At 46.0% G+C, this 57,671-nt stretch carries 45 protein-coding genes, 2 pseudogenes and 1 riboswitch (1 of these 48 running past the window's edge); of the genes and pseudogenes, 16 read left to right on the forward strand and 31 right to left on the reverse strand.

The annotated features are described in order from the left end of the window. Nucleotides 1-121: 121 nt before the first annotated feature. Nucleotides 122-307: pseudogene (locus FTT89_RS08560) on the forward strand (type II toxin-antitoxin system RelE/ParE family toxin); the annotation flags it as partial. Beyond that, nucleotides 300-602: a helix-turn-helix domain-containing protein gene (locus FTT89_RS08565; RefSeq protein ID WP_001140620.1), complete on the forward strand. Its 303-nt coding sequence runs from the start codon at nucleotides 300-302 to the stop codon at nucleotides 600-602. The pseudogene FTT89_RS08560 and the gene FTT89_RS08565, both read left to right, overlap by 8 nt. Before the next feature lie 41 nt (nucleotides 603-643). Here the strand turns inward: FTT89_RS08565 and FTT89_RS08570 are convergent. Continuing rightward, nucleotides 644-805 (reverse strand): annotated as a pseudogene (locus FTT89_RS08570) (IS6 family transposase); the annotation flags it as partial. A 93-nt stretch (nucleotides 806-898) separates the two neighbouring features. Beyond that, complete coding sequence (cadR, locus tag FTT89_RS08575; protein ID WP_000550240.1) at nucleotides 899-1,291, reverse strand: Cd(II)/Pb(II)-responsive transcriptional regulator; 393 nt, start codon at nucleotides 1,289-1,291, stop codon at nucleotides 899-901. Nucleotides 1,292-1,380: 89 nt separating this feature from the next. Between cadR and FTT89_RS08580 the strand changes: the two genes are divergently transcribed. Both FTT89_RS08580 and FTT89_RS08585 read left to right on the forward strand, forming a co-directional pair. Continuing rightward, nucleotides 1,381-2,661 carry a cation transporter gene (locus FTT89_RS08580; RefSeq protein ID WP_005237495.1) on the forward strand — a complete coding sequence of 427 codons (1,281 nt, stop codon included), beginning with the start codon at nucleotides 1,381-1,383 and terminating at the stop codon, nucleotides 2,659-2,661. Nucleotides 2,662-2,724: 63 nt separating this feature from the next. Further along, a complete protein-coding gene (locus FTT89_RS08585; protein ID WP_001067784.1) occupies nucleotides 2,725-3,429 on the forward strand; it encodes an IS6-like element IS1006 family transposase in 705 nt (234 codons plus the stop codon). Between the two features lie 270 nt (nucleotides 3,430-3,699). Here FTT89_RS08585 and FTT89_RS08590 read toward each other — a convergent pair whose 3' ends face one another. The 7 genes from FTT89_RS08590 to FTT89_RS08620 all read right to left on the reverse strand — a co-directional run bounded on the left by FTT89_RS08590 (nucleotide 3,700) and on the right by FTT89_RS08620 (nucleotide 12,385). Further along, on the reverse strand, nucleotides 3,700-4,116 hold the full coding sequence (locus FTT89_RS08590; protein ID WP_168542628.1) for a hypothetical protein: 417 nt from the start codon (nucleotides 4,114-4,116) through the stop codon (nucleotides 3,700-3,702). A gap of 1 nt (nucleotide 4,117) precedes the next feature. Next, nucleotides 4,118-6,244: an integrase gene (locus FTT89_RS08595; RefSeq protein WP_180172833.1), complete on the reverse strand. Its 2,127-nt coding sequence runs from the start codon at nucleotides 6,242-6,244 to the stop codon at nucleotides 4,118-4,120. Then, nucleotides 6,237-7,793, reverse strand: coding sequence for a site-specific integrase (locus tag FTT89_RS08600; protein ID WP_180172834.1), 1,557 nt, complete (start codon nucleotides 7,791-7,793; stop codon nucleotides 6,237-6,239). The genes FTT89_RS08595 and FTT89_RS08600 overlap by 8 nt, the downstream gene beginning before the upstream one ends. Then, on the reverse strand, nucleotides 7,786-9,012 hold the full coding sequence (locus tag FTT89_RS08605) for a site-specific integrase (protein WP_180172835.1): 1,227 nt from the start codon (nucleotides 9,010-9,012) through the stop codon (nucleotides 7,786-7,788). Before FTT89_RS08605 ends, FTT89_RS08600 begins: the two co-directional genes overlap by 8 nt. Nucleotides 9,013-9,167: 155 nt before the next feature. Beyond that, nucleotides 9,168-9,734 carry a single-stranded DNA-binding protein gene (gene ssb / locus FTT89_RS08610; RefSeq protein WP_005180729.1) on the reverse strand — a complete coding sequence of 189 codons (567 nt, stop codon included), beginning with the start codon at nucleotides 9,732-9,734 and terminating at the stop codon, nucleotides 9,168-9,170. Nucleotides 9,735-9,785: 51 nt separating this feature from the next. Further along, nucleotides 9,786-11,150 carry an MFS transporter gene (locus FTT89_RS08615; RefSeq protein WP_075175359.1) on the reverse strand — a complete coding sequence of 455 codons (1,365 nt, stop codon included), beginning with the start codon at nucleotides 11,148-11,150 and terminating at the stop codon, nucleotides 9,786-9,788. A 152-nt stretch (nucleotides 11,151-11,302) separates the two neighbouring features. Beyond that, nucleotides 11,303-12,385: a DUF475 domain-containing protein gene (locus tag FTT89_RS08620; protein WP_005180731.1), complete on the reverse strand. Its 1,083-nt coding sequence runs from the start codon at nucleotides 12,383-12,385 to the stop codon at nucleotides 11,303-11,305. Between the two features lie 267 nt (nucleotides 12,386-12,652). Here FTT89_RS08620 and tenA point away from each other — a divergent pair, with 267 nt between their 5' ends. Next, nucleotides 12,653-13,330 carry a thiaminase II gene (gene tenA, locus FTT89_RS08625; RefSeq protein ID WP_180172836.1) on the forward strand — a complete coding sequence of 226 codons (678 nt, stop codon included), beginning with the start codon at nucleotides 12,653-12,655 and terminating at the stop codon, nucleotides 13,328-13,330. A 249-nt stretch (nucleotides 13,331-13,579) separates the two neighbouring features. Then, nucleotides 13,580-16,411 carry an excinuclease ABC subunit UvrA gene (gene uvrA / locus FTT89_RS08630; protein WP_005180735.1) on the forward strand — a complete coding sequence of 944 codons (2,832 nt, stop codon included), beginning with the start codon at nucleotides 13,580-13,582 and terminating at the stop codon, nucleotides 16,409-16,411. Nucleotides 16,412-16,509: 98 nt separating this feature from the next. Here uvrA and FTT89_RS08635 read toward each other — a convergent pair whose 3' ends face one another. Beyond that, nucleotides 16,510-18,216, reverse strand: a complete 1,707-nt coding sequence (locus FTT89_RS08635) for a GGDEF domain-containing protein (RefSeq protein ID WP_104500726.1) — start codon at nucleotides 18,214-18,216, stop codon at nucleotides 16,510-16,512. A gap of 1,220 nt (nucleotides 18,217-19,436) precedes the next feature. Between FTT89_RS08635 and omp33-36 the strand changes: the two genes are divergently transcribed. Then, nucleotides 19,437-20,327, forward strand: coding sequence for a porin Omp33-36 (gene omp33-36 / locus FTT89_RS08640; RefSeq protein ID WP_255209518.1), 891 nt, complete (start codon nucleotides 19,437-19,439; stop codon nucleotides 20,325-20,327). 65 nt (nucleotides 20,328-20,392) lie between these two features. Here omp33-36 and FTT89_RS08645 read toward each other — a convergent pair whose 3' ends face one another. Both FTT89_RS08645 and FTT89_RS08650 read right to left on the reverse strand, forming a co-directional pair. Next, nucleotides 20,393-22,360, reverse strand: a complete 1,968-nt coding sequence (locus FTT89_RS08645; protein WP_168370789.1) for a choline BCCT transporter BetT — start codon at nucleotides 22,358-22,360, stop codon at nucleotides 20,393-20,395. Between the two features lie 172 nt (nucleotides 22,361-22,532). Further along, entirely contained in the window at nucleotides 22,533-23,213 is a 681-nt protein-coding gene (locus tag FTT89_RS08650) for an ion channel (RefSeq protein ID WP_005180739.1), read from the reverse strand. 99 nt (nucleotides 23,214-23,312) lie between these two features. Here FTT89_RS08650 and FTT89_RS08655 point away from each other — a divergent pair, with 99 nt between their 5' ends. The 3 genes from FTT89_RS08655 to FTT89_RS14565 are packed head-to-tail and all read left to right on the forward strand — an operon-like array spanning nucleotide 23,313 to nucleotide 24,738. Beyond that, entirely contained in the window at nucleotides 23,313-23,837 is a 525-nt protein-coding gene (locus FTT89_RS08655; protein ID WP_180172837.1) for a hypothetical protein, read from the forward strand. A 3-nt stretch (nucleotides 23,838-23,840) separates the two neighbouring features. After that, nucleotides 23,841-24,386: a hypothetical protein gene (locus FTT89_RS14560; protein WP_257229711.1), complete on the forward strand. Its 546-nt coding sequence runs from the start codon at nucleotides 23,841-23,843 to the stop codon at nucleotides 24,384-24,386. Continuing rightward, entirely contained in the window at nucleotides 24,358-24,738 is a 381-nt protein-coding gene (locus tag FTT89_RS14565) for a hypothetical protein (protein ID WP_257229712.1), read from the forward strand. The genes FTT89_RS14560 and FTT89_RS14565 overlap by 29 nt, the downstream gene beginning before the upstream one ends. A 42-nt stretch (nucleotides 24,739-24,780) precedes the next feature. Here FTT89_RS14565 and FTT89_RS08665 read toward each other — a convergent pair whose 3' ends face one another. Both FTT89_RS08665 and FTT89_RS08670 read right to left on the reverse strand, forming a co-directional pair. Further along, on the reverse strand, nucleotides 24,781-26,496 hold the full coding sequence (locus FTT89_RS08665; RefSeq protein WP_075167300.1) for a cation acetate symporter: 1,716 nt from the start codon (nucleotides 26,494-26,496) through the stop codon (nucleotides 24,781-24,783). A gap of 1 nt (nucleotide 26,497) precedes the next feature. Further along, on the reverse strand, nucleotides 26,498-26,830 hold the full coding sequence (locus FTT89_RS08670) for a DUF485 domain-containing protein (protein WP_005180745.1): 333 nt from the start codon (nucleotides 26,828-26,830) through the stop codon (nucleotides 26,498-26,500). Nucleotides 26,831-27,014: 184 nt separating this feature from the next. Between FTT89_RS08670 and FTT89_RS08675 the strand changes: the two genes are divergently transcribed. Continuing rightward, the gene (locus FTT89_RS08675; protein ID WP_005180746.1) at nucleotides 27,015-30,503 is read left to right on the forward strand and encodes a PAS domain-containing hybrid sensor histidine kinase/response regulator; all 3,489 of its coding nucleotides are present in this window, start codon (nucleotides 27,015-27,017) and stop codon (nucleotides 30,501-30,503) included. 405 nt (nucleotides 30,504-30,908) lie between these two features. Continuing rightward, nucleotides 30,909-31,676, forward strand: coding sequence for a hypothetical protein (locus FTT89_RS08680; protein ID WP_180172838.1), 768 nt, complete (start codon nucleotides 30,909-30,911; stop codon nucleotides 31,674-31,676). A gap of 65 nt (nucleotides 31,677-31,741) precedes the next feature. Here the strand turns inward: FTT89_RS08680 and FTT89_RS08685 are convergent, their stop codons facing one another. Beyond that, the gene (locus FTT89_RS08685) at nucleotides 31,742-32,392 is read right to left on the reverse strand and encodes a response regulator transcription factor (protein ID WP_180172839.1); all 651 of its coding nucleotides are present in this window, start codon (nucleotides 32,390-32,392) and stop codon (nucleotides 31,742-31,744) included. 375 nt (nucleotides 32,393-32,767) lie between these two features. On the opposite strand from FTT89_RS08685, the gene msuE reads away from it, so the two are divergent. Further along, complete coding sequence (gene msuE / locus FTT89_RS08690; RefSeq protein WP_180134197.1) at nucleotides 32,768-33,499, forward strand: FMN reductase; 732 nt, start codon at nucleotides 32,768-32,770, stop codon at nucleotides 33,497-33,499. Nucleotides 33,500-33,728: 229 nt separating this feature from the next. Here msuE and FTT89_RS08695 read toward each other — a convergent pair whose 3' ends face one another. Beyond that, entirely contained in the window at nucleotides 33,729-34,907 is a 1,179-nt protein-coding gene (locus FTT89_RS08695; RefSeq protein ID WP_180172840.1) for an acyl-CoA dehydrogenase family protein, read from the reverse strand. A 135-nt stretch (nucleotides 34,908-35,042) separates the two neighbouring features. Continuing rightward, nucleotides 35,043-36,986: an acetate--CoA ligase gene (gene acs, locus FTT89_RS08700; RefSeq protein ID WP_180134200.1), complete on the reverse strand. Its 1,944-nt coding sequence runs from the start codon at nucleotides 36,984-36,986 to the stop codon at nucleotides 35,043-35,045. Nucleotides 36,987-37,329: 343 nt separating this feature from the next. Between acs and FTT89_RS08705 the strand changes: the two genes are divergently transcribed. Beyond that, the gene (locus FTT89_RS08705; protein ID WP_180134201.1) at nucleotides 37,330-38,301 is read left to right on the forward strand and encodes a mechanosensitive ion channel family protein; all 972 of its coding nucleotides are present in this window, start codon (nucleotides 37,330-37,332) and stop codon (nucleotides 38,299-38,301) included. On the opposite strand, the gene FTT89_RS08710 is transcribed toward FTT89_RS08705, so the two are convergent. From FTT89_RS08710 to prfB, 5 genes are all read right to left on the reverse strand, one after another. After that, entirely contained in the window at nucleotides 38,287-38,997 is a 711-nt protein-coding gene (locus FTT89_RS08710; RefSeq protein WP_005180773.1) for a 16S rRNA (uracil(1498)-N(3))-methyltransferase, read from the reverse strand. The two genes, FTT89_RS08705 and FTT89_RS08710, sit on opposite strands and share 15 nt — an antisense overlap. Before the next feature lie 193 nt (nucleotides 38,998-39,190). Continuing rightward, a complete protein-coding gene (locus FTT89_RS08715; RefSeq protein ID WP_180134203.1) occupies nucleotides 39,191-40,471 on the reverse strand; it encodes a 3-deoxy-D-manno-octulosonic acid transferase in 1,281 nt (426 codons plus the stop codon). A gap of 106 nt (nucleotides 40,472-40,577) precedes the next feature. Continuing rightward, complete coding sequence (locus FTT89_RS08720; RefSeq protein ID WP_180047232.1) at nucleotides 40,578-41,657, reverse strand: alkene reductase; 1,080 nt, start codon at nucleotides 41,655-41,657, stop codon at nucleotides 40,578-40,580. Between the two features lie 45 nt (nucleotides 41,658-41,702). Then, on the reverse strand, nucleotides 41,703-42,002 hold the full coding sequence (locus tag FTT89_RS08725) for a helix-turn-helix transcriptional regulator (RefSeq protein WP_104489264.1): 300 nt from the start codon (nucleotides 42,000-42,002) through the stop codon (nucleotides 41,703-41,705). A 166-nt stretch (nucleotides 42,003-42,168) separates the two neighbouring features. Beyond that, nucleotides 42,169-43,264 (reverse strand): peptide chain release factor 2 gene (gene prfB, locus FTT89_RS08730; protein WP_104470758.1). Its coding sequence is split into 2 segments (ribosomal slippage): nucleotides 42,169-43,191 and nucleotides 43,193-43,264, totalling 1,095 coding nucleotides; the frame shifts between segments, so codons are not numbered across the junction. A gap of 514 nt (nucleotides 43,265-43,778) precedes the next feature. Here prfB and FTT89_RS08735 point away from each other — a divergent pair. Beyond that, nucleotides 43,779-44,555, forward strand: coding sequence for a putative porin (locus tag FTT89_RS08735; RefSeq protein ID WP_104513195.1), 777 nt, complete (start codon nucleotides 43,779-43,781; stop codon nucleotides 44,553-44,555). A gap of 172 nt (nucleotides 44,556-44,727) precedes the next feature. Next, nucleotides 44,728-45,477 (forward strand): putative porin, encoded by a 750-nt coding sequence (locus FTT89_RS08740; protein WP_180134204.1) that lies wholly within the window; start codon nucleotides 44,728-44,730, stop codon nucleotides 45,475-45,477. Between the two features lie 43 nt (nucleotides 45,478-45,520). Here FTT89_RS08740 and recJ read toward each other — a convergent pair whose 3' ends face one another. The 9 genes from recJ to aceE all read right to left on the reverse strand — a co-directional run. Further along, nucleotides 45,521-47,224 carry a single-stranded-DNA-specific exonuclease RecJ gene (gene recJ / locus FTT89_RS08745; protein WP_168381589.1) on the reverse strand — a complete coding sequence of 568 codons (1,704 nt, stop codon included), beginning with the start codon at nucleotides 47,222-47,224 and terminating at the stop codon, nucleotides 45,521-45,523. Beyond that, the gene (gene pdxH, locus FTT89_RS08750; RefSeq protein WP_005180791.1) at nucleotides 47,225-47,881 is read right to left on the reverse strand and encodes a pyridoxamine 5'-phosphate oxidase; all 657 of its coding nucleotides are present in this window, start codon (nucleotides 47,879-47,881) and stop codon (nucleotides 47,225-47,227) included. It abuts the gene before it with no gap. Nucleotides 47,882-47,892: 11 nt separating this feature from the next. Beyond that, nucleotides 47,893-49,230: a phosphoglucosamine mutase gene (gene glmM, locus FTT89_RS08755; RefSeq protein WP_005180793.1), complete on the reverse strand. Its 1,338-nt coding sequence runs from the start codon at nucleotides 49,228-49,230 to the stop codon at nucleotides 47,893-47,895. Between the two features lie 126 nt (nucleotides 49,231-49,356). Continuing rightward, nucleotides 49,357-50,823 (reverse strand): IMP dehydrogenase, encoded by a 1,467-nt coding sequence (guaB, locus tag FTT89_RS08760; RefSeq protein WP_005180795.1) that lies wholly within the window; start codon nucleotides 50,821-50,823, stop codon nucleotides 49,357-49,359. A 179-nt stretch (nucleotides 50,824-51,002) separates the two neighbouring features. Continuing rightward, on the reverse strand, nucleotides 51,003-51,368 hold the full coding sequence (locus FTT89_RS08765) for a YkgJ family cysteine cluster protein (protein ID WP_075167288.1): 366 nt from the start codon (nucleotides 51,366-51,368) through the stop codon (nucleotides 51,003-51,005). Nucleotides 51,369-51,476: 108 nt separating this feature from the next. Further along, the gene (locus tag FTT89_RS08770; RefSeq protein WP_005180798.1) at nucleotides 51,477-52,274 is read right to left on the reverse strand and encodes an MBL fold metallo-hydrolase; all 798 of its coding nucleotides are present in this window, start codon (nucleotides 52,272-52,274) and stop codon (nucleotides 51,477-51,479) included. A 182-nt stretch (nucleotides 52,275-52,456) separates the two neighbouring features. Then, nucleotides 52,457-53,032, reverse strand: coding sequence for a TMEM165/GDT1 family protein (locus FTT89_RS08775; RefSeq protein WP_016658743.1), 576 nt, complete (start codon nucleotides 53,030-53,032; stop codon nucleotides 52,457-52,459). 71 nt (nucleotides 53,033-53,103) lie between these two features. Beyond that, nucleotides 53,104-53,244: riboswitch (yybP-ykoY riboswitch) on the reverse strand. Between the two features lie 112 nt (nucleotides 53,245-53,356). Next, nucleotides 53,357-55,378, reverse strand: a complete 2,022-nt coding sequence (locus tag FTT89_RS08780; protein ID WP_180134205.1) for a 2-oxo acid dehydrogenase subunit E2 — start codon at nucleotides 55,376-55,378, stop codon at nucleotides 53,357-53,359. A 2-nt stretch (nucleotides 55,379-55,380) separates the two neighbouring features. Next, nucleotides 55,381-57,671 carry the 3' portion of a pyruvate dehydrogenase (acetyl-transferring), homodimeric type gene (gene aceE / locus FTT89_RS08785; protein WP_005180803.1) on the reverse strand. 412 nt of this gene lie beyond the right edge of the window, so 2,291 of the gene's 2,703 nt are visible here — the last part of the coding sequence; its start codon lies beyond the right edge, outside the window; its stop codon occupies nucleotides 55,381-55,383.

The raw sequence follows: 57,671 nt of genomic DNA on the forward strand, positions 1-57,671 counted from the left end.
TCTGCCTGTTTCAAGATGGACATGATCTGACTGTCAGTAAATTTAGATGTTTTCATGCAGAATCTCCTGCTCGTATCTTAAGAGAAAATTCTACTTTTAGATCCTATTATTTTTAGGGGGGATTACCGTTCAACATCGCGGTAGACCCTTAAGAGCTTTCTTCGCATTTGATCCCTTACGACAGGCTATTGTTCTATGTATTGCTGATAAAGGCGGTAAAAAGCGTTTTTATAAAGACATGCTGGATATTGCAGATGAACAATACCAACTTCATCTCACTACCCTAGGAGATAAATCTAATGGCTAAGACTCTGCAAGAATTGTTAGCTAGCCGCTCTCCAGAGAGCCAAGCCCGTATTCAAAAAATGGCTGATGAATTACTGCTAGAAAATCAGCTTCATCTTATTCGTGAAGAACTCGAAATTTCTCAAAAAGAGCTTGCTGAAACTTTGGGAATAAAACAGCCATCGCTTTCAGCAATAGAAAATCGTGGCAATGATCTTAAGATTTCAACCATGAAAAAGTATGTTGAGGCAATGGGTGGGAAGCTCCGTATTGATGTAGAGCTTCCAACAGGAAAACATATAGGATTCAATGTTTAACAATAAAAATGGGAGCTATAGGCTCCCATTTTTAGATTCGTATAACGTTGAACCCAACGGTAAATAGTCGTGTGATCAACATTCACACCCCGTTCGGCCAGCATTTCCTGCAGTTCACGATAGCTAATGCCATATTTACAATACCAGCGCACAGCCCAAAGAATGATTTCGCCCTGAAAATGCCGACCATGGAAAGGATTCATATGCTGCACCTTTAGCTAAAACAGTCTTCAGCTTACCATTCGTGGTTATTTGCAACAGTGCCGATTTTTTGAAAAAAGCATAGGTCTAGATAATCAAGCTAGATTTTTTAAAACTCCACATTGGTCAATTGTACATAAACCATCACAAGTACCTCTTAAATCAGATAGTTGTTCAATAAGCTTTTGTTGCTTGATTATATTTTCTCTGATAGCACTGACATGTAAGTCAATTAATTCATTCACATCTGAACAATTTTTCTCAGGTTTGTCTTTATAGGTAAGTAATTGACGAATTTCATTCAAACTCATATTTAAAGTTCGGCAATTCAAAATAAATTTAATTCGCTCAACATAGCCTACATCGTAAAGGCGGTAATTTCCTTCCGTTCTTTCCGGTTCCGGAATTAAACCTTCCTTTTCATAAAACCTAATTGTTAATACTGAACATGAGGTTTTTTTAGAGAGTTCACCAATTTTTAAATGCATTGAGTTAGTATTTCCAAAGATTCTTGACTCTATAGTAACTATAGGGATTCTAATATTCAAAGTTTATAATTTTTTTAATGGGTATAATTATGAGTGGTTGTGGATGTAGTAAAGAAACACCATGCGAAGATAAGAAATCTCAACAAGAAAATCATCCATCAATTGCAGAAGCAAACAATTCAAAGAATTGTGATAATACGCTTAGCTGTTGTGGTGAAGAGGAAGAAAAAAAATCTTCATCTCCTTGCTGTAACACTTCAAACAGTTGTGAAGATACCGCTCAATCCTGTTATGGTTCTGATCCCAAAGAAAATTTAAGCACTGAAGATATTTTAAAAGATTCGCACTACATGAGTGAATACTTAGTTCCCAAAATGGATTGTTCTGCGGAAGAACAGATGGTTCGTATGGCGCTATCTTCAATTGATGGTGTTCAAAAACTCATCTTTGATTTACCTAACCGTTCTTTAAAGGTTCTACATAATCAAAAAGATGAAAATATAACCACCAAACTTGAAGCTTTGGGTTTTGGTGCAAAGCTTGTGAAGACTGAAACTTATATAAGCAATCAACAGGCTAAGCAAACAAGTACCTACACCATTCCTAAAATGGATTGCTCTGCTGAAGAGCAAATGGTCCGTATGGCTCTTGCAGATATTGAAGCAGTTAAAGGTCTTACTTTTGATCTTCCCAATCGAAAACTGAAAGTCTTCCATAATGAAGGGATTCAGCAAATTACGGCTAAACTCGAAGGACTGGGTTTTGGGGCGAAACTTGATGAAACACAGCTTTCTTCAGGCGATATACCTAATGAACCTGATCCTGTGAGACAAGCTAAAGTACTTAAACTGTTATTAGGTATTAATGCTCTACTTTTCTTTATAGAATTCATCAGCGGTATTATTGCTGCGTCTACAGGATTGATTGCTGATTCTCTAGATATGTTTGCCGATGCAGCCGTTTATGGTATTGCGCTATATGCCGTCGGAAAAGCTGCGAAATATCAAATAAAAGCAGCCCATTTCGCAGGTTGGATTCAGTTATTACTTGCTGTTATCGTGATTGTTGATGTCATTAGACGATTCATGTTTGGAAGCGAGCCAGAATCAACGCTCATGATTGTTATTGGCCTGCTCGCACTTATAGCTAACGTGACATGCTTATATCTTATTTCTGGTCATCGAGAAGATGGCGCACATATGAAAGCCAGTTGGATTTTCTCGGCGAATGACGTTGTCGTAAATATGGGCGTTATATTTGCCGGTGTACTCGTGGCGTGGACGGGATCAGCTTATCCAGACTTAATCATTGGCATACTGGTTTCTTTATTCGTACTTAATGGTGCCCGAAAAATTTTGGCTTTGAAGTAAGGGCACTGTTGCAAATAACCACGAATGGTAAGCTGAAGACTGTTTTAGCTAAAGGTGCAGCATATGAATCCTTTCCATGGTCGGCATTTTCAGGGCGAAATCATTCTTTGGGCTGTGCGCTGGTATTGTAAATATGGCATTAGCTATCGTGAACTGCAGGAAATGCTGGCCGAACGGGGTGTGAATGTTGATCACACGACTATTTACCGTTGGGTTCAACGTTATGCTCCTGAAATAGAAAAACGTTTACGCTGGTATTGGCGTAATCCTACAGATCTGAGCTCGTGGCATATTGATGAAACCTATGTAAAAGTGAATGGACGATGGTCTTATCTGTATCGTGCAGTCGATCAACGTGGCGATACCATTGATTTTTATCTTTCTTCTAGACGTAATACCAAATCAGCATATTGTTTTCTTGGAAAAATTTTAAATAATGTGAAGAAGTGGCAAATTCCACAAGTGATCAACACGGATAAAGCACCCACATATGGACGTGCTTTATCACGGTTAAAACGGGAAGGTAAATGTCCACCAGACCTTGAGCACAGGCAGATTAAGTATAAAAATAACGTGATTGAATGTGATCATGGCAAGCTAAAGCGGATCATCAGGGCCACATTAGGATTCAAATCTATGAAGACGGCTTATGCCACAATTAAAGGTATTGAAGTCATGCGTGCACTACGTAAAGGACAAGCATCGTCATTTTATTATGGTCAGCCTCAGGGTGAAGTGTGTCTAATCAACAGGGTTTTCGGTCTCTAAGTACTTTTTAAAGGGAACATCATCGACTCAAATCTCTATTTGCAACAGTGCCGGAAATATTAAGCTAGATAAAAAATTGATCATAAAATCGTCATTTCAATAAAAATAAAATATGAAGTGACATTACAATAAAGGCATAACTATTATTTACAGTCTCCAATAGACTTATAAGTTTTATAGCTCTAACTTTATGTCTTTAATATATTTTGTTGCATCTTAATGACATTGAAGCAATCTTAGCTTTTGAGAGCCTACTTTAGGCTCTCGTACCTAGGAGTTCTTTTTAGACAAAGGCTCATTGAGCTTATCAATACTCACCCCATATTTATGAGCATTGTATTGCCAAACTACGAACTGCTCTAAAAGCATTGAATTCTCTTTTTCTAGTCTCTCTAACTTACTTTCCAATGCATCAATTTTGACTTGAGCTATTTTCAAACTTGCAGGAAGTTTTTGCTGTTTGGTTTTTAAGATTTTTAATGCTGCTGGAGATTTTTTTCCTAGATCATAAGCATTCTTAATTCTTTCAAATTTTTGTAGGGTTTGGCGAGTTGGTGCAGGTACAATCTCTAGTTGTACTTCAATTGCTTTGCATAATTTCTCCCACGTTAACTTTTCATTTGGCGACCAATAATCAAGAATTTCAACAATATCTTGTACATTCTGATCTGTTAGATGCTGTGCCATATCAAATCCATAAATCCATTTGCAATGCAGGACTGAGCAAATGTGGTTCATCCTCTATCTTTTTCCGTTGAGTATTCTCAATAACGGGGATACGTTTACGACCTGCTTTTTGATACGCTAAATCAAGATGTGTAACATCTTCCGAAGGCGGCAAACTTAAAGGCGTTCCATCAAGAATATTTGGATCATCCAATAGTGCAATCATCTGTTCACAACGGTTAATTGTTTGCTCTCTCACCTCAAGCCATACCGTTGCACCAGTAACGCTCTTACTAACAGCCTCCTGATCCTTTGCCCATAAGATTTTTTCTTTTCTAAGTCGCTCTTGAAGCCGTTTTTTCTTTTCTTCATCTCCCTTAATACAGACATGCTCTGTACAATTAAGACAGTTCCGATATTTTAAGCAGGGTTCATCAATATAAGAATGTGTACAAAATCCAAATTCAGTAGTATGCATGGACAATGTTGTTCTAGTATTTAACTCCTGTAGAGTTCGAGGTGTAGCAATCTGAAATGTAAATGTACTATCAGTATTTACCGTACCAATCTCATTTTTCTGCATCTCAATTAAGCTATAATTACGATCTTCAACCGTTGTATGATCATATACTCGATTTTGCTTCATATCAGCTCGTCCTGACCATTTGGCAAGTAATAAGTTATCCATTCCATTGGTATTTGCTATTGTATTCAACAGATGCCTAAATTGATGAGTTTTCATACTATAATTGCCGTAACCCCACCGCTGAAAAACAGATTCCATATTACATAATTGATCTTTTCCTCTTAAATTTCTTTTTGTTGGCGACAAATCCTCATTTAAATTATTAATTGTTGGAATCCATAATTCTGAAAAAATAGTCATCTTATTTGAATGAAATTGATTATGAAAACAAGCAAATAGAGCTTCTGACCATTTAACCTTAACTCCATTACCCGTTTTAAAAGTTATATAAGGAAAACCTTTGGGCAATCTATTGCGCAGGACAATATTTAAATCATTCAAGCAGACTGAATAATCACTAATAGGAATTTCACGAGTTTTTAAAAATTGTATGCCACTGTTATTTTCTTTACGCACATCATCATAAAGAAACACATCAAATCCCATTGCCAACAATACTTCACTGCGTTTTAACAATTGATCATCAGGCACTTTGGGACAAAGCTCATGTCTTGGAAATTTATCGCTTGTCTCAAGCAAATATGCTAAATGTCTAGACTTTTCTGACATCTTAATCAAACGTTCAATAGCCCGTTTTACCGTTGGGATCATGACACTTGGAATGTATTTAATGTCATGCCCATAATTTTTCTGTGCATACCACCTAATACCTAATACTGTCTCAATATTAGAACCATCTGCTGTAAGCCCTAAACTGCTCTTAGAAAGCGTTTGGACTTCTTCCTCGTAGATACAATTATGCTTTAAGAAAAATAGCTCTGATGCTCGTTCTGGCGCAGCTAGAAGCAAACTCACAGCACTGGTGACAAAAATATCCCTATTAGATAACTCTGAAGTTTTTCGAGAGAAAATATCAGCTAATGCAAATATCGCATCCTCATCTGGAAGTTTAGATACTCTATATTCTTCGGACTCTGTATCTAACACAATTGATTTATCAGAAGGCTTTTTAATTGGATTTTTCCACTCAGGTATATCTACTATCTTTAGCTGTCGAATAAAATCTAATAAAATTTTTAGATGTCTACCAACATTATAAGCAGAACTTGCTTTATAATTTTTCTTTGCATTTTCAGCCGCCAAATCAAAATCAGCAATAACCAATTTAGTTAAATCAACTTCGCCATACTTATCAAGACATACTGTCTCGATTGCTCGGATTGCTAGAATCGTATCCGCTGTTTTTAAATTATTATTAATCTTTTTATACTTTACATAAGCTTTAGCAAAATCAAGAATGGAATGATGTAAAAGATTTTCAGGAGATTTATTTTTAAGCGAAACTCCCATTTTGATAAAACGTACCTCATGCTTCCAATAATTCTCATCGAATTTAATATCTTCATTTAATTCAGATAACTGTTTAACAAAATCAATAAACCGCTTTATTTCGGAGTAAGGAGATTGAATTTTGTCAGATGGGAAATATATTAAATCATCCATGATTGAACTCCTTACAAGCATCAATTACTTGCTGAACGGCAATAATTGTTCGGTCATTCACGGCAGCGACCTCAAGGCTACACCCCATCGTAATTAGATCATCCCGTTCTTTAATTAATTGCTCTAGAACCAGATGATGCGGTGCATTTGCCCAAGGTATAAACTTGCTACACAGATAACATGCGATTGGTGCATAATCGTTACAGTATTGATGTGTACCACATGAGCCGACATCACAATCCTGTTCTACATAAGAAATTCTATTCGCATCTTTAACTTGTGATTGAGCCTCAATCTCATCTTTTACAACTTTTCCCTGAAAAGCATCTGCATATTTGCGTAAACTTTCATCCATGATAGATGAAATTTGTTGTGCTATTTCAGGAACACTTTCTACATAGCAGTGTGCATTCTGGGTGTCATGATGATCTAACAGCTTTGCAATAACATTAACGCCTGCTTTTTGTCTAGCAGCATTTGTTCCAAGCGTATAGCGAAACCGATATGCAGTGATATGTATTGGTTTACCGGTATCTCTAGAACGAATACCAAGCTTTACCACAGCATCTCTCAATATTTGAGTTAATTTGATAGTAGGTAAATGAATAATTTCTGTTGGCAAAATTTGAGACATTTCTTTTTTATTGTTCCAATCTAGATTAGCCAACCCCTTAAAATCACAGAAAATTGGTAACTCTGCTAGCTCCTGTTCAGATACTTCTCGGTTTATTTGCTTAATTAATTTCTGTTTTAAAATTTGGATATGCTCAAACAAGATTTTCGCAATACTGTCACGAATTCCAACTTCATTAAAAGCAAATCGGAATCCACTAGCACCTCTAACTTTAGCTCTCGGTATGTTAAGTATATGAACTTCATTCTTATCATTAAAATTATATTTATCCGACACGTATAGGTCTTTCACCTTTAGTGCTGAAATTTGGATAGGTCGTCTACCAGTCGCACAAAAAACACGAATTAGAGCAGCCTCATAATAGGAAATCTTATTTTCTGCTAAATATTCATTGGTTCTAGTGATAATTGTTTGAAATTCGAATGGGCTAAATGGGCCTTCATCTGGATCAAGGGAAAGGACTGCTGCTCCTTTTTCATTGCCACTCAATCTCCATGAATCCATTAGATCGTAAACTTCATCATCTACTGAGGAAAAACCCAAATCATATAGTTTCTTCAAAAAGACTCGTAGCATAGCTACTTTGTATTCATCTTTTTTTGCCGAATAAAAATTTTTATAATTTAAAAGACCTTTAATTGAAAAATGATTCTCTCCTGTAATATCAAAATATTTACCAATATATTCGCACATGTTTGCTGTATGTGAACTTGAACTATACTTAGCAAAATGAACCAAAGTCATGACCACATCTGATTGGACAGAAAACTCATAATTTCGTATCCGAGAGATATCTATAGTTTTATTGATATCTAATACCCATTTCTGATCATCGATACTAAACTCATAACCTTTGAATGAGGTAAAAGTATTTTGCGACTTATCTAAACTATCGATTCGAATTGATTTATTCATTTTCATCCTCAAATTTTTCTTGGATACCTAAGCCAATCTCTACAGCACGTTTATTCTCTGCACGTCTTGAATATCTTCTTGCACTTTGTGAGTTAGGTATCCACCCCATCAGATAAGCACGATCATTTTCAACTTGAGCTTCAGTCATTTGACCTGTTGCCACTAAAAGTTGAGATTTCTCAGAAAATTTGTCATTCCAAGTATGTCTAAATGCGTGTGCATGTACATTGAATAGAACAGCTTTAGAAATTTCATAAAAGATTTTATCTAAAGCATTGATTGAAAGTGGCTGACCTTTATTTGATAAAATCAAAAAGTCAGTTAGCTCTGCATTTGGTATGGTTGATCTATAATTTAAAATATAAGTTTCTAACTTTTTCTTTAAGTTTTGATTGACTGCAATTGATCGACTTCTAGTTTTAACCAACGGCTGATATAGCCTAGAATCACTTCCATCATGAGGATTACGCTTAATAGTAAGATACGATGTACCACCTTTAGAGAGGGTTATATCTGTAATTTTTAAATTTAATAATTCACCTTTACGGCATCCAAGATATAAAAACAAATAGGTAATCAGCTCATTTCTATAAGTAATGTAATCTGAAGTCCAGATACGATTCTGATTATCCGGATCAACTGCCTTTAAAATTTTATGTAATTGATCACTATCAAAAGATTTGTATTCAGACTGAATATCCGTGGGCTTGCGGGGTCTACGAGATTTTAACAACCGTTTTGTACTTGTTATTGCTGATGAATGAAGATGTGTCTCAAACCATCCAATATATTCAGCAAAATTAGTTAACCGCCGATATATTAATTGTTTGGATACATAGTCCTGAGTAACAACCAATTTTGCTCTAGCTCGCTCTTTGTTATTACTTTTTGGAAAACTTATGATCTTTGTTTTTGAAGCTGTCCCACTTAATCGACTTCGATTGAAACTGGTTAAATTTACTAAAGCTTCGATTTCATTTAATTTTAAAAAATCTTTACTTTTTATCCTTTGTTCCAAGTCAATTCCTAACTTATCCAACAACTGAAACAGCAACTTAATATCTTCCAGAATAGCTGTAATAGTATTGATTGATAGACCACGATTTCTTAAATGAATGATCATATATAAATTTGGATAAGTCATAGGAACACCATCACTATTCAAAAGAACAGCGAATCTCTCACCACTACTCATTACAAATCTTTTAACAGACATCATGGCTATATTTAACAAAATATCTAAGTATTAAATATCATAGATCATAAGTAAAAAAATTTACAGAACCATTTCTAGTATCTGTAAATTTCTTTTGTAACTAACTACTAATAAAGAATAATTTTATAAACTTTACAAAACATAGTCTCTAGTAGGTGTCAAAACGGTAAGTCATCATCCAAATCTGCAGGTGCAGGCGTTGCAGCAGGAGCTGGTTTCGGTTGCTGATAACCGCCCTGGTTGCCATAGCCACCACCAGCATTATTGTTGTTAAAACCACCTTGAGCTTGCGGCGCATAGCCACCCTGGTTGTTATTGCTATAACCACCGCCCTGGTTATTGTTAAAACGTGGCTGGCTAAAACCATTATCGCCCTGCTCACCTTGCTGACGACCAGAGTCCAGCATCTGCATTTGCTCGCCACGAATTTCTGTGGTGTAGCGTTCCTGACCATTCTGATCGGTCCACTGACGGGTACGCAGCGAACCTTCAATATAGACTTTTGAACCTTTGCGTAAGTATTGCTGCGCGATTTCACCTAAACGGTTATGCAGCACAATACGGTGCCATTCGGTTTGCTCTTTACGCTCACCGGTGGTTTTATCGGTCCACGCATCACTGGTGGCAATGGAAAATTGAGTAAGCGAGCCACCATTCGGGAAAGTTTTTGTTTCTGGATCTCGACCTAAAGTACCAACTAAAATGACCTTATTTACACCACGCATCAGCTGTATTCTTCCTATTTGTTTCTATTATTTACTTTATAAGAGTTATGCTTAAATGGCTACCTCTTTACCCAACAAGTGCGTTAATTGTTGTCGCGCAGTATCATCAATTTGCTGTTTATCGACTTTTATATAGGCAACTTGCTGTTCAGACATCACCACGACTTCTTCAATACCATGAATGGCCAAAAGTTGAGAAGTCCACTCATCCGTTTGTTTGGCCTCAGGCAGGCGAAATACCATCGACGACAGATAACGCGGCTGGGCCAGACTAAAACTCATCAGCAGCCAAATTATAGCAACTGCAGTCAGAATACTCCAACCCATCGCCGTGTTATTCAGCAGTAACAGTTGCCCGCCAATCATGCCGCCAAAGAAGGCGCCAAGGAACTGGCTGCTGGCATTGACGCCCATTGCAGTGGCTTTGGATTGAATCGGTGCCGCTTTCGATAACCAGGACGGTAACAACGCTTCCATCACGTTAAAGGCAATAAAGAACAGGCCCAGTCCAATCAGCAGGATATATTTAGATTCAAAACCAAAAATCATCACGATCAGGCCAAGAATAATCCCGCCAATCGCGGTCAGGAAAATACCGCGCATTTTGCGATATTTTTCCGCCAGAATAATACTGGGGAAGGCAAAAAACAGACTCAGCACCAGCAGCGGCAAATACACCCAGCCATGACTGGACAATGGCAGACCGGCATATTCAATCAGCTGCGGCGGTGCATAAATAAACATCGCCGTTAGCAGTAAATGTAGGGTAAAAACTGACAGATGCAGGCGGTTTAAATCGCCCATTTTTAGCACCTGTTTGAGCTGCGGCAAATAGCCCTGCTGGAAATTACGATGATGGCGCGTGACTTTAGGCACCAGCAGCAACATGGCAATGGCCGCCAGTCCCATAATGGTGGTCACCCAGAACAGCCCGGAAATACCAACCAGTCCGGTCAGCCACGGCCCGGCACTAAAGGCAATCACGAAGGATAAACCAATACTCATGCCCATCATGGCCATGGCTTTGGTGCGCTGTTCTTCACGGGTGACATCGGCCAGTAAAGCCATCACCACGGCAGAGACTGCGCCGCCACCGGCAATGGCCCGGCCAATGATGACCCCATAAATGGTCTCTGACATTGCAGCAATGGCACCGCCTAAAGCAAACAGTAACAGTCCAAGCACCACCAGCGGTTTACGGCTATAGCGATCAGCAATCAGGCTAAATGGAATCTGTAAGATGGCCTGGGTCAAACCATACACCCCAACCGCCAGACCAATTAAGGTCGGGGTTGCATATTGATAGGATTGCCCTGCCACCGAGAAAACCGGAATAATCATGAACAGACCCAACATGCGTAAGGCAAAAATACTGCTTAAGGCAAAAGTTGAACGGCGTTCTAAGGCATTCATCATATCAATAGGCTAAGTGCAACAATTTTGTATGCGAATATCCTACATCATTCATGCTGCAGATGCTGCGATATTCAGCACAATATTCTGCATCTGAACTACCAGTCATAAAAAAAGGTGCAATTGTTTGCACCTTCTTCAGATCAGACTGCAACTTAGTGCAGTGCCTGACGTTTTTTATATTGAATTGAGGCAAATACCGCCCAGACAATAAAGGCCACACCAATCAGGCCGGTGACCACTTCCGGGACATGTAAACCGGTTCCGCTGGCAATCATGATAAAGGCCAGTGCACCAATCGCATAATGCGCACCATGTTCCAGGTAAATATAAGCATCCAGGGTGCCTTTTTCTACCAGATAAATGGTCATCGAACGCACGAAAATCGCGCCAATCGCCAGACCCAGCATGATAATTACCACATCCGAAGTAATCGCAAAGGCACCAATCACACCGTCAAAACTGAACGAGGCATCCAGCACTTCCAGATACAAGAAGCCACCAATACCGGCTTTCACCACACCGGTCGGCACGCCATTTTCATCATGACGGATCGCATTGCCATTTTCATCGACTTCAGGTTCGCCACCCAGTAAATGACTCAATACCTGTACGCCAATATAGATCACGATGCCCCAGATGCCGGCCATGGTCACCACCAGACGTTTATCTTCGACCACATTGGCTGCCATGATCAGCAAGGCCACCAGCGCAATAAAGACCGACATGGCCGGTACACTGGCCAGATTGGATAAACGGCGCTCAATCCAGCGGAACCAGTGGGTGTCTTTTTCATCATCGAGGAAAAAGTTCAGGAACACCATTAACAGGAAGGCACCACCAAACGCTGCAATTTCAGGATGATGCGCCATTAATTTGGCCGAATATTCTTTTGGATTATTCAGTGCCAGCTGCACCACTTCCATCATGCCCATATCGGCTGTGACGGCAACAATCACCACCGGGAAAATTAAACGCATACCGAATACGGCAATCAGAATCCCGACCGTCAGGAACAGCATTTTCCAGAAATGGTCCCAACCGCGCAGGACTGATGCGTTAACAACCGCGTTATCAAACGATAACGACACTTCCATAATGGCGAGAATGGCCGTAATGGTCAGTGCTGTGAACATGGTTTTCAGGCCTGCTTCCGGACCGTGGGTATAGCCCCAATAAGCAGACAAACCGAGACACACGATCGTAAATGCAATAGAGAAACCAAAATGTTTCATCATGACAAATCGACCTATGACATTATTAGATAAAGAAATTCGGTAAATATTAAACTTGAATTACACCGAATGCGCCGCGTGCATCCTGCTGAAGACATGCAGGACCTCGGCGATAGAGATATGGCCGCTATTATGACGCTTTTTCATGACGATGCCAAAACACTTCGTATGCTTTTTTGTTTATTCTGATACAAATCAAAGCGGCTCATCTTTGCGGTGCAAGTATGCTAGTCTTTGGGCATTGATCTTGATGCTTTACAGGAACCGGACATGCGTTTTTCTGAACAATTGTGGCAACAGAATTTAGAACTGTATCAAAACACCCTGGCCCTGCCCTTTAACCAGGAACTGGCGCAAGGCAGCCTAAGTCGTGAGGCCTTTAGCCACTATGTGATTCAGGATGCGCATTATTTACTGGCCTATGGCCGCGCGCTGGCGGTGTGTGCTGCCAAAGCCTTTGATGCCGATGATGTGATCCAGTTTGCCGAAGCCGCCAAGGTAGCAATTGTGGTGGAACGTTCACTCCATAACGGCTTTATGCAGGATTTTGGCATTAGCAAGGAACAGTTTGAAAATACACCGCTGACCCTGGCCTGCCATCATTACACCAGTTATCTGGTTGCCACTGCCTGGTCGGAAAGCTATCCGGTGGTGCTGGCCTCGTTATTGCCATGTTTCTGGATTTATGCCGAAGTCGGCAAAGATATTGTCGGCAACTCGGTCGCCAACAACCCGTATCAGGCCTGGGTCGATACCTATGCCGGCGAAGAATTCCATACCGCAGTGCGCAATGTGATTGCCACGGTTGACCGCGTGGCCGAGCGCTGTGATGAAGACACGCTGGCGAAAATGCGTCAGGCCTATACCCGCGCGGCTGAACTGGAATGGCTGTTCTGGGACAGCGCCTATGCACAGCGTAACTGGCCGGGTCTGGACAGTAACAACTAATTTTTGATCACTCGCCCTTGTGCAAGATTAGTACACTTGCACCAGGGCCAACAGTTCTCTTTCATTCTTGCGTGCTTTGATCCCTGCATTCTTTATCCTGACAATTTTTTATCCTTGTCATTTTCAGATCCTGGCCTTTATTTGCAATCAACCGACATAATTTGACGTAGAAATACCTTAAGCCTGCACTTGAACATTTTTCATGCGCTATCATATAGAGGTTTTAAATGAATTTTCTAGGATCATTGCATGAGCCAAAGTCATATCCGTATTCGAGGTGCACGTACCCATAACCTGAAGAATGTGAACCTTGATATTCCACGCGACAAGTTTGTGGTGATTACGGGACTTTCCGGTTCAGGTAAATCTTCCCTGGCTTTCGATACCCTGTATGCCGAAGGTCAGCGCCGTTATGTCGAATCGCTCTCGGCCTATGCGCGCCAGTTCCTGTCACAAATGGAAAAACCGGAAGTCGACTCGATTGAAGGCTTAAGTCCGGCCATTGCCATTGAACAAAAATCGACCAGCCACAACCCGCGTTCTACCGTCGGCACCATTACCGAAATTTATGACTATTTACGTCTGCTCTATGCACGCGTGGGTACGCCCTACTGTCCGGAACATGACTTGCCGATGGTGGCGCAGACCGTGTCTGAAATGGTCGATGTGGTTAAAGGTCTGGAAGAAGGCACCGCCCTGCTGCTGTTAGCACCCGTGGTACGTGAACGTAAAGGCGAATATACCCATCTGTTTGAACAGCTGCAAAGCCAGGGTTTTGTCCGTGCCCGGGTAGATGGCGAAATTATGGAGATTGATCCGCCACCAGAACTGGACAAAAAGAAAAAACACAGCATTGAAGTGGTGGTCGACCGTTTTAAAGTCCGGGATGATTTGGGCAACCGTATTGCCGAAAGTTTTGAAACCGCTTTACGTTTAGGTGGAGATATTGCGATTTTATCGTGGATGAAAGGCGAACATCCGGACCGGGTATTCTCGGCCAAACACTCCTGCCCGGAATGTGACCGTGCCGTGGCCGAACTGGAACCGCGCCTATTCTCGTTTAACAACCCGTTTGGTGCCTGTCCGGTCTGTGATGGTCTGGGCACACGCAGCCATTTTAGTGCCGACAAACTCATTCCCAATCCGGAACTTTCTTTAAGCCAGGGTGCAATTCGTGGCTGGGACCGTCAGCGTCCTTATTATTATGGCATGCTGCAAAAAGTCGCCGATCATTATGATTTTTCGCTGGATACACCGTGGAATGAACTGGACAAAGACACCCAGAAAAAATTCCTCTACGGCAGTGGCCGGGAAAAAATTGATCTGAGCTATGTCGATGAACGTGGTCGTCGCCATAACCGGGTACAGCCGTTTGAAGGGATTTTGCCGCATCTGGAACGCCGCTATCGTGAAACGGAAAGTAATTATGTCCGCGATGACCTGGCGCAGTATCTCTCCAATGCCGCCTGTGATGCCTGTGACGGCTCACGTCTGAATGAAATTTCGCGCCATGTGCGAGTCAAAGACAAAACCATCAGCCAGATTACCAAAATGTCGATTGGTGACGCCGAGCATTACTATCAGAACCTAAATCTGGAAGGTGCCAAAGGCGAAATTGCCGACAAGATTTTTAAGGAAATCCGTGAACGTCTGCACTTTCTGGTCTCAGTCGGTCTGAACTATTTAAGTCTGTCGCGCTCTGCCGAAACGCTCTCGGGTGGTGAAGCCCAGCGCATCCGACTGGCATCGCAGATTGGTGCCGGGTTAATGGGCGTAATGTATGTGCTGGATGAACCGTCTATTGGTCTGCATCAGCGTGATAATGACCGCCTGCTGGAAACCCTGATTCGCCTGCGTGATCTGGGCAATACCGTACTGGTGGTCGAACATGATGAAGATGCGATTCGCGCCGCAGACCATATTATTGATATCGGGCCGGGCGCAGGCGTGCATGGCGGGAATGTGATTGCTGAAGGTACCTATCAGGAACTGGCGGCCAATGCCAATTCCCTGACCGGTCAATACCTGTCGGGCAAGCTCAAGATTGAAGTGCCGAAACAGCGCACCCAGCCACCGAAACCAGATGAGCAGATCAAGCTGATGGGCGCCTGCGGCCATAACCTGAAAAATGTCGATCTGACACTGCCTTTAGGCGTGATGACCTGCGTTACCGGGGTATCCGGTTCGGGCAAATCAACCCTGATTAACCGTACCCTGCTGCCATTGGCCGCAACCCAGCTGAATGGCGCCACCACGCTCAGCGCGGAAAAGTTTGACACCATTGAAGGACTGCAATTCCTGGATAAAGTGGTGGATATTGACCAGAGTCCGATTGGCCGCACCCCGCGTTCCAATCCGGCCACCTATACCGGTCTGTTTACCCCAATTCGTGAACTGTTTGCCCAGACGCCTGAAGCCAAAGGCCGCGGTTATGCGGCGGGCCGTTTCTCCTTTAACGTCAAAGGCGGACGCTGCGAGGCCTGTGAAGGTGATGGCATGATTAAAGTCGCCATGCACTTCCTGCCAGATATGTATGTGCCATGTGATGCCTGCCATGGCAAACGCTATAACCGCGAAACCCTGGAAGTGCATTACAAAGGCAAAAATATTTCCGATGTGCTGGAAATGACGGTCGAAGATGCCATGCATTTCTTTGATGCCATTCCGGTGATTCACCGCCGTCTGGAAACCTTGAATCAGGTCGGTTTAGGCTATATCCGTCTGGGTCAGTCAGCCACTACCTTGTCTGGCGGTGAGGCGCAGCGGGTCAAACTGGCACGCGAACTGGCCAAGCGGGATACCGGTAAAACCCTGTACGTGCTGGATGAACCAACCACCGGTCTGCATTTCCATGACATTGCCAAGCTACTGGACATCCTGCATGAGCTGCGCAACAAGGGAAATACCATTGTGGTGATTGAACATAACCTGGATGTGATTAAAACCGCAGACTGGATTGTGGATTTAGGCCCGGAAGGCGGTGCCGGCGGTGGGATGATTATTGCCGAAGGTACCCCGGAAGAGGTGGTGAAAGTGAAAGCCTCCCATACCGGAAAATTCCTGAAACCGATGTTAAAATAAAATGAAAGGGCTCTGAGGAGCCCTTTTCTTTGTTATTAGATTCACCTGAAAAATATCAAGATATATATTTAAAATATTTTTCTATTTTAATTTACGGTTTAGAGCATACTTTCCACCCTATTCCGCCCCTTCTCTTTGGCCTTAAATAAGGAGTGATCTGCCCGGCCAAACAGTTCCATCCAGCTGCCTGCATCTGCGGCGACCCCGGCACTGACAGAAATATTTAACGGCGTGTCCAGTCCCGGCAGGGTCAGAACATTCTGGCTAATTTCCTGACGTAATTTCTCGGCAATACTCAAGGCCCCGTCCAGATCAATCTGCTCAATCAGAATCAGGAATTCATCGCCCCCATAACGCACAATCAGATCAGATGAACGCACACTGTGTTTTAACACTTCGGCAATTCCCTGAATCACCCGATCTCCGACAATATGCCCATACTGATCATTGACCTCTTTAAAGTCATCAATATCAATAATAATTAAACCGGTTTGATGGAGCTTGTCCGGATTCTGGTTCAGATATTGAATATATTCTTCCAGCGCCAGACGATTGGAAACTCCGGTCAGGGTATCGGTATTGGCCATATTGCGTAGCTGGAATTCCAGCAAATCCCGTTCAGCCAAACGTGCCTGCAACTGCTTGAGCGCAGCAAATAAAGAGGTGGGTGAGGAATCTGGAGCTGTGGCCGTCTGCGGCTGGGCTTCAGATAACTCTAAAATCAGATCCCGCGCTTCAATTAAAGGTTTAAATACCTTAAAACGCGCATAGACCATGGTAAACAGCGCCGCCAGCAAAGAAATAATCGACACCGACAGCGTCAGGATAAACTGCTGCCAGGCAGCATGACGCTCCTGCTGGGCCAGCCAGACACTATAATCCAGCAGATATTTCTGCAGATTCACCACTGTCGTAAATTTATCGACAATCTTCAGAGTCAATTCAGTTCCGCTTAATGAATACGGGCGCGCATGCAGACTTTCTTCAATCAGCTGGCTGACAATAGGAACCCCCTGATCCAGATATTTTTGTTTAACCTGTTGATGCAGTCCCAGATATTCAGGCGTTTTGTGCTGTTCAGGCTGAATCGAGTTGACCAGATCCCATAAATAATAAGATTGCCGCTGGCTCTGTAAAGAATAAGCCAGGTTCTGTTCAGGAATTGGTTCTTTAAAAGTCACGGCCGCCATAATCGTCGAGGCCAGACGTCCGGCCTGATCACGTAAATCGGCCAGTACCAGAATCAGACTATAGGACTCCGACAGCATGGTCTTTTTGCCTTCCGACTGCATCATGACATGCTTCAGCACCTCATAGACTTCATCCCAGGCACGAAACATGGCCTGAATGGCCTGATCCAGCTGTGCTGAACTGCGCTGGGCATAGGGTTGTGCTGCATAGGCATCCACCGCAGCACGTCCTTTTGCCAAAGCCGGTTTTAAATCGGTGGTCAAGGCATTGGCCTGTGCAGCAAAACCGGCGCTATTTAACAATTGCATGGTGTGTTCAATCTGCAGATCGACCCGCTCTCGAAACAGGGTCAGCTCTTTCAGGTTGGCACTGAGTTCATCTGGAGTACTGGACATGACCTTATTGGCCGGACCACGTTCGCGTGAAATCTCGTTAGCCAGATCGGCCACATGACGTAAGACTGAAATTTCGGTCAGCACCACATCGGACTGCTGATAAGAGCGATAACTCTTCAGCGTCACCGGAACCGAAATAAACAGAATCGACAGGATGATAATGAGCATAGAAATAAACAGACGCTGCTTAGTATTCTCTGAATGCAAGCGATGGGACATGTTTATAACCTCACTACCATGAGCATGAACTGAACGTATTAAATCAACAAAGGCAGAGCAACGACCTGAAGCGGATGACCACACTGCTGAGGAAAAAATAACAGGACAGCGGTAGCGTTCATTCAACTATAAGTCGAATAAATCAACAAGATAACTAAAAAATTGTGACAAGGTTAACAAATTTATTGATTAAGTTGAATAAAAACCGACGAAATTAGAGTAAGTTTCTATTTTTTTGAAGGGCAACCGAGATTGCATTCTCTTAAAAATTAAATATAAGCCAATGATTTATATAATAAAAATAAGGTTTTAAAAATTGTATAAAAAATTAAAGAAAACATTTTACAGCTGCATCAAATAAGTGCATAATGCACCGCATTGGGGCGACTTTAGATATTCCTCAGCAGAATTTTAAATTTTCCCGCAAATTTTGGCTAAAAAATCCCGGTTTTCGTTGAAAACCGGGATTTTTTTATGGTCATATATTCAATAGCGCTTTTTAATTTAAGAAATATTGCACCAACATAGTGCATAATAAATTTATACTTAAGCGGTTTTTAATCCTGACTACAGGATTCAGGCATAAAAAAAACCCAGCCTTGGGGAAAGCTGGGCATATAAAAAGTAAAACTTTGTGGAGAATCTCAGTGCAGTTCCTCTAACCTCTAGTCCTGCATCAAGAAAAATCATGACCGAAATCACAATTTCGATAAAGCTGACCAAACGGTATAACTTTACCTAGCCATTATGATACTTATCACACTTTTTGTAAAGCCTATTAAAATAGTCTGCTTTTAGTTTAACCAGTATTAATAGTCAGCGAATTTAGACCTATAAAAACCAGAAAACGTAGAAAAAAAGTAAAGCGTTATCAATTTCAGCTACATAATCCTGGTCTTAAGTTTCATTTTTTAAGCTTTATGCGCTGCTTTTCACATTTTTATTAGATTGCTTTTATAGATAATTTATATTGAATCAATTCATATTAACTATCAAGAAAAGTGAGGCAGCAAACACTTTTCTTTCGCAAATGAGATTTAGCCGCTTGTTCTTTATACACTTTTTAGGTTGACAACAGATTTATCAATTGACTACTTTTTCGCCTATACATATTTTAGAGCAATTACTCAACTAAATAATCTCCTTTGTCTTCATTGACTTAATAAATTGTTACAATACAATGCCTATTGTTTAATCCATTTTTAACAAAACTGGTAACTATCATGAAAAAACTCGGTTTAGCCACAGCTTTATTATTAGCCATGACCGGTGCTCAAGCGTACCAATTTGAAGTTCAAGGTCAATCAGAATTCCTAGATACAACTGAAAACGATCAAAACTTTACTGGTGCAGTTCAAGGTACTTACTACTTCAAAAATGTTGATTCAACTAAAGGGCCTTTAGCTGAAGCTGCATTTTTAAACCAAGCATCTAACTTTTCTTTAGCTTACCAATATGGTCAATACGATGCGCCACGTGAAGGTGGTCGTTCAGATGTAGAATCTCATGTTTACGGTGCTAAAGCTGAAGCTTACATTCCGACAAAATTCGTTCCAGCCTATGCAAGCGCTTCTTATAGCCACACGCACAACGATGGCAAAAATGAATTTACTGCTGATGACAATGGCGACCGCTATGCATTAGAAGTGGGTGCATTGCTAGCACCAAACTTTCTGGTTGCTGTAGGTTATACCAGCATTGCTGACACAATGGCTGTTGATGCCTTCGGTACACTTGCAAATGGTGCAGTTAAAGCCGTTGGTGAAGCATTAACAATCAATGAAGATCAAGATGCTATTACTGCACGTACTAAATACGTGGGTGCAATTGATGGTACAAACATGGCAATCGGTTTTGAAACTGGCCTTGTTTACGGTGAAAGCACAGCGTACAACCTGAAAACTGATCTTTACTTAACGCCTGCTCTTAGCGTAGGTGCTTCTTATGCTGAAACTAGCGGTGATTTCCTAATTGATTCAGCTTGGGGTGCAAACGTAAACTACTTCATCACTCCAGCAGTTGCAGTTGGCGCAAGCTATGTAAATGCTAACGCTGAAAATGCAGCAGTAGATACTCAAACTGTTGGCTTAAATGCTAAATTCCGTTTCTAATCTGATTTAGAAACTGATGTAAAAAAGACGCTCTATGAGCGTCTTTTTTTGTTTGAAAGAAATGATTATTCCGGACTACGTACAATACTCAGGAAATATAAATGCCGTTCATATTGATCCAGGATATCCTGCAGTAAATCTTCCTGGGTCCAGTCCATTACATCGTAGTTCTGCCCGCCCTCTCTTAAAAATACCTCAGCCTGATAAAACGGCGCATCGGCCGTGACTTCTGGCATAAAGCTCGGCGGCACAGTTTCACGGGACACCACCTGATAAATAAAGTTAATCTCATGCTGATGATCGACCTTTAAACGCAGGCCATCTTCCAGCGAATCAATCGACACAGTCAGATGCCGCTTCTGGAACTCCTTCTGAATATTCTCAAAAGCCTGCTGTACCTGAATCTGAATATACTGTTCTACCTCAGCCTGGCTATGCGGATAATGCATGATCAGCCCCAGACGCTGTTGCCAGCTGCGTGGATTATGAATGGCGCGCGGCGTAATCCGCGCTTCCTGCAAGGCATTCATTTTGGTGACATCTAGCCGTAGGGCTTTGAGCAGGCCCCAGCACATCAGCAGCAGAATGAGGGTAAATGGCAAGGCACTCATAATGGTGGCCGACTGGAGCGCACTCAGGCCACCGGCCAATAGCAGGATAATCGCCAGCACCGCCATCAATACGGTCCAGAACAGCCGTTGCCAGACCGGAGAATGTTCCGTTTTTGCAGTGAGAAAATCTGTGACCAGCGCACCCGAATCTGCCGAAGTAACAAAAAACAGCATCACCAGCAGGGTCGCCAGCAGACTCATGATGGAGGCAAAAGGCAGATTACTTAAAAACTCAAACAGGGCCACCGAGGAGTCCTGCTGTACTGCGGTCATCAATTGCAGATTCGCTTCATGCAAAATGCTATACAGCGCGGCATTGCCCATAAAACCCATCCAGACCAGGGTAAAACCAGTCGGAATCAGCATTACTCCCACAATAAATTCACGGATACTGCGTCCTTTGGATACCCGGGCAATAAACAGTCCCACAAATGGCGACCAGGAGATCCACCAGGCCCAGTACATGATGGTCCAGCCCCCAATCCAGCCACTCGGTTGATAGGCATATAAATTGAAGGTCATATGAAACAGATTCGAGGCATACTGACCAATATTCTGAATGGTGGTTTGTAGTAAATAGATACTCGGCCCCGTTATAAATACAAATAACAGCAGCACCACCGCCAGCACCAGATTCAGCTCTGACAGCCGTTTAATACCTTTGTCCAGACCAAAAAACACCGATAAAGACGCCATGCTGCTGACCACAATAATCAGGATCATCTGGGTACTGGCGCTTTGCTCAATCCCGAATAAATAATTCAGCCCCGAATTGATCTGAGTCACACCAAAACCTAAAGTGGTGGCAATTCCGAAGACAGTGCCGAGCGTGGCAAAGGTATCAATCCCATCTCCGAGCGGGCCGTAAATTTTTGAGCCAATCAGCGGATACAGGGCCGAACGGACTTTTAGCGGCAGATTGTGCCGGTAAGCAAAATAAGCCAGTGCCAGCCCGACCAGCGCATAAATGGCCCAGGCATGAATGCCCCAGTGGAAAAAAGAAATGCGCATCGCCTGCTGCGCTGCCTGGATGGTGGCCGGCTCACCGACCGGTGGTGAAACATAGTGCATCACCGGTTCAGCCACGCCAAAGAACATCAGGCCAATGCCCATCCCGGCGGTAAACAACATTGCAAACCAGGAACCCTGATGATATTCCGGCTGGCTATGATCCGGACCGAGCTTGATTTTGCCTATATCGGACAGCGCAATATAAATCAGCAGAATCAGGAATACCGCCACCGACAGCACATAGAACCAGCTAAAAGAATCGGTAATCCACTGGTTCATGCGCTGGGTCAGCAGTTCAAAACTATTGGGCGCCAGCAGCACCACCGCCAGAAAAATCGCAATAACCGCGACCGTACTGATAAATACATTCGGATTGATATTGCCCCACCAGGGCAATTTTTCGGAAGGCATAACTCCCCCATTTTATTTTTAAAGATGATAGACAGACGCTTTAGGTCCGGGCAGCATTCACCGCAAAGGTGAACAAAAGATGAGTGTCGTGAGCTTAAACTCGCGCACAGCTTAGTCCTCTCGCAGCAGAAACACTATTGAACTGCTGTAACACAATAGCCCAAGCCGATGATTAATCTTTATTTCTGGGCAAATGACGAATGTATTGCAGGGCAATCAGCCGGGAAACAATTAAGGCCAGATACATCACCCCGCAAAACATTTGCAGCATGGCAATCACCCGTACTGCCGGACCAATCGGCATCAGGTCAGACAGGCCGGTGGCAGACTGCAAACTGAAACTCAGAAACAGTAGATCCAGCCAGCTTTGTAAATCTGGTTGGGTCGGATGATAAAAACTGGAAGGATCCAGTATCTGGCAAATATTGTAAACAAAGGCAAACGCCCAGGCAATTAAGGTGAATACTGCGCCGGCGGCAAACAGTTCATCGCGAGTCAGGTAACGGTCTTCAAACATATAACGCAGCAAACCATAGGCCGCACTTAAATAGGCCGCGGCTTCAAAGGCATGACTAATCACCAGCACGGTCGGGTTATTAACCCCCAGCACAATCAGCAGAGAAAAGAACAAGGCGCCCGTGACAAAGCTCAGCCCTAAAAAAGTAAACATCGGGGTCTGGCGAATGACTTTGGCAATTAACAGCAATACCACCACACCCAGCATCCAGATCAGCACGCGATAGGTGGCATGATGACTGAGCAGCGACAACACGAGAATAAAAAACTGCATTAACAGCAGCCAGGCCGAAGGCAACAGCCGGAATCCTTTCCATAAATCAATGAATGCTTGCATGGGCACATCCTGGGTATCTTGGTGTAATGCGGACATCACTTTCTTTTTTGTTCTGATTACCATAGCATGCTTAAAAGCGCAGACAGATCACTCCTTTGTATGAAAATTACAGAAAAAGTACGTCAAGAAATCACCCAGATTGAATTCCGGGATGACCTTTCTCAGGATAAAAAAATTGCCAAAATCACCCATCTGGCCTGTGCCACCTGTGCCGGTGTCGCCATTCAGCCCCTGCCTTTTGCCGATATTCTGATTCTGACACCCTTACAAGGCTACTTTGCCAGCCGGATTGCTGCCATTCACGGTATTAAACTGACCGACAATGAAGCGCTGGACTGGGTCAAGGAACTGATCGGGCTGGTGGGTTTGGGCATCGCCGCGCAGCAGATTGCACTGGGGGTCTGGAAAACCGTGACCTTTGGCTTTGGCGGCCTGCTGACCATTCCACTGGTCTACGGCCTGACTTTTGCGATTGTGAAAGTGGCTGATCTGTATTTTTCCCATAAAGCCCGTAATGAAAAACTCAGTGAGGAACGCATTAAAGCGGTATGGAAACAGGCGTTCCAGCAAGGTAAAAAACAGGGACAGGCTCAGGCAGAGCAGCTGCAACAGCCAGAGGATTAAGCCATGACCCGATCGTCCTCTCCGATTCACTATCTCCGTAAAAATTTTGATGCGCTGGCCATCACCACCGTATTGGCCAAACTGGCCTGGAACGCGCGCACGCCGCAACTGACTGAAGCGGATCAGGCGGTACTGGCTGCATTAAGACGCAGCCATGCTGAACTGGCAAACGCCCCTCTGGAAGATATTCAGGCTTATTTACAGGGTTTTGATGAGCAGCAGATTGTCGGGCTGGTATCGACGGTTAAAGGCATGTTGCATGATATGGAGTTTGTACGGCTGGACCATGAAGATGGCGACAGTCTGTATGCCGCGTATCTGGACCAGCACGACCATACCGATTTTGATGTGCTTCTGGCCGATCAGCACAGCGGCGAAAGCTGGCAACTGCAACTAAAAGCCATCGAAGGTACTGGCACCGGCAAAGACTGGATTGCTGCCCCTCCTGAAGAAATGTTGCTTGCCACTGAAGAAATCGCGGCACAGTTGGGTCTGGAAAGTTCTGGTCTCAGCACCAAAGATGACCCAGAGCGTGGAAGATGCGATTGATGTGATTGTCACCGCCAAAGACCCGAATGATGAACATTTCTGGGACTACTTTCCGGCCATCTCCGTGGCCAGTGTTTCACTGGCGATTTATGAACTGTTCCGGCGCTATCAGCAGCAGGAAATCAGCTGGTCAGAATTTAAATGGATGGCGGCCAAAGTATCTGGCATCAAGGTCAGTAAAATTGCCTTTATTGGTCTGCTGTTGGGTCTACCGGTGGTCGGTCAGGTCACGGGTGCCTACCTGGTCGCCAAGCTGTTACTGAATGCCAAAGCCACCTGGTTTGAAAAAGAATCAGCGCTATATCGCAAACTACAGGCCTACTGGGCCAGCAAGCAAAAACCGCAGCCATAAAAAAGCCCCTTGCGGGGCTTTTTTTAGGCATATCTGCTCATCTTAGTGATCAGATGCACCTGAGATACCAATACCGGTTTGTGAGCGGACAAACTGTGCATCGAATGCTTTACGTTCCGCTTGTGCTTGCGCAGAGTTATCGGTAATCGAGAACAACCAGCAGCAGAAGAATGACAATGGCATTGCGAAGATTGCAGGACCGTTAAATGGCACCACTGGTGTATCAGAAATTGCCAGCGTATCGACCCAAACTGCTTTCGACAATACGATCAGCACGACAGCAGACACCAGACCTGCAACACCACCAATCACCGCACCACGTGTGGTTAAACCTTTCCAGAACATCGACAGAACCAGTACCGGGAAGTTCGCACATGCCGCTACCGAGAATGCCAGACCCACCATGAACGCAACGTTTTGTTTCTCGAACAGAATACCCAGAATCATCGCGAAGATCGCTAAACCTAAAGTTGCGATTTTAGACATACGCAGTTCAGATTCAGGTGTAGTTTGACCTTTCTTGAATACGTTGGCATACAAGTCGTGAGAGATTGCTGAAGCACCTGACAGGGTCAGACCGGCAACCACCGCAAGAATTGTGGCGAATGCAACCGCTGAAATGAAGCCCATGAACAGGTCGCCACCGACTGCATCAGACAGGTGTACCGCTGCCATGTTGTTACCACCCACCAGCTCAAGTTTGCCAGTGACTGCCATTTTCGCGACATCCAGGAATTGCGGGTTGTTGGCCACATACAGGATCGCACCGAAACCAATGATGAAGGTTAACAGGTAGAAGTAACCAATAAAGCCGGTTGCAACCACAACAGATTTACGTGCTTCTTTGGCATCTTTTACCGTGAAGAAACGCATCAGGATGTGTGGCAGACCTGCAGTACCGAACATTAATGCCAGACCCAGTGAGATCGCATCAATCGGGTTAGATGCCAGGCTACCTGGACCCATGATATTGGCTGCATCAGCCAGGCTCAGGTCATGTACCTTCGAGAACACCTGAATTGATTGTTCAAACATATTGGTGAAACTGAAGCCCACACCTTTCATTACCATGAAGGCCATGAACGTTGCACCAGACAGTAACAGTACCGCTTTAATGATCTGTACCCAGGTCGTTGCCAGCATGCCGCCGAACATAACGTAAGCCATCATCAATAAGCCAACCAGCACAACTGCGATGTTATAGTTCAGACCGAACAGCAGTTTGATCAGCTGACCTGCACCCACCATCTGTGCAATCAGATAGAACGCCACGACGACTAGCGAGCTGAATGCCGCCAGGGTACGTACCGGTTTTTCTGATAAACGGAAGGAAACTACGTCAGACAGGTTGTATTTACCCAGGTTACGTAAACGTTCTGCAATCAGGAACAATACGATTGGCCAGCCCACCATGAAGCCCAGTGAATACAGCAAGCCGTCGAAGCCTGACATAAACACCATGGCGGAAATACCCAGGAAAGACGCAGCCGACATATAGTCACCGGCAATGGCCAGACCGTTTTGGAAACCTGAAATACCACCACCGGCAGTATAGAAGTCTTTGGTATTGGTGGTTTGTTTCGCTGCCCATTTGGTAATGAACAGGGTCGCACCCACAAAGATCAGGAACATGATAATTGCAGGCCAGTTGGTGGCTTGTTGTTCTGCTGCGCCCAGATCAGGTGCGGCAAAAGCCATACCTGACATCATCAACGCAGAAGCTGCAGCAGCTTGCGCCTTCAATGAAGTCCATTTCATCTTAGTCTTGTCCTTTTTGTTGTGCAATTGCTTCTACTTCACGCATTGCTTCTTCATTCAGTTGATCCAGCTTGTTATTCGCAATATAGGAATACACTGCACACAAAATGAAAGATAACACGATGATGCCCAGACCCAGTGGAATACCCCAGGTCGTCACGCCACCAGAAATGGAAGATAATAGAAACTCTTTGTTATAGCCAACTAACAACATGAAGCCGACATAAACGATTAACATGATTGCGGTAAGCGTCCAGCTAAGATTACGCTTTTTTGCAACCATTTCTTTGAATTTTGGATTGTGTAGAATTCGATCTACTTGAGCCTCATCCATAGTTTTACTCCTTGAAACGCCCAGCCTTAGGCGTAATTTTTAATTCGAATTATATTCATGATGAAAACTAACAAGTTTGTAGGGTGCTTGTAATTTAGACTTTGGTCGTTAAATTTTGAGCAATTCAAACTGATGCGTTCACGAATAGAGTATTATAACGCGAGATAAATACACCGCGGGTATTATGAACAGCTGGCTGATTATCGGGGTGTTAGCCCTTTATATTGCATTACTTTTTATTTGTGCATTTTTTGGTGAAAAACATGCGAGCCGCCTCAGTACGCGCGGTCGTATGCTGCTGTTCAGTCTGACCTTGGGCGTCTACTGTTCATCCTGGACCTTTTACGGGGCCACTGGTGCAGCGGTGCGTGAAGGCATTATCTTCCTGCCGATCTATTTAGGGCCGCTCTTGTTCGTGGCGGTTGGCTATGACATCTGGCGCCGTTTGGGTCGGGTCCGGCAACATCATGCCATTTCCTCGATTGCCGACTTCGTGGCAGCGCGATATGGCAAAAGTGGTGCCCTGGCCTCGCTGGTGACCATTCTGGCAGTCATTGCGATTATTCCCTATCTGGCCCTGCAGTTACGCGCAATTGCCTTAAGTGCTGCCGTAATTCTGGATCAGACCACCCATGTCGAAAGTACCACCAATGGTGTACTGTTTTTAACCGCGCTGCTGGCAATTCTGGCGATGCTGTTTGGCACCCGGCAAATTGCCAACACCGAACAGCACGGCGGTTTAATGCTGGCGGTGGCGTTTGAATCTTTCGTCAAGCTGTTTGCCCTGCTCTGTGTGGCCGGTTTCTTTGTCTTTGAATCGGCCGATAACCTGAAGCAGATCAGCAATGATGTGGCCCAGACCTTCCATGAAGTGCAGCTGTTGGGCGTACCGGAAACTTTCTGGGTGCAAACCCTGCTGGCCGCACTGGCGATTATCTGCTTGCCACGCCAGTTCCACGTGGCGGTGGTCGAATTACGCGATGAAAAACATATTCGCGGGGCACGGCGCTGGTTTGCCGTTTATCTGATTTTAACCACCATCGCGATTATTCCAATTGCCAGCTGGGCCTTACATGCCGCGCCGCAATATCTGATGATTCCGGATGTCGCGGTGCTGTCCTTACCGCTCAGCTATAATCAGGAATGGCTGACCTTACTGGCCTTCCTGGGTGGTTTTTCGGCTTCAACCGGGATGTTGCTGGTGTCTTCAGTGGCGCTGTCGATCATGCTCAGTAATGACCTGATCATGCCGGCGCTGTGGCGCTCGGGCCTGATTTCGCGTCATGACAAACGGTTGCCACTGGTGCTGAAATTCACCCGCCGCATCTGTATTCTGGCGGTGATGCTGCTTGGCTTCCTGTTCTTCCATTTCTTTAATGATATTGACCAGCTTTCGGTCTTCGGTTTACTGGCCTTTAGTGCGGTAGCGCAGTTCTCCCCTGCCCTGATTGGCGGGCTGTACTGGCGCGGCGGCAGTAAACAGGGCGTCTATGCCGGCCTGATTGTCGGTTTTATCATGTGGGCCTATACCCTGCTCTGGCCAACGGTTTTACGCAGTCTGCCAGAACAGTTCTCGGCGATTACCCAGTATTATTTAACTGTGGGGCCATTTGGTATTAATGGCTTACGTCCGGAAGCGCTGTTAGGTTTTGAATCATTTGCGCCGCTGACACATGGTGTGGTCTGGTCACTTGGTCTGAACCTGTTGCTGTATGTCTGGGTATCGCGCATATTCCGCCCGAGCGTGGCCGAACAGATTCAGGCTGAAAGTTTCTTCTACTATGAAACCAAGCCGCTGCCATCGCACACCACCAGCAATGAAGTCAGCTATTCGCATCAGGATGTGGCGCGTCTAAAAGTCGGTGACCTGATTACGCTGGCCAAACGCATTACCGGTGACGAACCGACCATGCAGGCCTTCCGGCAGTTCAGTGAACAGAATAACGTGGTGCTGAATGAAAACAGCAATGCCAACGGCATGTGGTGGCGTTTTACCGAACAGTATCTGGCTGGCACCATTGGCGCGGCATCGGCGCGAACCCTGCTCACCACGGCGATGGTCAACAATGGTCTGGCGCTAGGTCAGGTCGCCAATATTCTTGACCAGGCCTCCCAATGGCAGCGCTTTAACCAGAACCTGATCATGACCATGATCGACCACATGACCCAGGGGGTGAGCGTGGTCGATGAAAACATGTGTCTGGTGGCCTGGAACAATCAATATCTGAAACTGTTTGATTATCCAAAAGATATTGTCTATGTCGGCTGTCCAATTGCCGACCTGATCCGCTATAACGCCGAGCGCGGCGAATGTGGCCCGGGCTCGGTGGAAGAACACGTGCGTAAACGGATTCACTGGATGAAAGTCGGCAGTGCGCATGAGTTTGAACGTATCCGTAAAGATGGCCGCGTGATTCAAATGCGCGGTAATCCGATTGAAGGCGGTGGCTTCGTGACCACCTTTGCCGATATTACCGCCTTCCGTGAAAATGAAGCGGTCCTTGAAGCACGTGTACAAGACCGTACCCAGCAATTGGCCGATGCCCTGGCCGAACAGCAGCTGGCGCGCGAACAGGCCGATAAAGCCAATATGTCCAAGAGCCGCTTTATTGCCGCGGCCAGTCATGACCTATTACAGCCGATGCACGCAGCCCGTCTGTTCAGTACCGCGCTGGAGCAAAGCATCCAGTCAGATGATGACCGTAAAACCTTGCAGCAGCTGGATCGTGCGCTGCATGGGGCTGAAAGCATGCTGTCTGCACTGCTGGATATTGCCCGTTTAGAAGGCGGCACTATTCAGCCAAAACGTCAGCCTTATCCACTGCATGACCTGCTCAGTGATCTGGAACTGCAATTTAAATCCATTGCTGCACAGCGTGGCATCCAGTTTGCCGTGCATGATGCCCAGTTCTGGATTGACACCGATCCGCAATGGATTCGCCGGATTATCCAAAACTTTGTCAGCAATGCACTGCGTTATACCGCCAAAGGCAAAGTCGTGGTCGGGGTATTACGTTCTGCACAGCGTCCGCAGCATATCCGCATCGGGGTCTGGGATACCGGTCCCGGCATTGCCGAAGAACAGCGCATTAAACTGTTCCAGGAATTTGAACGTTGCGGCCATACCTCGCCGTGGGGTGAACAGGGTCTGGGCCTCGGTCTGGCCATTGTGCAGCGTATGACCAGCCTGCTGGATTATCCGGTCTATGTCTATTCCACTCTCGGACAGGGCTCCTGCTTCATGATTGAAGTACCGGTGGTGGATGCACCTAAAGCCGTGGCTGCACCGGTTCAGGCCGTACCGCTGAAAACCAAGGCCTATAAAATTCTGTGTCTGGATAATGATGAAACCATTTTAGAAGGCATGGCGACCTTATTGGGCAAATGGGGCTATCAGGTCTTTAAAGCCACCGAACCGGAACAGGCCCTGGAGATTATCCAGCAGGAAAATATTCAGGTCTGGCTGGTCGATCAGCATTTAAATAACAATAAAGTCGGTCTGGACTTTATTCTGGCCAACCGTCAGGAAAATGTACCAGTGGCATTAATTACCGCCGATTCGGATCCGGAATTACCGCAGCGTCTAAAAGAGCTGAATATCGTGTTGCTGAAAAAACCGCTGAAACCGGCCTCCTTGCGAGCCTGGTTATCCGGTCTGAAAATTTCAGCTTAGGCTGACATATTTTGAAACCTCTTTGCGGCTTCGGTAACAAAGAGGTTTTGTATTTTGGGCCTGAAAATGGCGATTTATTGCAGCCCGCTAGGCAAAACTGCTCAAAACAGGCGCTATCTGCCTGACAGCCATTGGCAGAAAATTCCATTGAATTATTTACTATGGCAAAGGCTACCAAAAATCTCAGTGTACAGCTGTATACCTGGTTACAAAATTTTAATCTTATGATTTTTAAAATTATTTTTTGATTAAAAAATACACATTAGACTTTAGTCGTATATCTGATATGTAGCAATACGCGCATAAAAAAGACATTAAAAAGAAAAGATCAGTGTTTAGTCTGGAGATGAGCCCCTGAACGTCCTGTCCGGAGCTGATCATCATCCAGCCTAGAGGAGTTTTTTGATGAGTCGTTCAAGCGCAGTACAGCAAGGTCATGAGCAGAACCAACAGTTTCACCGTCAGTATGGCGCCAATGCCCTGTTGCCGGCCATCGACTGGAAAACCCTGTTTCAGCACAGCAAATTAGAACATGCGCATATTGAAGCCCTGAATACCATTTATCAAACCGCTGTACCGCTGGCCTTACAGGTCTTTGATGAACTGCATTTTGATGTATTTAGTCCGGCAGCCTATAAACCACAAGGACTGGGCCTGTTTGAAAAACTGTCTGAACAGGAACAGAAACTGCTGCGTTCGCTGGAAACTGAATGTGACTGTCTTGGTGCCACCACCCGTCACCAGATCTGGAGCATGCTGCTGCGCGGTGGTGCGGTCCTGGTATTTAAAGCCTGGCTCGGCAAAGTCAAAACCGATAAAACCGAACTCGATACCAGCCAGTTTGATGAACTGTCCGATTTACTGTTTATCAAAACCCCGCCGCATGAACTGGCACAGCGTTTAGGTGTAGATATTCATTCCCATGAAGATCATATCTTCCTGATGTATGGCAATGATGTCTATTTGGACCGTTTTAACAGTCTGGAAACTGCCGCGCTATTTGTCGATTTAGGCGTCTATGATCCGGCATTTTTAAGCCTGCGCGATGACCGTATTGCCGACTACTTAAAATCCCAGGACTATGTGACTCAGGAACAGATTGATGAATTGCAATGCGCTTTGAATCCGCTGTTCTGTACCGATGCCACACCGAAACAGGATTGTCTGGCTTAAGCCTTAGCCGATCTGCAAAACAAAAAGGACATCATTTGATGTCCTTTTTATATATTTTTCAATATTTAGATTTTCTTTTCTTCAATATTCAGCGCATTAATCGCCAATACCGCCTGGGTACGGTTTTGTACGCCCAGTTTACGGAAAATCGCCGTCACGTGTGCCTTAATGGTCGCTTCAGAAACATCCAGTTCATAGGCAATCTGTTTATTCAGCAAACCTTCAGCCACCATCATCAACACACGGAACTGCTGCGGCGTTAAGGACTGAATCCGCTCTGCCAGTGCAGTTTCATCGGCAGCACGCGGGTCAAAATTGATATTGGCCGGCAGGTTTGGCGGTAACCAGATTTCGCCTTCCAGCACCTGACGAATCGCTTCGCCAATATGGCTTGGGTGGGCAGATTTTGGAATATAACCCATGGCACCATGCGCAATGGCACGCTGGATAATCGACACTTCTTCATGTGCCGACACCACAATAATCGGAATTGAAGGATATTGTGCACGCACATGCACCAGCGCCGAGAAACCCGAAGCGCCTGGCAAATTTAAATCGAGGAGAACAAGATCAGGTTCAGGTCCTTTTTCTAAACGTTCATAGAATTCATTGACTGCAGCAGTTTCATGAATTTGAGCTTGCGGTAAGCTATAGCGTACAGCCTGAATTAAAGCATGACGAAACAGCGGATGATCATCAACGATTAAAATATTCATAAGTGACGTGAGAGATCTTGTGCACAATGGCTCCTATTCTACCCATACAAATGCGGTTAAGGATATGCAAGAGTGAACTATTTTTGGCTTAAACGAGATTTTTTGTCCGATTATTCATATTTTCTTACATTTTCTTAAATCTGAGTTAGGAAATCTGATTTTGATATAACATTTATCAGCCTGATTCAGATGCTTATCTGAGTCGCATATAAGTATAAATTTCAATTATTTATTTCATTAAATTTAGTTATTAATTGCTCATTTTAAAGTTATCTGAAAAACAGATAACTTTTCTGTATTTGCTTATTTTACAGGGTAATTCAACTATTGATTAATAACAGACATTCCGAGATCAACCACAATTCAGGTAAGCCTATGTCTGTTTTCAATTCAACCAAACCGCTCAATATTGTCGCAGTATCGGGCGGCTTAAATCATCCGTCTAAAACCGAAGCTTTGGTGCAAGCCATTATTGATGAACTGGGTGAAGCCACCCCGATTCAGGTGCATTTTATTAAATTCAGTGAAATTGCCCCTTTGCTGGGCGGTGCCATTTACCGCAAGCAGTTACCACAGCGCGTGCAGGATGATCTGGCTGCCGTTGAAGCAGCGGATGCATTAATTGTCGGTACGCCGGTATATCGCGCCTCCTTTACCGGTCTATTCAAACATTTCTTTGATTTTGTCGAACAAACTGCGCTGGTAGATGTACCGGTATTACTGGCGGCATCGGGGGGTAGTGACCGCCATGCCTTGGTACTGGAGCATCAGCTGCGTCCATTATTCAGCTTTTTCCAGGCGCAAACCTTGCCTATTGGTGTCTATGCCACAGACCGTGACTTTACCCCGCAATACACCATCCATAGCGAGGCCCTGCGTGACCGGATTACGTTGGCTGTGGCACGTGCCCTGCCCATTCTGGAATGGGCACCGGCCAAAGGCCAGCGCGCCGAAGTGGTGAAAAGTAAAACCCAGCAGGCCAACCAGAACCTGGGCATTAATAAACAGATTGAGCAGGATGAAGTACTACCTTCTGCTGCAGTACCTAGTCTGGATGCAGCAGAATCGCGTCTGCATCAGAACAAGGTCAAACCGCAAGTGGCGTAATTGGCTGACCCGCTGGCATCCCCTTCTTCCGAGTGTAGTCTTGGCCATTGATCCTGCGGATTCAGGCTTGCAGCAGCCTGGGTCCGCAAGCTTGCAGTGGAACATCACTGCAATGCCGGATCAAATAAACACAACAACAGGCCCCTTATTTTTCCCTCAAGACTCGGCTTGAGGGATTTTTTCATTTTAAGCTCTAACTCAATGAAATCAGGATGAAGCGGTTTAAGGCCTAAGAATAAAAACTGGGATCTGGCACTTTGCCAGTCAGCACCCAGTCACCCAGTTCCTGATATTTATAATCCACCGGATCATGCAGGGTCTGGGTACGCACATTGCGCCAGAAACGATCCAGATTCAGCTGGGCGGTGGTGGCCCGTGCGCCCATTACCTGAAACATGTGCTCGGTAATATATAAAGAGGTATTGGTCGAGGCAATTTTGGCCGTAGCAATGGCCACCGCTACTTCACCGCGCTGTTCAGCCGTGAGTTCCGGTCCGATGCGCCAAGCCTGCTGCACACTCTGCACGGCTTTATCTGCCAAAAGCCGGACACTTTCTAGCTGCAGATAAAACTCGGCGCAATGCCGTTGAATAAACGGGTCATCCACCGCCTGCTCGACCCGAGATTTGGACCAGGCTTTTTGACCTTGCACGCTCTGAATCGCGGTTTCAAATGCCCCTTCGGCCACACCCAAAAACAGATGCACAAAAATCAGTTGTGCAATTAGCGGCCGCAAACTGGCATAAGGCGTACTTAGCGGTCCGGGATTCAGCAGCAATTCATGTTGATGAACACGCACCTGTTCAAAATGGGTCGTGCCGCTATCGGTCTGGCGCTGCCCCATATTGTGCCAGTCACCCAGAAAATGGACACCACTCCGGGTACTCGGAATCACCGCAATCAAAAGCCTGCCGGTCGCATCATAACCGGAACAGAGCAACAGGTCTGAATCGACCGAACCGGAGCAGAAGCTTTTATCGCCCTGAAACAGATATTCAGAATCTGCGACCGGTGTGACCGTGGTACGCCGATCCAGCGGATTCAGGGCATTGCCCCAAAACAGCTGCTGCTGAACTGTCTGTTGCAACCAGTGCTGATATTGTGCGGGCTGGGCGAACAGCTGCACGGTGGCAATCAGTAAATGATGAAAGGCATAGACATGCGCCAAGGAGCTGTCCGCTTGTGCCAAAATCTGGACCGTTTTAAATATAGTCGACCAGGCGGCACCCTGCCCGCCATATTCTGTCGGAATTGATAAACTCAGCAAACCGCTACGGCGAATCAGATCACGCTCTGCTTTGGGATTACCGCCCTGCCGGTCACGTTCAGCGGCGGTCTGGGCAAACTGGCGGGCCAGTTGCCGGGCAATTTCCAGCGGGTCTAAAACAGTGGCCGTAGTCGGGTTCATCTGAAAATCATATCCTTGATCAATCGTAATACTGTGGATGGAGCGGGCTGTTGTGCTCGCATCGTGTCCAGCTATGCTACACGGTTTTCAGTATAAAAATACCGCCTACGAGAGGCGGTATCTTAATATTTATTTTTAACGGCTGGCTTGCACCGTGGCAATCAGCTGATCCACCACTTGCGGTTCCGCCAGGGTCGAAGTATCGCCCAGACTATCCAGCTCATTGGCGGCAATTTTTCTCAGGATCCGGCGCATGATTTTACCGGAACGGGTTTTTGGTAAGGCCGGTGCCCAATGCAGCGCATCTGGAGTGGCCACCGGTCCCAGAATTTTCCGGACCCAGTTAACCAGTTCGGTACGCAGCTCATCACTTTCTGTCACGCCGGCTTGCAAGGTAACAAAGGTACAAATGCCCTGACCTTTAATATCATGCGGCATGCCCACCACCGCGGCTTCGGCCACCGCATCATGTGCCACCAGCGCACTTTCAATTTCAGCCGTGCCCAGACGGTGTCCGGAAATATTCAGGACATCATCGACCCGGCCGGTAATCCAGTAATAGCCATCTTTATCGCGGCGCGCGCCATCTCCGGTAAAGTAACTGCCCGGATAGGTGGCAAAATAGGCTTCAATAAAGCGTGCTGGATCACCCCAGATGGTACGCATTTGCCCCGGCCAGGAATCCTTGATAATCAGGTTACCTTCGGCTTCACCTTCCAGCTCATTACCTTCAGCATCGACCAGGGCCGGTTGTACCCCAAACAGCGGACGCGTGGCCGAGCCCGGTTTCAGTGGCGTTGCGCCCGGCAGCGGCGACATCAGAATCCCGCCGGTTTCGGTTTGCCACCAGGTATCCACAATTGGGCAGCGGCTTTCACCAACCACGGTATAGTACCAGTTCCAGGCTTCCGGGTTAATCGGTTCACCAACCGAACCAAGCAGACGTAGACTGCTGCGGTCACTTTCCCGTACAAAGCTGTCGCCTTCACGCATCATGGCGCGAATCGCAGTGGGTGCGGTATATAAAATCGTGACGTTGTGTTTATCAATCAAATGCCCGGTGCGCGCCCAGGTCGGATATTGCGGCACCCCTTCAAACATCACTGTGGTGGTGCCATTCGATAATGGCCCGTAAATTACATAGGAGTGCCCGGTCACCCAGCCGACATCGGCGGTACACCAGAACACATCATCCTGTTTAATATCAAAAACTTCACGGAAGGTACTGTTGACATAAGTCAGATAACCGCCGGTGGTGTGCAGCACCCCTTTCGGCTTACCGGTCGAACCGGAGGTATATAAAATAAATAACGGGTCTTCGGCATTCATTGGCTCAGGCGGGCAAATTTCATTGACCGTCATGATTTCCATGTGATACCACAGATCACGCCCAGCTTTCATTTCAATCGGGTTACCAGTCCGGTGGACCACAATTACATTCTGCACCGACTCGGTACCGGCCAGAGTAAGGGCCTGATCGACATTGGCCTTTAAATAAATCGGCTTGCCGCCGCGCATGGCCGAATCTGCGGTAATCACCAGTTTGGCCTGACTGTCTTCAATCCGGCTGGCCAGCGAATCTGGAGAGAATCCACCAAACACCACACAATGCACCGCGCCAATCCGGGCACAGGCCAGCATGGCAATGGCAGCCTCGGACACCATTGGCATATACAGCACTACGCGGTCGCCTTTGGTGACGCCATTTTTCTTCAGCACATTGGCAAAGCGGCAGGTTTCATCGTACAGCTCACGGTAGGAAATAATTTTATGCCGTGAAGGATGGTCACCTTCCCAGATAATTGCCGGTTTATAAGGATGTTCTTTTAAATGCCGGTCCAGACAGTTGGCACTAACATTGAGCTGGCCATCGGCAAACCATTCAATCTTGAAATTGTCCGGATCAAAATTGGTATTTTTGACCTGGGTAAACGGCTTAATCCAGTCCAGACGCTTGGCCTGCTCGGCCCAGAACTCGTCGGGTTGTTCAATGGATTGCTGATAACGTTCGAAATATTCTGCCTCGTTGGTACGCGCAGTTTTCTTAAATTCTTCGGGTACAGGATAGATCTCATTCATATTATACTTCCTTGATCTTCTCTCATCTCATCACGAGATGTATGCCACATTCTTGATTTTTTATTTCTGCATATCAGCAGTATGACGCTTATTTTTTCTCCACCACAATCATGCTTTGGTCGTAGCGATTGATTTAATTTTAAGCACAGATACACCAGCAGATTCAATGTCTTTGCCGTACTTTTCAGTATAAAAGCAGTAGCTTTATCTATAAAAACAACCCGCTTGCAGTCAAAACCGCAGTGTACTTTGCAAAAATCGGCAGCGCGCTTGCAGAATGTTTATTAAAATCCGGCCGGATTTCAGGCAAAATACGATTTTATTGCTGAGGACTGGCAGATTCGTGGCCGAAGAAAAAAACCAACTGGGCGAAGTCACCCAAGAAACTTCCGAGCTGATTCAACAGGCCACGGAAAAAACCACCCAGAAAGTCATTGAACATACCCATAAATACAATGATGCCTATTCTGCTATTGATAAAATCATGGAAGGCTTCTGGGAGCGTGTGCCCTATTTCCTGATCGCGCTTGGCGTGATTCTGATTTTCTGGCTGATTGCCCAGCTGTTTAAATTTTTTGTGAAAAAAACCTTATCCAACCGCAGTTATACCCGGCAAAATCTGGTGCTGGTACTGAACCGGGTTGGCAGTTCGGTGATTATCTTCTTCGGTTTCTTAATTGGTCTGGTGATTGCCATTCCTGGTTTTACCCCAAGCCAGCTGATGAGCGCCCTCGGGATTGGCTCGGTTGCCATTGGCTTTGCCTTTAAGGATATTTTCCAGAACCTGCTTTCCGGCGTGCTGATTTTACTGGGTGAGCCCTTTAAAATTGGCGACAGCATTCTGGTGAATGGATTAGAAGGTACGGTCGAAGATATCCAGATTCGCGCCACCTTTTTACGCTCGGCCGATGGTCGCCGCATTGTGATTCCCAATGCCACGGTCTATACCAGCGCCATTACTGTCAATACTGCCTTTCCACGCCGCCGCTGCGAATTTGTGGTCGGCATTGGCTATGAAGATGACATTCAGAAAGCCAAAGATCTGGTGATGTGCATTCTGAAACGTGACCCGACCATTCTGACCCAGCCGGAATTTAGCGTTAATGTCGATGCGCTGGCCAATTTCTCGGTCAATTTACGCGTGCAATGGTGGATTAATACCAGCGAAACCAATAGCGCGGCATCAATCAGTAAAATTCAGGAAGAAGTCATTCAAAGCTTTGCCGAACAGGGCATTTCCATTCCTTACCCAGTGCAGGAAGTGAAAGTCTATCGCGGTGATCCATCCGTGGCAGACAGCTCAGAGACTAAATAAACGTCCCAGCACATACGGAATCACGGTTTCCGTGCGGATAATCCGGTTGCCCAGACTCACCGCCTGGCAGCCGTTATGTATCAAAAGATCGACCTCATAAGGAATAAAACCGCCTTCCGGCCCAATCACGATGCTACAGGGATGCTGAATCGCGGCAGGCATGCGCATCTCTGCATAGGGATGTGCCACATAGGCGGGACAATCAGCGCTAATCAGACCCGGTAAAACATCCTCAACAAAGGGTTTAAAGCGTTTGTACAGTTCAACTTTTGGTGCAATGGTATCGCCAGCCTGCTCCAGCCCCAGTTCAATATAATGCTCCAGCTGCTGTAAAAATGGCGTCTGCCAGTAGCTTTTATCGACCCGATAGCTATGCATCAGGATAATTTTTTCCACCCCGACCGTGACGGCATCCATAATTAAACGGCGCAGCACTTTCGGACGTGGTAAAGCCACAATTAACGTCACTGGCAATTTTGCTGGCACAGCTTCTTCTTTTAACGGTTTTAGACGAACTGTTTTGTCTGTAATTTCGATAATTTCCGTGAGATACCGTTTGCCTTCACGAATCCCAACTTTCAGGGTATCACCAACCTGAATATCCAGATGCTGTTGCAAATGCGCTAACTGCCGCGTTGAACTAATCGACCACAGTTCAGATTCAGTTTGGCGAGGATCAAGAAGGACAATATTCATAAAAAAATAACTCAACAAATCCATCACTGGATAGGCGGAAACGTCATCCACAACGGTCCGAGGCAGGACTCCTTTTTCCAAACTAAAGTAAAAGAAGAAGAGTTCCTGGCATTAAATCGATAAAGAGAAGGCTCAGTTTTAATCTGATCTCGTAAATCCATGAAAATCAGCTTCTTTACCCATCAGAATATCATCAAAGATATTGATCAATTACCTGAATATGCTTTGCCAGTGAACCCTGATTCTGCTGCATAATCTTTTGTGCTGCAGTATTTAAAGTCAGTGCTTTGGAGGAATCCGATAAGATCTCCAGCATGGTCTGTGCCGCTTGTTCAGCATTCTCTACCACCACCACCGCTTGAGCGTCGACAAACTCATCGACAATGGTCTGGAAGTTAAAATAATTCTTACCCAGAATAGTCGGCACCTGCAGCGCTATCGGCTCCAGAATATTATGCCCACCACCCGGTTCATTTAAAGAACCGCCAACATAACAGGCCTGACTCAGACCGTACCAGAGCCACATTTCGCCCATTGAATCGGCCAGATAGACCTGGGTATCCGCTTCAATAGTTTGTCCCAAACTGCGGCGTTGGGTACGCAAATCCAAAGCCTGTGCCGCGTGAAAGACCTCATCAAAACGTTCCGGATGGCGCGGCACCACAATACAGACCAGTGCCGGATCTGCCATCAAGGCTGGTTTTAACGCGGCCAGTACGTCTTTTTCTTCTGGAGCATGGGTGCTGGCCAGTGTGATCACTTTACGACCTGTCAGCTGCCAGTCCTGCTGCAACATTTTGGCCTGTTCAATAAAAGCAGGCGGTGCACTAATATCAAATTTAATACTGCCCACCACCTGGGTCTGTTCAGCAGCTGCACCCAGTGCCACAAAGCGGCTATGTGAGGCCTGATCTTGCACCAACAGCTGCGTCAAACCCTGCAACATCGCCCGGGTCAGGCCGGAGACTTTGGCATAGCCTTTGGCCGATTTTTCAGACAGCCGTGCATTTAGCAACAGGCATGGCACATGGAAGTTTTTGGCCTGATCAATCAGGTTCGGCCACAGCTCGGTTTCTATCAACAGCAATAATTTCGGCTGATATTTCTGATAAAAATCCCGAATCAGATGTTTCTGGTCAGCTGGTAAATACACTGCCTGAAACAGCGCCTCATACGGTGCTTTTAAAAAGAGAGATTTAGCCCGTGCCTGTCCGGTTTTGGTGGTGTTGGTGACCAGCACCGGATGACCGGCTTTTAAATAATGTTCAATTAAAGGCTGGGCCGCGTTGGTTTCTCCCACCGAGACCACATGAAACCAGATCGCCTGCAGATTTTTCGGCGGCTGAAATGGCCCGAAACGCTCTACAATTTCCTGCTGATACTGCGCTTCACTCTCGGCCCGCTTTTTAATACGCGACCGATACAACGGTTTTAGAAAAGATAACGCTGCGTTATACCAAAACGGAGTAGCCAAAGAGATGCCTCAAACTGATTTTTTGCCCTGAGAATATAACAGAGCCCTATCCGCATGTTAATGGATATGGCTCCAAATAAAAAAGCAAAGCAACAACGCGGCTGCTTTAGTCGGCATTCACCACGCTTTCAGCCAGAGTTGGATAATCGGTATAGCCTGCTGCACCCTGCACCCCAATCATGGTTTCCAGCTGCAAATCATTTAGCGGTGCATCATCCAGCAGACGTTCATATAAATCCGGGTTGGCAATATAAGCCTTACCAAAAGACACGGCATCGGCTTTGCCCGAAGCCAGCAGTTCAATCGCATCGGTACGGCTTAAACGCATATTGGCAATGTAGGGAACACCACCTGAACGCTGTTTCATATACTCGGAAATACTGTCTTCTGCCAAATATTCACGGGTAAAGAAAAACGCGATCTGACGTTTACCCAATTCCTGCATCACATAGCCAAATGTTTCACGTGGATCATCATCACCCATATCATGCTCATCACCGCGCGGTGCAAGGTGTACACCCACACGTCCAGCACCCCAGACTTCAATCAAGGCATCCACCACTTCCAGCAAGAAACGGGCACGGTTTTCAACCGAACCGCCATACTGATCTTCACGCTGGTTGGTCTTGCTTTGCAGGAACTGGTCAATTAAATAGCCATTGGCCGCGTGCAGTTCTACCCCGTCAAAACCGGCGTCTTTGGCACGTATCGCTGCCTGTTTATATTGCTCGGTAATCGCGTGAATTTCAGCAATTTCCAGTGGACGTGGCAGCACATAAGGACGTTTTGGACGCAGCAAGCTGACGTGACCGGCCTGTTGCACAGCACTGGCAGACACCGGTGTTTCGCCTTGCAGTAAATCGGGATGCGACACCCGGCCCACATGCCATAACTGCGCCACAATTAAACTGCCGCGCTCATGCACTGCATGGGTGACCCGCTTCCAGCCTTCAACCTGAGCATCGCTAAACAGGCCCGGAGTATTTAAATAGCCATTGGCTTCTTCAGAAATGACTGTGGCTTCAGAAATAATCAGACCGGCGCTGGCACGCTGGGCATAATATTCCGCCATTAATGCCGTCGGAACGCGATCATCCGTAGCCCGACTACGGGTTAAGGGTGCCATCACCACACGATTTTTTAACTGGAGTTGACCCAGGGTTAAGGGATTATTCAGTTCTGCCATAGATGCCTCTGTAGCTGCACGCGACCAAACAGATGCTGTTTTGTCTTAGAGTGAGCTTTCTAAAAATTCAATATATTGCTGAATCAGGGCTTCGTTGCGGGAGAAATAGGACCATTGACCATGTTTTTCAGCCTGAATTAAACCGGCCTGCTGTAACACAGATAAATGATTGGACATGGTTGACTGCGACACCTTACCGAGTTTTTCGATATTGCCGGCACAGACGCCACGTTGAAAGCCGCCGCACTGCTCTTCTGACAAAAACTGTTCCGGATGTTTTAACCAGAGCAAGATTTGTCGGCGCGTCGGATTGGCTAAGGCTTTAAAAATTAAATCAATATCCATAATTCAGGCACGTCGCATCAGGCTGTGTTCAAGGAACGCAACAAAGCACTATTCAGTGTTCCTATCCAATATATCGTATTTTTTCGATTTATATATCGATTTTTTTAGATATATTAGTTTTACACTACTAGTGCCTTGTTGTTGATACTTTTTTATTGACAGCGGCTTAAAGCCCCTGCTTTAAGCTCGCTTCAATAAATTTGTCCAGATCACCGTCCAGCACTGCGCCTGTGTTGGAGTTTTCGACACCGGTACGCAGGTCTTTAATCCGCGAGTCATCCAATACATAAGAACGGATCTGGCTGCCCCAGCCGATATCTGACTTGGAATCTTCAAGCGCTTGCGCAGCTTCGTTACGTTTGTTCATCTCCAGTTCATAGAGTTTGGCACGTAACTGTTTCCAGGCATGGTCACGGTTGGCATGTTGTGAACGCTGGTTCTGACAGGCCACCACAATACCGGTTGGAATGTGGGTTAAACGCACGGCAGAGTCAGTTTTGTTAATGTGCTGACCACCAGCACCCGATGCACGATAGGTATCGGTACGGACATCTGACGGATTGATTTCAATTTCAATATTATCATCTACTTCAGGTGAAACGAACACTGCAGAGAATGACGTATGACGGCGGTTACCCGAGTCAAATGGTGACTTACGCACCAAACGATGGACACCCGATTCAGTCCGCAACCAGCCATAAGCATACTCGCCTTCTACACGAATAGTCGCAGATTTAATCCCGGCCACATCACCGTCTGATTCTTCCATCAGCTCGGCCTTAAAGCCATGACGCTCAATCCAGCGCATATACATACGCAGTAGCATTGAAGCCCAGTCTTGTGCTTCGGTACCGCCAGAACCGGCCTGAATTTCGACATAGCACGGGTTCGGGTCCATTGGATTGTTAAACATCCGGCGGAATTCAAGTTTTGCCAACTCTTCTTCAGCGGCGCTCAATTCGGCCTGCACATCTTCCAGCATGGCTTCTTCATCGGCTTCCACCGCCAGATCCAGCATTGCCTGCGCATCTTCGAGCTGTGTTGCCAGACCGTCTAATACATTCAGAACGTTCTCAAGCTCGCCTTTTTCTTTGGCCATGGCTTGGGCGCGGTTCTGGTCATTCCAGATGGCCGGATCTTCCAATTCACGGAGAACTTCTTCTAAACGCTCTTTTTTAAGATCGTAGTCAAAGATACCCCCGTAGTGTTTGACCACGTTCGTTCAAGTCTTTTAGCTGGTTTAGATAAGGATTAATTTCCACGTGAATGCTCTCAAAAAATATCGATAAAACCCGTGTATTGTAGCATAGAGCCAATCAGGAGTAAGAGGCGCCTGCATCCACTCAACTAAAATGATGGATATAAACTTAGACGGCCATGATGAGCACAACCTACAGAACCCAGCAAACTAGAAGAAAGATCAAGAAAAAACCACGTTTAAAATTCGGTTTAATTGCCCGTTCTTGGCTTTCAAATTGATAAAAATGAAATTTTTCATCTTTCGCAAAAGGGTTTTACAAAGCCGCATCATAACTTATAATACAGCGCAAAAATTATACAAATTGACCTAAATTCACAGAATCTCCATACTTTTAATAAAACAAAACATTAATTATTTTATATTATTTATCAATATCTTAAAATTAATCAATTACACAATATTACAGCTGAAACAATGCGGTAACTTTTGCTGGATTGACCAAAATTTTATTTGGCCTAGACTGAAGTTGTAACAAAAAATTAAACAGTCAACCTGATTTCAGAGGGGTAAGATCCATGAAAAAACTAGCAATTGCTTCAGCACTTTTATCTGTATTCGCAGTCGCAGGTACAGCACATGCATACCAAGCTGAAATTGGTGCTTCTGCAGGATTAATTGATCCAGATCATGGCGGCACAAGTGGTTCTTTTGGTGTAGATGGTACCTATTACTTTAACCCTGTTCAAACGCGTAATGCGCCTTTGGCAGAAGCAGCCTTCCTTGATCGTGCCAGCAACGTAAATGCCAAATACCAATATGACGAACTCGGTAATGATGAACGTCATCAATATGGTGTAGGTGCAGAGTACTTTGTACCTAATTCGGACTTTTACTTGAGCGGTAATGTCGGACGTGATGACATTAAATTTGACAGAGGTGGCGATTTTGATACCACTGTATATGGTGCAGAAGTAGGTTATCTGCCAGCACCGGGTCTGTTAATTGCTGCAGGTTTAAAAGGTTATGACAATGACTATGACGACGGTGTAGACCCTACCTTACGTGCCAAATATGTCACTACCTTAAGCAATGGTAAAGATATTAACCTTGAAGCCGGTGCAGCATTCGGCGATCTGGACGAATACAACCTGGCAGCAGATTACTACATTGATAAAACCCTGAGTATCGGTGCAGATTATTACAACAATGATCTGAACGACAACAGCGAGTTTGGTATCAATGCCCGTAAATTCTTCACCCCACAAGTCAGCCTTGAAGGTCGTGTCGGTTTCGGTGAAGCAGGTAGCAACGACTACAACCGCTTTGGTGTAGCAGCAAAATACCGCTTCTAATCTGTATAGAAACGTATAAATCGTAAAAAAACCCATCTTCGGATGGGTTTTTTGCACTGATAAGAAGCATTTAGGTAGTTTTTGCACATTGACTGAACGAATATAAACTGTACAATTTGTTACAACTGTTCATAAAACAGTCATATTTTTATAACAAAGAGAGAAAATCTAAATGTTGAAGAAACTTGCTCTTGCTACAGCACTTATTGCTAGCCTAGGAACTGCACACGCTTATCAAGCTGAAATCGGGGGCACAATTGCTCTTGTAGACCCAGATAATGGGGATACTTCTACTGGTTTTGCGGTTGATGGAACTTATTATTTCAATCCAGTGCAAGTTAAAAACTCGCCTTTGAATGAAGCAGCTTTTTTAAACCGTGCAAGTAATATTAATGCAGCCATTACTTATATGGATTTTGATGTAGTTGAAAGCACTACTTTTGGTGTAGGCGTTGAATATTTCGTTCCGAATACAGATTTCTATGTTAGTGGCAGTATTGGTCAAATAACTTTAGAAGCTGATGGCGCTGAAGATTTTGATACAACAGTATATGCTGCTGAATTAGGTTATCTACCTGTCCCTGGTTTACTTATCGCCGCGGGTCTAGCAGGTTTCGATAATGATGTAGGAGACGATGTAGACCCAACATTACGTGCGAAATATGTCACTCAAGTTGGTGCTTACGATATGAATTTCGAAGGTGGCGTTATTTTTGCTAATGATGAAGCAGTTAACTTAGGCACCGATTTATATCTAGATAAAACATTTAGTGTGGGTCTTGGATATACAGATGATGGCTTAGACGATGCTTTCCAAATTCGCGCTAAGAAATTCTTTAATCAGCAAGTTAGCCTAGAAGGCTCTATTAATTTTGAAGATGCAGGCAATGTATTCGGCGTTCGTGCTGCGTACCGCTTCTAATCTTTTAGATTAAAAGTAAAAAACCGCTCACTTGAGCGGTTTTTTATTGTTGTAAATGTAAAATCCGCAGCTGTAAGCTGACATTGCCATTAAACTCATTGCGTTCCAGCTCATAGACCAAATGCACGCTATCCTGCATCGGGTCAAATGCAAATTTATCTTTGGCGCTAAAAGCAATTGCATCTAATACCTGCCCGTTATTTAAAGCCAGACGCAGCTTTAAATGGCTATCCTTTAACCAGCGATAATCTACAATCTGAAATTGTCCCTCAAAAATTGGCGGTGGAAATTTCTGCCCCCACGGCGCCAAGTGCTGCAAGGTATGCACAGTGTCTAGATGAAAATCTTCTACCGGCAATTCGCCATCGGTCCATAAGGTGGCCTGAAACAGCTCAGGGTCCATGCTGGCAATCAGCTGTTCAAAAATCTGCCTAAATTCCTGAAAATGAGCTTTTTGAATGGTCAGTCCGGCCGCAGCTGCATGTCCACCAAAATGGCTGACCAGATGCGGATACTGCTCGGCTACCTGTTCAATCGCATCACGGATATGAATACCATCAATGGAACGTGCCGACCCTTTAATATGAATACCATCTTCATCAGCCGCAAACACAATACTCGGGCGATGGAACTGTTCTTTCAGCCGACCTGCGACAATACCAATCACCCCTTGATGCCAGTGCGGCTCAAACATGATTAAGGCCGCAGGCAGTTCGCTAGCATCGAGCTGGATTTTTTCCAGTTCCTGCAATGCTTCCTGCTTGATCTGCCCTTCAACCTGACGACGCTCTACATTTAACTGGTTTAACTGTTCAGCGAAGCGATAAGCAGTTTGTGCATCATTGGCCAGCAGACATTCAATACCAATATCCATGGTTTCCATTCGGCCCGCGGCATTAATCCGTGGTCCCAACACAAAACCTAAATCCTGGGCTTTTAGGCTGGCTGCCTCTCGTCCGGCTATATCCAGCAGTGCTGAAATTCCCGGCCGACACAGATGTTGCTGGATTTTTTTCAGTCCGGCATCCACCAGAATACGGTTGTTATAGTCCAGACTGGCCACATCGGCATAGGTGCCCAAGGCCACCAGATCCAGATATTGGGTCAGATTGGAACTGGATTTGCCTTGTTTTTTACGATAGCTGGACAGGTTGGCCAAGACATAAAATGCCACCCCGACGCCAGCCAGCGCTTTACTCGGAAATTCGCAGCCGAGCTGGTTTGGATTGACGACGGCATCCGCCGCTGGTGTGGCTTTGGTGGTCAGGTGATGGTCGGTAATAATAACCTGCATACCATGTGCTTGCGCCTGTTCCACGCCGGCATGACTGGAAATACCATTATCAACGGTAATTAATAAATCAGGCTGAAAACGGGTAAAGGCCAGATCGGCAATTGCCGGGGTCAGGCCATACCCATATTTAAACCGGTCCGGCACCAGATACTGCACTTTGGCACCCAATTCACGCAAGGCCAGTACCATTAAGGCGGTACTAGTGGCACCATCGGCATCATAATCACCGACAATGACAATCTCTTTGTGCTCGTCAATGGCCTGATCCAGAAGCTGAATGGCCTGATCCAGCCCTTTCATGGTCGGCGCCAGCAAGTGTTTCAGCTTCAGTTCCAGTTCCTGCTCGGATTGCACACCACGTCGCGCCAAAATCTGGGCAATCAACGGCGTCACGCCCTGAAAACTTTCAGGGCGTGTCAGAAAAGGTCGTTGTTTAATCTGTATATTCGACATTTAAGGCATCAGTCGTTGCAGTGTCCATGCCCCATCGGTTTTTTCATAACTTAAACGGTCATGTAAACGATTCGGGCGCCCCTGCCAAAATTCATAATAATCCGGTTCCAGACGATAACCGCCCCAGAATTCCGGCTTGCTCAGTACATCCTGCTCACCCACCTGGGCAGCAAGCTGTGCAAAACGCTGTTGCAACGCTTCACGGCTGGCAATCACACCACTTTGCGGGGTACTGATATGCGCCGCAATCTGGCTGTCACGTGGACGCTTGTTATAGTACAGATGCGACTCTTCCTCCGGAATTTTACTCACCCGGCCGCTAACCCGAATCTGGCGTTCCAGTTCCGGCCAGTAAAACAGCAATTCCGCATAAGGATTTTCCAGTAAGTCGGTGCCTTTCTGGCTGTCATAGTTGGTATAAAAGTCATAACCAAGTTCGGTTGCACCGCGTAGTAGCACGGTACGCACATGCGGACGGCCCTGCGCATTGGCTGTGGCCAAAGACATGGCATAGGGTTCATGCAGTTTGATTTCCAGTGCATGATTAAACCAGTTTAAGAACTGCTGATGTGGATCAGCCAAAGCGGCTGACTCATGCAGCTCGCCTTTTTGATAGCTTAAACGTAATTCACTTAAGTCTTTAATTAAATCAGACATCTATACTCCCCTTAGGCAGCAATCGCATGATGACGCACGGCATCGGCCAGATGGTTGGCCAGTACGGTCACTTCCTGCTGGTCATCCCCTTCGACCATTACACGAATCACCGGTTCAGTGCCTGACTTACGAATCAGGATACGGCCACGGCCTTGCAGCTGCGCTTCTGCTTTACCAAATTCTTCCACTAAAGCGGGCACGGCATACGGGTCAAACATGGCCTCTAAACGTACATTCACCAGCACTTGCGGGAACAGTTTAAAATCGGCAACCAGTTCATGCAGGGCTTTGCCCTGCTCTACCATGACGGTTAAGACCTGTAATGCGGCAATAATCGCATCACCAGTGGTGCTTTTATCCAGAGTCAGGACATGGCCCGATGGCTCACCGCCGATATTCCAGCCATTTTCCTCAAGCGCCTGCAACACATAGCGGTCACCAACTTTGGCCCGGACAAACTCGACTCCAGCTTTTTCTAACGCCAGTTCCAGTGCCATATTGCTCATGACAGTTCCGGCAATACCTGCCGGTTTGTTTTTGGCCTGCGTCGCCAGAATATAAAGGATATGATCACCGGTGATCTGCTCACCATTTTTGTCAACCATAATCACCCGGTCAGCATCGCCATCAAAGGCAATGCCCAAATCCGCCTGATGTTCTACCACCGCCTGCTGTAACTGTTCCGGATGGGTCGAACCACAATCTTCATTAATATTCAGACCATCTGGGGTGTTATATAGCGGAATGACCTTGGCACCCAGCTCTTTAAATACCGCCGGACCAACGTTATAGGCTGCACCATTGGCACAGTCCACCACAATTTTTAAATGGTTCAGATCGAAATGATAAGGAAAGGTCGATTTACAGAATTCGATATAACGTCCGGCAGAGTCTTTAACGCGGAAGCTTTTACCCAGATTGGCGTTATCTTCAATCTGAATTTCATTTTCGAGTTCTTGATTAATCGCTTCCTGCAGTTCATCCGGCAGTTTTTTGCCTTCGCTGGAAAAGAATTTAATCCCGTTATCAAAATACGGGTTATGCGATGCAGAAATGACAATGCCCAGACTGGCATGTAAGGCACGGGTTAAATGTGCAATCGCGGGGGTCGGCAATGGCCCCAGTAAATGTACATAAATACCGGCAGCGTTCAGACCAGCCTGTAGCGCCGATTCCAGAATATAACCTGACAGACGGGTATCTTTGCCCAGTACCACAATCGGTTTATTTTTCTTGCTGTATTTTTTTAAAACTTTACCTGCCGCGAAACCTAGTTTCAATGCAAACTCTGGTGTAATTGGAAGCTCCCCAAACTTGCCACGTATACCATCGGTTCCAAAATAACTCATGTCTTACTCACTTCTTATAGGGTTATGGTGATTTTCATCATCCTGTTTCAACACGCTTACTTTACACCAAAATTAAAAAAGCCGTCACATTTATGACGGCTTTTCTATAAGGCGAATTACCAAAAATCAACCAACGCGATAGTTCGGTGCTTCTTTGGTAATGGTCACATCATGCACGTGAGATTCAGACATACCGGCTGCAGTAATCTTCACGAATTTGGCATTCTGACGCAGGTCTTCAATGGTTGAAGAACCGGTATAACCCATTGATGAACGTAAACCACCCATCATCTGATGCACGATATTACCCATTGGGCCTTTGTACGGTACGCGACCTTCAATACCTTCTGGCACCAGTTTTTCAGCACCGGCTTTAGAGTCCTGGAAGTAACGGTCTGCAGAACCGGTTGCACCCGCCATGGCACCCAATGAACCCATACCACGATAAGCCTTGTAATAACGGCCCTGGAAGAATTCAACTTCGCCCGGTGCTTCTTCAGTACCAGCCAGCAGTGAACCGACCATAATCGTGCTGGCACCTGCGCCAATCGCTTTGGCCATATCGCCAGAGAAACGGATACCACCATCCGCGATCAATGGAATCTGTTCTTTTAATGCATTTGCTACAGAGTCAATCGCCGAGATTTGCGGCATACCAATACCGGCCACAATACGGGTGGTACAGATAGAACCCGGACCAATACCGACTTTCACTGCATCTGCACCGGCATCTAATAACGCAAGCGCAGCATCACCCGTTGCGATGTTACCACCAATGACCTGCACTTGCGGATAGTTCTGTTTTACCCAGCGTACGCGTTCAATTACACCGGCAGAGTGACCGTGTGCAGTATCGACTACAATCACGTCCACACCAGCTTCAACCAGCGCTTCTACACGGCTTGGGGTTTCTACACCGGTACCGACTGCAGCACCTACGCGTAAACGACCGAGGTCATCTTTACAGCTGTTTGGATAAAGTTCGGCTTTACGGAAATCGGTGACCGTAATTAAACCACGCAGTTCGTTGTTCTCACCCACCACCAGTACTTTTTCAATACGGTGCTGTTGCAACAGTGCCTGGATATTTTCTTTTGATTCGCCTTCACGCACCGTCACCAGACGGTCCTGACCGGTCATGATGTTGCTGACCGGCTGCTCCAGATTGGTTTCAAAGCGTGTATCACGACCGGTGACGATGCCCACCACTTTGCCATCTTTCACCACAGGAACACCGCTGATGTTGTTGGCTTGAGTTAAGGCAATCAGTTCACGTACTGTGGTTTCTGGGGTCACAGTGATCGGGTCTTTGACCATACCGGCTTCAAATTTTTTCACACGACGTACTTCAGCCGCCTGCGCTGCGATATCCATGTTTTTATGCAGGATACCAATACCGCCATTTTGCGCCATTGCAATGGCCATACGGGATTCAGTCACCGTATCCATGGCTGCAGACACAAGAGGAATATTCAGATTAATGCCGCGAGTTAAACGTGTCTTTAGAGAGACATCTTTTGGGAGGACAGTTGAGTAGGCAGGGAGTAATAAGACATCATCGAAGGTTAGCGCTTCTTGAACGATGGTCAACATAACAGTCTCACTGGTAATTTCCGTGCGCTATTATAAACAAATCTTGCTATAAATTTCATTTGTTATTGCATAAATAATTATTTATTCCGCACATCCTGACAATTCGGATGAGTTTGCTGATGAAAAAAGCAGGCCATGGCCTGCTTTTCTACGATAACAGCATCTGGATGCTGAAGTCTTTAACTGACCCGGTCAAAATCCGGGTCCTGGCCATCATTGGCCGCTTCGACCAGCACTAAAGGAATCAGGTTATGCGCACGGCGTGCCTTATTGCACTGCTCATCGGCAATCTGTACCTCTTTGCAACTGGAACTGCGCTGCTCGTACATAGAGCAGCTGACCTGTTGTCCGACCGTTCCCTCCAGCGCAATACAACGCGGATTGGCCTGATTGGTCCCTTTCATGCATGAATAGAGGGCATTTACCGGTTCGGTATAATGCTCAGGCATGGGAATGCCTTCTGCCCAGTAAAATGAAACTCTAAAATAGGTGCAGCATGCGCCGCAGCTAAGACACGCATCTGAGGAAGCAACTTGAGACAACATTGTTAAAATTCTCGTCATCAAAAAAGAGTTTTTTTGGGGAAGAAAATATAAAAAATGTTGTTTTTACACTCAAGTTATTTTTTCAGTTTTTTTACGCGATTTTTTGGCTTAAGTCGGACAGGTAAATACCGACTCATCCATCAGGTCGACACCGCATTCCAGCGTTTCAATCCAGTCCAGGAACTGGTTGATCTGCTCCTTGCCCACAAACGCGGTACCATGCTGCGGTACAATCATTTCGACATCCATTTGACGCACCATATTCACCCATAAACGGATGACTTTATTGGCACACATATAACGCTGATGGAAAGCTTTCATTTTTGGAATATGCGCGGCAAAGTTTTCTAACGGCTTGGACGCATCTTCGACCATTGAAGCGCCCATATCGCCGGAAAACAGGATTTTGGCCACCGGATCATAAAACTGGAAATTACCGACCGAATGCAGAAAATGCGCAGGAATGGCGACAATGGATGCCTGTCCCAATGGAATCACCTGGCCATGATCTGGCAGTTCAATCAGACGCTCCAGCCAGTTGCCTTTCATCCGGTCACTCATAAAGGCCGAGTTCAAGTGTGGCAAGAAACGCGCCCACAGTTTCGAAGCCACCACTTTGGCATCGGTATACACCAGCCAGCGCGGCATTGAGGTAATAATATCCGGGTCCTGATGCGATGCCATCACATAGTCCAGATTGGTCAGGCGGGTATATTTATTCAGTTCCATGGTCAGCGGCACATAAGTCAAATCGCCGCCCGGGTCCAGAACTGCGGCACGGTCATTGTCCAGAATCAGAAACTGGTTGGCCTGTACGCCCTCACCTTTGACCAGACTGGTGAAACTGATACATTTATGCGTGCCATTATCAAATAATACTTGTGATGTGGTGCGATCGAACGCCATACCTTGTCCCCAAAAAATCTTATCTTTACATTAAATTTTTAATTCCCTATAAAATAAAGGGTATTCCGCCAACTTACAATCAATATACAATTTAACTTTCAACTATTTTGTAGAAGCACGGGTCAGGTTCAGCCCATAAAAAAGCCCAACCGGGAAGATTGGGCCAAAATCAGTAGCAGCCTTTAAAAGAAATAATATTGCAACAAGGTGCTGACCCCGATGATCAGGAAAATCAGTGCACCAATTTTATGAATCAAGGATACCGGTAATTTCTCTGCCATTTTATTGCCGATAAATACTGCCGGCGCATTGGCAATCATCATCCCCAAGGTGGTGCCAATCATCACCCAGAAAATACTGTCAAAACGCGCAGCCAGCGCCACGGTTGCAATCTGGGTTTTATCGCCAATTTCTGCCAGGAAGAACAGAATAAAGGTGGCACCAAACACTCCGTATTTCTGCCATTTGTTGATGCTTTCATTTTCATCATCCAGCTGATCCGGAATCAGCATCCAGATCGCCATTCCAATAAAACCGAGTGCCAGAATCCAGCGCAGAATTTCAGGACTTAAAATGGTGGTAATCCATTGTCCCAAGGCTGCAGATAAACCGTGATTGATCAGGGTAGCGGCCAGAATCGCCAGCAGAATTGGCAGCGGTTTACGGAAGCGGGCCGCCAGTAACAGGGCCAACAGCTGGGTTTTATCACCCATTTCGGCCAAAGCGACAATTGCAGTTGAGATCAGGAATTCATACATGATGGATTTCTCTGGCTAGCACACATACCAATGACCTATCCCTCCTGCTAGCCAAATCTGCAGAGTGATAAATCAAAGGTCTTGCCAACAAAAGAAAGCTTGAGAAAAGCATTTTGGTTCTTTGCTATGATGACCATGCCCTGTTGAGCAAATATGTTGACCATCACCTTTTTACTTTGCGTAAAAAGCGGCTACTCCCCAATGAAGTGCTGTTATTGTAATCGGCCACAGAAAAAACTCAAGTACCCAAAGCAAAAACCCTGCCGAAGCAGGGTTTTTTTAACTTTGCACGTTCTCTGTCACAGAGAAACACCAAGCGGCGTTTTAGATTAACAAAGTCCGGATATCTTTGAGCAGCTTGGTCAGCTTGTTGGTAAAGCGGGCTGCATCTGCGCCATTAATCACACGGTGATCATAAGACAGCGACAGTGGCAGCATTAAGCGTGGATCAAAGCCTTCGCCATTCCAGACCGGTTGCATGGTGGCAGGAGAAATCCCCAGAATTGCCACTTGTGGCCAGTTCACCAGCGGCGTAAAGGCGGTACCACCAATTGCGCCAAGGCTGGAAATGGTAAAGTTGGTGCCTTGCAGGTCTTTCGGTGACAGTTTCTTGTCACGCGCTTTTTGACCCAGCTCGCCCAATTCAACAGCAATTTGCTTAATTGATTTTTGATCCGGATTACGCAGTACCGGTACGGTCAAGCCATCTGGTGTCGCTACCGCAATCCCCATATGGATTTCATTGCGGAGCAGCACAGACTTGCCATCATCAGACAAGTGACCGGCAAACTCGCGTTCTTCTTTCAGCAAGTAGGCCACTGCCTTAATGATAAAGGCCATAATGGTCAGGCTGATGCCGTCTTTCTTGAAGTTGCCTTTCAGCTCATTACGCCATGCTTCCAGTTCGGTGATGTCTGCTGCATCAAACTGGGTTACTTGCGGAATGTAGTTGTTTAAAGACAGCTGTGGGATGGACACTTGCTGCAAGCGGGTTAAAGCTTTCTCTTCCACACCACCAAACGCATCGAAACTTGGCAATTTCGGCAAGCCCAATGGTGCTGCTGCCACCGCTGCGGCCGCCGGAGCAGTTTGCGGTGCTGTCAGACGCGACTTCACATAGGCCACCAAGTCTTCTTTCATGACCCGTGCATGTGGACCGGAAGCTTTGACATCGGCCAAGATGACACCCAGTTCACGTGCCAGTTTACGCACTGCAGGACCAGCATATACTTTCGAGTTCGCTGCATTTTGCTCTTTGGTGAGCTTGTCTGCAGTATGTGTACTCGGTACAGCGCTTGAGGCCTGTGCGGCTGGCGCAGCAGGTGCGGCTTTTTGTGCTGGCGCTTCAGCTTTTGCTGCTTGCGGTGCAGGCGCTGTCTGACCTTCCGCCTCAATAGTCACCAAGGCAATGTCTTCTGACACATTCTGGCCCAGCTCGACATGAATCGCCTTGATTACACCCGCGGCGGTACTTGGCACTTCTACTGTCGCTTTATCCGATTCGACCACGATGATGCTCTGGTCTTTTTCCACCGTATCACCGACCTGTACCAGAATTTCTGCAACCGCGGCTTTATCAACCCCTAAATCCGGGACCTTCACTTCGACATCACCCGCCGGTGCTGCAGAAGCTGGCGCTGCTGGTTCAGCTTTGGGTTCAGGCGCCGCCTGAGCAGCGGGTTGCTGTTCGGCTTGAGCTTGCGACTGTTCAGCTGCTGGTGCTGCCTCTGCCGTGGCCACGGTCAGAATCACCACACCTTCTTTGACGCTATCGCCAGCCTGAATCTCAATAGAGGCCACCGTACCCGATACCGTACTTGGCACTTCCACCGTGGCTTTGTCCGATTCCACCACCACAATGCTCTGATCGACATCAATCTGATCGCCGACCTGAACCAGAATTTCACCAACCAGCGCTTTTTCTACACCAATATCCGGCACTTTCACTTCAACGGTTACAGCGCTGCCAGCCGCTGCTGTCTGGTTTTGCGAGGCTGCCGCAGGTTGATGGCTGCTCACTTCCGCAATAATGTCCTGATCAGACAATGAGGTCGGGGTGTTTTCAGACGTTTTTTGCGGTGCATCAGCCAGTTGTGGTTCAACGGCTTGTGACGTTCCATCTTCGGCTTCCAGTTCAATCAGCACCGCGCCTTCTGCGACTTCATCACCCTGATTGACCAGAATGCTTTTCACCACCCCGGCTGAAGTGCTTGGCACTTCAACAGAGGCTTTGTCGGATTCCAGCAACACAATACTGTCATCGACCGCGATGCTATCGCCGACTTTGACCAGAATTTCAGCCACGGTGGCTTTATCTACACCAATATCAGGAGTCGTAATGTGCATGATTAGTTCTCCTCTTTGTAGTCAGCCACAGCGTGCAGCTCAGGCGTAGCCTGTGGTGCCCACGCGACCGGACGGTCGGTATCCAGCTCAAAGCTTGAAATGGCATCTTTGACCAGACGCGCATCAACTTCGCCTTCATCGGCCAGTTTCTTCAAGGTCGCCACCACAATGTGCGCGGCATCGACACCAAAGTAGCTACGCAGGTTGGCACGTGTATCCGAACGGCCATAACCATCTGTACCCAGCGCCACAAACGGACGGCTGTCTGGCAAATAAGCACGGATTTGTTCGCTATAAGCACGCATATGGTCAGTTGCAGATACCACAATACCGTCCGTACCACGCAGCTGTTTCGATACCCACGGCTCTTTGGCTTCTTCCGCTAGCGGATGCAGACGGTTGTATTCTTCACATGCCATACCATCACGCGCCAGTTCGTTGAAGCTGGTCACGCTGTAGACATTGGAGTGAATCTGGTATTCCTCACGCAGGATTTTCGCGGCTTTAATCACTTCACGCAGAATCACGCCGGAACCAAGAAGCTGAACCGTGGCTTTCTCATCTTCTTCAAGCAGATACATACCGCGCTTGATGCCTTCTTCAACGCCCTGCGGCATTTCAGGATGCTCGTAGTTCTCGTTCATAACCGTCAGGTAATAGAATACACGTTCCTGATTGACATACATGCGTTGTAAACCGTCATGGACGATAACCGCCAGTTCATAACCGAAACATGGGTCATAAGAGACACAGTTTGGAATGGTATTGGCCAGAATGTGCGAGTGACCGTCCTGGTGCTGTAAACCTTCACCGTTCAGGGTAGTACGGCCTGCGGTTGCACCGAGCAAGAAACCTTGCGCCTGTGCATCACCGGCTGCCCAGGCAATGTCGCCAATCCGCTGGAAACCAAACATCGAGTAGTACATGTACATCGGAATCATTGGCAGGTTATTGGTCGAATAACTGGTCGCCAACGCCGCCCAGGCACTCATTGCACCGGCTTCATTAATCCCTTCCTGCAGCATGTGACCGTCTTTGGCTTCACGGTAATGCATCAACTGTTCCTGGTCTTCCGGGGTATATTTCTGGCCATGTGCGGCATAAATACCCAGTTGACGGAACATGCCTTCCAGACCGAAGGTACGCGCTTCATCTGGAACAATTGGCACCACGCGGTCTTTAATGGCTTTTTCTTTTAACAGCGCAGAGATCAGGCGCACCATCACCATGGTGGTCGATTGTTCTTTACCGTTTGAACCTTTTAGCACTGCATCAAACACCGACAGCTCAGGAATCGCGAGAGACTCGCTGTCTTTACGACGTGCCGGCAAGTAGCCGCCCAGTGCTTCACGACGCGCCTTCATATATTTAATTTCAGGCGAGTTTTCACTTGGACGATAGAATGGCACTTCTTCCAGCTGCTCATCAGTAAATGGCAGGTTGAAACGGTTACGTACATATTTCAGTGATTCAAGCTGCATTTTCTTGATTTGGTGAGTTTTGTTCACCGCTTCAATTTCTTCAGACAGACCATAGCCTTTTACGGTTTTGGCCAGAATCACGGTTGGCTGACCTTTGGCTTTGGTCGCTTCGGTATAGGCGGCAAATACCTTGTACGGGTCGTGACCGCCGCGGTTCAGATTATCAATATCTTCATCGCTTAAGTTTTTCACCAGCTCTTCAGCTTCCGGATAACGGCCAAAGAAGTGCGCACGGGTGTAAGCACCACCTTTCACCTGATAACGCTGATAGTCACCATCAACCGCTTCTTCCATCACTGCTTTCAGCGCGCCAGATTTATCTTTATCCAGTAGCGGGTCCCAATGACGGCCCCAGACCACTTTAATTACACGCCAGCCTGCGCCGCGGAACAGTGATTCCAGTTCCTGAATAATTTTACCGTTACCACGTACCGGGCCATCCAGACGCTGCAGGTTACAGTTCACCACCCAGATCAGGTTGTCGAGCTTTTCACGACCGGCCAGCGAGATTGCACCCAGGCTTTCCGGTTCGTCCATCTCGCCATCGCCCAGATAAGCCCAGACTTTACGGTCTTCTTCTTTGATCAGGCCACGGTTCATCAGGTATTTTTGAATATGCGCCTGATAGATTGACATGATCGGACCCAGACCCATGGATACGGTCGGGAACTGCCAGTAGTCTGGCATCAGGTATGGGTGTGGGTAAGATGGCAGACCTTTACCACCCACTTCACGGCGGAAATTATTTAAATGCTCTTCCGTCAGACGGCCTTCAAGGAAAGAACGTGCATAGATACCCGGAGCACAGTGAC

The organism is Acinetobacter sp. YH01025, from assembly GCF_013420185.1.
GTDB lineage: Bacteria > Pseudomonadota > Gammaproteobacteria > Pseudomonadales > Moraxellaceae > Acinetobacter > Acinetobacter indicus.

What these genes read in the sequence shown, in the direction of transcription:
- FTT89_RS08615 (WP_075175359.1), bottom strand. Translation starts at nt 11,150, where the DNA reads ATGATGAATGCCTTAGAACGCCGTTCAACTTTTGCCTTAAGCAGTATT.
- FTT89_RS08675 (WP_005180746.1), top strand. Translation starts at nt 27,015, where the DNA reads ATGAACAGCTGGCTGATTATCGGGGTGTTAGCCCTTTATATTGCATTA.
- recJ (WP_168381589.1), bottom strand. Translation starts at nt 47,224, where the DNA reads ATGTCGAATATACAGATTAAACAACGACCTTTTCTGACACGCCCTGAA.
- FTT89_RS08580 (WP_005237495.1), top strand. Translation starts at nt 1,381, where the DNA reads ATGAGTGGTTGTGGATGTAGTAAAGAAACACCATGCGAAGATAAGAAA.
- FTT89_RS08665 (WP_075167300.1), bottom strand. Translation starts at nt 26,496, where the DNA reads ATGAAATGGACTTCATTGAAGGCGCAAGCTGCTGCAGCTTCTGCGTTG.
- FTT89_RS08740 (WP_180134204.1), top strand. Translation starts at nt 44,728, where the DNA reads ATGTTGAAGAAACTTGCTCTTGCTACAGCACTTATTGCTAGCCTAGGA.
- FTT89_RS08620 (WP_005180731.1), bottom strand. Translation starts at nt 12,385, where the DNA reads ATGATGAAACATTTTGGTTTCTCTATTGCATTTACGATCGTGTGTCTC.
- ssb (WP_005180729.1), bottom strand. Translation starts at nt 9,734, where the DNA reads ATGCGTGGTGTAAATAAGGTCATTTTAGTTGGTACTTTAGGTCGAGAT.
- FTT89_RS08600 (WP_180172834.1), bottom strand. Translation starts at nt 7,793, where the DNA reads ATGAATAAATCAATTCGAATCGATAGTTTAGATAAGTCGCAAAATACT.
- pdxH (WP_005180791.1), bottom strand. Translation starts at nt 47,881, where the DNA reads ATGTCTGATTTAATTAAAGACTTAAGTGAATTACGTTTAAGCTATCAA.
- FTT89_RS08725 (WP_104489264.1), bottom strand. Translation starts at nt 42,002, where the DNA reads ATGGATATTGATTTAATTTTTAAAGCCTTAGCCAATCCGACGCGCCGA.
- msuE (WP_180134197.1), top strand. Translation starts at nt 32,768, where the DNA reads ATGTCTGTTTTCAATTCAACCAAACCGCTCAATATTGTCGCAGTATCG.
- FTT89_RS08775 (WP_016658743.1), bottom strand. Translation starts at nt 53,032, where the DNA reads ATGTATGAATTCCTGATCTCAACTGCAATTGTCGCTTTGGCCGAAATG.
- FTT89_RS08765 (WP_075167288.1), bottom strand. Translation starts at nt 51,368, where the DNA reads ATGTTGTCTCAAGTTGCTTCCTCAGATGCGTGTCTTAGCTGCGGCGCA.
- FTT89_RS08585 (WP_001067784.1), top strand. Translation starts at nt 2,725, where the DNA reads ATGAATCCTTTCCATGGTCGGCATTTTCAGGGCGAAATCATTCTTTGG.
- uvrA (WP_005180735.1), top strand. Translation starts at nt 13,580, where the DNA reads ATGAGCCAAAGTCATATCCGTATTCGAGGTGCACGTACCCATAACCTG.
- FTT89_RS08780 (WP_180134205.1), bottom strand. Translation starts at nt 55,378, where the DNA reads ATGCACATTACGACTCCTGATATTGGTGTAGATAAAGCCACCGTGGCT.
- FTT89_RS08685 (WP_180172839.1), bottom strand. Translation starts at nt 32,392, where the DNA reads ATGAATATTTTAATCGTTGATGATCATCCGCTGTTTCGTCATGCTTTA.
- FTT89_RS08695 (WP_180172840.1), bottom strand. Translation starts at nt 34,907, where the DNA reads ATGAACCCGACTACGGCCACTGTTTTAGACCCGCTGGAAATTGCCCGG.
- FTT89_RS08590 (WP_168542628.1), bottom strand. Translation starts at nt 4,116, where the DNA reads ATGGCACAGCATCTAACAGATCAGAATGTACAAGATATTGTTGAAATT.
- FTT89_RS08720 (WP_180047232.1), bottom strand. Translation starts at nt 41,657, where the DNA reads ATGGCAGAACTGAATAATCCCTTAACCCTGGGTCAACTCCAGTTAAAA.
- FTT89_RS08670 (WP_005180745.1), bottom strand. Translation starts at nt 26,830, where the DNA reads ATGGATGAGGCTCAAGTAGATCGAATTCTACACAATCCAAAATTCAAA.
- FTT89_RS08635 (WP_104500726.1), bottom strand. Translation starts at nt 18,216, where the DNA reads ATGTCCCATCGCTTGCATTCAGAGAATACTAAGCAGCGTCTGTTTATT.
- FTT89_RS08565 (WP_001140620.1), top strand. Translation starts at nt 300, where the DNA reads ATGGCTAAGACTCTGCAAGAATTGTTAGCTAGCCGCTCTCCAGAGAGC.
- FTT89_RS08735 (WP_104513195.1), top strand. Translation starts at nt 43,779, where the DNA reads ATGAAAAAACTAGCAATTGCTTCAGCACTTTTATCTGTATTCGCAGTC.
- acs (WP_180134200.1), bottom strand. Translation starts at nt 36,986, where the DNA reads ATGAATGAGATCTATCCTGTACCCGAAGAATTTAAGAAAACTGCGCGT.
- glmM (WP_005180793.1), bottom strand. Translation starts at nt 49,230, where the DNA reads ATGAGTTATTTTGGAACCGATGGTATACGTGGCAAGTTTGGGGAGCTT.
- FTT89_RS08655 (WP_180172837.1), top strand. Translation starts at nt 23,313, where the DNA reads ATGAAAATTACAGAAAAAGTACGTCAAGAAATCACCCAGATTGAATTC.
- FTT89_RS08650 (WP_005180739.1), bottom strand. Translation starts at nt 23,213, where the DNA reads ATGCAAGCATTCATTGATTTATGGAAAGGATTCCGGCTGTTGCCTTCG.
- FTT89_RS08710 (WP_005180773.1), bottom strand. Translation starts at nt 38,997, where the DNA reads ATGAATATTGTCCTTCTTGATCCTCGCCAAACTGAATCTGAACTGTGG.
- FTT89_RS08595 (WP_180172833.1), bottom strand. Translation starts at nt 6,244, where the DNA reads ATGGATGATTTAATATATTTCCCATCTGACAAAATTCAATCTCCTTAC.
- FTT89_RS08605 (WP_180172835.1), bottom strand. Translation starts at nt 9,012, where the DNA reads ATGATGTCTGTTAAAAGATTTGTAATGAGTAGTGGTGAGAGATTCGCT.
- FTT89_RS08680 (WP_180172838.1), top strand. Translation starts at nt 30,909, where the DNA reads ATGAGTCGTTCAAGCGCAGTACAGCAAGGTCATGAGCAGAACCAACAG.
- FTT89_RS14560 (WP_257229711.1), top strand. Translation starts at nt 23,841, where the DNA reads ATGACCCGATCGTCCTCTCCGATTCACTATCTCCGTAAAAATTTTGAT.
- cadR (WP_000550240.1), bottom strand. Translation starts at nt 1,291, where the DNA reads ATGCATTTAAAAATTGGTGAACTCTCTAAAAAAACCTCATGTTCAGTA.
- guaB (WP_005180795.1), bottom strand. Translation starts at nt 50,823, where the DNA reads ATGTTGACCATCGTTCAAGAAGCGCTAACCTTCGATGATGTCTTATTA.
- FTT89_RS08645 (WP_168370789.1), bottom strand. Translation starts at nt 22,360, where the DNA reads ATGCCTTCCGAAAAATTGCCCTGGTGGGGCAATATCAATCCGAATGTA.
- FTT89_RS14565 (WP_257229712.1), top strand. Translation starts at nt 24,358, where the DNA reads ATGACCCAGAGCGTGGAAGATGCGATTGATGTGATTGTCACCGCCAAA.
- tenA (WP_180172836.1), top strand. Translation starts at nt 12,653, where the DNA reads ATGCGTTTTTCTGAACAATTGTGGCAACAGAATTTAGAACTGTATCAA.
- FTT89_RS08770 (WP_005180798.1), bottom strand. Translation starts at nt 52,274, where the DNA reads ATGGCGTTCGATCGCACCACATCACAAGTATTATTTGATAATGGCACG.